At 60.4% G+C, this 56086-nt stretch carries 53 protein-coding genes (1 of these 53 cut by a window edge); 35 read left to right on the forward strand and 18 right to left on the reverse strand.

Translation table 11 applies throughout. From position 1 onward, the window contains the following. Window positions 1-944: 944 nt before the first annotated feature. From A462_RS24230 to A462_RS33145, 3 genes are read left to right on the forward strand one after another with little or no spacing between them, the layout of a single operon-like run. The gene (locus A462_RS24230; protein ID WP_008432808.1) at window positions 945-2384 is read left to right on the forward strand and encodes a cytochrome ubiquinol oxidase subunit I; all 1440 of its coding nucleotides are present in this window, start codon (window positions 945-947) and stop codon (window positions 2382-2384) included. A gap of 3 nt (window positions 2385-2387) precedes the next feature. After that, the gene (gene cydB / locus A462_RS24225; RefSeq protein WP_008432810.1) at window positions 2388-3395 is read left to right on the forward strand and encodes a cytochrome d ubiquinol oxidase subunit II; all 1008 of its coding nucleotides are present in this window, start codon (window positions 2388-2390) and stop codon (window positions 3393-3395) included. A 12-nt stretch (window positions 3396-3407) separates the two neighbouring features. Continuing rightward, entirely contained in the window at window positions 3408-3575 is a 168-nt protein-coding gene (locus A462_RS33145; RefSeq protein WP_003215809.1) for a DUF2474 domain-containing protein, read from the forward strand. 41 nt (window positions 3576-3616) lie between these two features. Here A462_RS33145 and A462_RS24220 read toward each other — a convergent pair whose 3' ends face one another. Next, window positions 3617-4741, reverse strand: a complete 1125-nt coding sequence (locus A462_RS24220) for a methyltransferase (protein ID WP_008432813.1) — start codon at window positions 4739-4741, stop codon at window positions 3617-3619. 128 nt (window positions 4742-4869) lie between these two features. Next, window positions 4870-5580 (reverse strand): helix-turn-helix transcriptional regulator, encoded by a 711-nt coding sequence (locus tag A462_RS24215; protein ID WP_003215813.1) that lies wholly within the window; start codon window positions 5578-5580, stop codon window positions 4870-4872. Window positions 5581-5985: 405 nt separating this feature from the next. Here A462_RS24215 and A462_RS24210 point away from each other — a divergent pair, with 405 nt between their 5' ends. Next, a complete protein-coding gene (locus tag A462_RS24210; RefSeq protein ID WP_008432814.1) occupies window positions 5986-6762 on the forward strand; it encodes a ferredoxin--NADP reductase in 777 nt (258 codons plus the stop codon). Window positions 6763-6802: 40 nt separating this feature from the next. Here A462_RS24210 and mscL read toward each other — a convergent pair whose 3' ends face one another. Further along, window positions 6803-7219 (reverse strand): large-conductance mechanosensitive channel protein MscL, encoded by a 417-nt coding sequence (gene mscL, locus A462_RS24205; RefSeq protein ID WP_003215816.1) that lies wholly within the window; start codon window positions 7217-7219, stop codon window positions 6803-6805. Window positions 7220-7505: 286 nt separating this feature from the next. Between mscL and katB the strand changes: the two genes are divergently transcribed. The 3 genes from katB to radA all read left to right on the forward strand — a co-directional run bounded on the left by katB (window position 7506) and on the right by radA (window position 11095). After that, complete coding sequence (katB, locus tag A462_RS24200) at window positions 7506-9047, forward strand: catalase KatB (protein WP_003215817.1); 1542 nt, start codon at window positions 7506-7508, stop codon at window positions 9045-9047. Between the two features lie 105 nt (window positions 9048-9152). Continuing rightward, a complete protein-coding gene (locus tag A462_RS24195; protein ID WP_008432819.1) occupies window positions 9153-9692 on the forward strand; it encodes an ankyrin repeat domain-containing protein in 540 nt (179 codons plus the stop codon). Between the two features lie 35 nt (window positions 9693-9727). Then, window positions 9728-11095, forward strand: a complete 1368-nt coding sequence (gene radA, locus A462_RS24190; protein ID WP_003215821.1) for a DNA repair protein RadA — start codon at window positions 9728-9730, stop codon at window positions 11093-11095. A gap of 115 nt (window positions 11096-11210) precedes the next feature. On the opposite strand, the gene A462_RS24185 is transcribed toward radA, so the two are convergent. After that, window positions 11211-11579 carry a PilZ domain-containing protein gene (locus tag A462_RS24185; RefSeq protein ID WP_008432822.1) on the reverse strand — a complete coding sequence of 123 codons (369 nt, stop codon included), beginning with the start codon at window positions 11577-11579 and terminating at the stop codon, window positions 11211-11213. Window positions 11580-11752: 173 nt separating this feature from the next. Between A462_RS24185 and A462_RS24180 the strand changes: the two genes are divergently transcribed. The 3 genes from A462_RS24180 (at window position 11753) to yjiA (ending at window position 15139) form a co-directional block, all read left to right on the forward strand. Beyond that, window positions 11753-13819, forward strand: coding sequence for a carbon starvation CstA family protein (locus tag A462_RS24180; protein WP_003215826.1), 2067 nt, complete (start codon window positions 11753-11755; stop codon window positions 13817-13819). Between the two features lie 15 nt (window positions 13820-13834). Next, window positions 13835-14032, forward strand: a complete 198-nt coding sequence (locus A462_RS24175) for a YbdD/YjiX family protein (protein WP_003176208.1) — start codon at window positions 13835-13837, stop codon at window positions 14030-14032. Window positions 14033-14179: 147 nt separating this feature from the next. Next, window positions 14180-15139, forward strand: a complete 960-nt coding sequence (gene yjiA / locus A462_RS24170; protein ID WP_003215828.1) for a GTPase — start codon at window positions 14180-14182, stop codon at window positions 15137-15139. 197 nt (window positions 15140-15336) lie between these two features. On the opposite strand, the gene glyA is transcribed toward yjiA, so the two are convergent. Then, complete coding sequence (gene glyA, locus A462_RS24165; protein WP_008432824.1) at window positions 15337-16590, reverse strand: serine hydroxymethyltransferase; 1254 nt, start codon at window positions 16588-16590, stop codon at window positions 15337-15339. A 241-nt stretch (window positions 16591-16831) separates the two neighbouring features. After that, window positions 16832-20683 (reverse strand): bifunctional diguanylate cyclase/phosphodiesterase, encoded by a 3852-nt coding sequence (locus tag A462_RS24160; RefSeq protein WP_032899047.1) that lies wholly within the window; start codon window positions 20681-20683, stop codon window positions 16832-16834. A 285-nt stretch (window positions 20684-20968) separates the two neighbouring features. Here A462_RS24160 and ettA point away from each other — a divergent pair, with 285 nt between their 5' ends. Together ettA and gdhA are read left to right on the forward strand one after the other, a co-directional pair. Beyond that, on the forward strand, window positions 20969-22633 hold the full coding sequence (ettA, locus tag A462_RS24155; protein ID WP_008432827.1) for an energy-dependent translational throttle protein EttA: 1665 nt from the start codon (window positions 20969-20971) through the stop codon (window positions 22631-22633). 349 nt (window positions 22634-22982) lie between these two features. After that, complete coding sequence (gdhA, locus tag A462_RS24150) at window positions 22983-24320, forward strand: NADP-specific glutamate dehydrogenase (protein WP_003215835.1); 1338 nt, start codon at window positions 22983-22985, stop codon at window positions 24318-24320. Here gdhA and A462_RS24145 read toward each other — a convergent pair. The 4 genes from A462_RS24145 to A462_RS24130 form a co-directional block, all read right to left on the reverse strand. Further along, the gene (locus tag A462_RS24145) at window positions 24317-24814 is read right to left on the reverse strand and encodes a GreA/GreB family elongation factor (protein ID WP_003215837.1); all 498 of its coding nucleotides are present in this window, start codon (window positions 24812-24814) and stop codon (window positions 24317-24319) included. The genes gdhA and A462_RS24145 overlap by 4 nt on opposite strands. 70 nt (window positions 24815-24884) lie before the next feature. Next, on the reverse strand, window positions 24885-25241 hold the full coding sequence (locus tag A462_RS24140; RefSeq protein ID WP_003215838.1) for a hypothetical protein: 357 nt from the start codon (window positions 25239-25241) through the stop codon (window positions 24885-24887). Between the two features lie 389 nt (window positions 25242-25630). Next, window positions 25631-27484: an Lnb N-terminal periplasmic domain-containing protein gene (locus tag A462_RS24135; RefSeq protein ID WP_008432830.1), complete on the reverse strand. Its 1854-nt coding sequence runs from the start codon at window positions 27482-27484 to the stop codon at window positions 25631-25633. A 93-nt stretch (window positions 27485-27577) separates the two neighbouring features. After that, entirely contained in the window at window positions 27578-28066 is a 489-nt protein-coding gene (locus tag A462_RS24130; RefSeq protein WP_003215845.1) for a DUF3015 domain-containing protein, read from the reverse strand. Window positions 28067-28333: 267 nt separating this feature from the next. On the opposite strand from A462_RS24130, the gene A462_RS24125 reads away from it, so the two are divergent. Continuing rightward, window positions 28334-30772: a Lon protease family protein gene (locus tag A462_RS24125; protein ID WP_003215847.1), complete on the forward strand. Its 2439-nt coding sequence runs from the start codon at window positions 28334-28336 to the stop codon at window positions 30770-30772. A 200-nt stretch (window positions 30773-30972) separates the two neighbouring features. Continuing rightward, entirely contained in the window at window positions 30973-31299 is a 327-nt protein-coding gene (locus tag A462_RS24120) for a PA4575 family protein (RefSeq protein WP_003215849.1), read from the forward strand. Window positions 31300-31350: 51 nt separating this feature from the next. On the opposite strand, the gene A462_RS24115 is transcribed toward A462_RS24120, so the two are convergent. After that, window positions 31351-33186: a hypothetical protein gene (locus A462_RS24115; protein WP_008432831.1), complete on the reverse strand. Its 1836-nt coding sequence runs from the start codon at window positions 33184-33186 to the stop codon at window positions 31351-31353. Between the two features lie 166 nt (window positions 33187-33352). Here A462_RS24115 and A462_RS24110 point away from each other — a divergent pair, with 166 nt between their 5' ends. After that, window positions 33353-33841, forward strand: a complete 489-nt coding sequence (locus tag A462_RS24110; protein WP_003215853.1) for a TIGR00645 family protein — start codon at window positions 33353-33355, stop codon at window positions 33839-33841. A 113-nt stretch (window positions 33842-33954) separates the two neighbouring features. After that, the gene (locus A462_RS24105) at window positions 33955-34572 is read left to right on the forward strand and encodes an FKBP-type peptidyl-prolyl cis-trans isomerase (protein ID WP_003215854.1); all 618 of its coding nucleotides are present in this window, start codon (window positions 33955-33957) and stop codon (window positions 34570-34572) included. A gap of 54 nt (window positions 34573-34626) precedes the next feature. On the opposite strand, the gene A462_RS24100 is transcribed toward A462_RS24105, so the two are convergent. From A462_RS24100 to A462_RS24090, 3 genes are all read right to left on the reverse strand, one after another. Beyond that, window positions 34627-34884, reverse strand: a complete 258-nt coding sequence (locus A462_RS24100) for a PA4570 family protein (protein WP_003215856.1) — start codon at window positions 34882-34884, stop codon at window positions 34627-34629. A 197-nt stretch (window positions 34885-35081) separates the two neighbouring features. Beyond that, a complete protein-coding gene (locus A462_RS24095) occupies window positions 35082-35423 on the reverse strand; it encodes a zinc ribbon domain-containing protein YjdM (protein WP_003215858.1) in 342 nt (113 codons plus the stop codon). 188 nt (window positions 35424-35611) lie between these two features. Beyond that, on the reverse strand, window positions 35612-36580 hold the full coding sequence (locus A462_RS24090; protein ID WP_003215860.1) for a polyprenyl synthetase family protein: 969 nt from the start codon (window positions 36578-36580) through the stop codon (window positions 35612-35614). A gap of 239 nt (window positions 36581-36819) precedes the next feature. Here A462_RS24090 and rplU point away from each other — a divergent pair, with 239 nt between their 5' ends. The 5 genes from rplU (at window position 36820) to A462_RS24065 (ending at window position 40585) form a co-directional block, all read left to right on the forward strand. Next, complete coding sequence (rplU, locus tag A462_RS24085; protein WP_003176051.1) at window positions 36820-37134, forward strand: 50S ribosomal protein L21; 315 nt, start codon at window positions 36820-36822, stop codon at window positions 37132-37134. 34 nt (window positions 37135-37168) lie between these two features. Beyond that, entirely contained in the window at window positions 37169-37444 is a 276-nt protein-coding gene (gene rpmA, locus A462_RS24080; RefSeq protein ID WP_003215862.1) for a 50S ribosomal protein L27, read from the forward strand. A gap of 193 nt (window positions 37445-37637) precedes the next feature. Next, the gene (cgtA, locus tag A462_RS24075) at window positions 37638-38861 is read left to right on the forward strand and encodes an Obg family GTPase CgtA (protein ID WP_003215864.1); all 1224 of its coding nucleotides are present in this window, start codon (window positions 37638-37640) and stop codon (window positions 38859-38861) included. 123 nt (window positions 38862-38984) lie between these two features. Then, complete coding sequence (gene proB / locus A462_RS24070; RefSeq protein ID WP_003215866.1) at window positions 38985-40103, forward strand: glutamate 5-kinase; 1119 nt, start codon at window positions 38985-38987, stop codon at window positions 40101-40103. Between the two features lie 17 nt (window positions 40104-40120). Continuing rightward, entirely contained in the window at window positions 40121-40585 is a 465-nt protein-coding gene (locus A462_RS24065) for a CreA family protein (RefSeq protein WP_008432835.1), read from the forward strand. A 100-nt stretch (window positions 40586-40685) separates the two neighbouring features. Here A462_RS24065 and rpsT read toward each other — a convergent pair whose 3' ends face one another. Beyond that, a complete protein-coding gene (rpsT, locus tag A462_RS24060; RefSeq protein WP_003215870.1) occupies window positions 40686-40964 on the reverse strand; it encodes a 30S ribosomal protein S20 in 279 nt (92 codons plus the stop codon). Window positions 40965-41218: 254 nt separating this feature from the next. Here rpsT and murJ point away from each other — a divergent pair, with 254 nt between their 5' ends. The 6 genes from murJ (at window position 41219) to ispH (ending at window position 48670) form a co-directional block, all read left to right on the forward strand. Further along, window positions 41219-42757: a murein biosynthesis integral membrane protein MurJ gene (murJ, locus tag A462_RS24055; RefSeq protein WP_008432837.1), complete on the forward strand. Its 1539-nt coding sequence runs from the start codon at window positions 41219-41221 to the stop codon at window positions 42755-42757. 118 nt (window positions 42758-42875) lie between these two features. Then, window positions 42876-43814: a bifunctional riboflavin kinase/FAD synthetase gene (gene ribF / locus A462_RS24050; RefSeq protein ID WP_003215874.1), complete on the forward strand. Its 939-nt coding sequence runs from the start codon at window positions 42876-42878 to the stop codon at window positions 43812-43814. Window positions 43815-43827: 13 nt separating this feature from the next. After that, window positions 43828-46659 carry an isoleucine--tRNA ligase gene (gene ileS, locus A462_RS24045; RefSeq protein ID WP_008432838.1) on the forward strand — a complete coding sequence of 944 codons (2832 nt, stop codon included), beginning with the start codon at window positions 43828-43830 and terminating at the stop codon, window positions 46657-46659. Continuing rightward, the gene (gene lspA / locus A462_RS24040; protein WP_003215877.1) at window positions 46652-47161 is read left to right on the forward strand and encodes a signal peptidase II; all 510 of its coding nucleotides are present in this window, start codon (window positions 46652-46654) and stop codon (window positions 47159-47161) included. Before ileS ends, lspA begins: the two co-directional genes overlap by 8 nt. A 7-nt stretch (window positions 47162-47168) precedes the next feature. Further along, window positions 47169-47606, forward strand: a complete 438-nt coding sequence (gene fkpB / locus A462_RS24035; protein WP_003215879.1) for an FKBP-type peptidyl-prolyl cis-trans isomerase — start codon at window positions 47169-47171, stop codon at window positions 47604-47606. A gap of 116 nt (window positions 47607-47722) precedes the next feature. After that, complete coding sequence (ispH, locus tag A462_RS24030) at window positions 47723-48670, forward strand: 4-hydroxy-3-methylbut-2-enyl diphosphate reductase (protein WP_008432841.1); 948 nt, start codon at window positions 47723-47725, stop codon at window positions 48668-48670. Here the strand turns inward: ispH and A462_RS24025 are convergent. Then, window positions 48624-49205, reverse strand: coding sequence for a GspH/FimT family pseudopilin (locus A462_RS24025; RefSeq protein WP_008432843.1), 582 nt, complete (start codon window positions 49203-49205; stop codon window positions 48624-48626). The genes ispH and A462_RS24025 overlap by 47 nt on opposite strands. 217 nt (window positions 49206-49422) lie before the next feature. Between A462_RS24025 and pilV the strand changes: the two genes are divergently transcribed. The 5 genes from pilV to thiO all read left to right on the forward strand — a co-directional run bounded on the left by pilV (window position 49423) and on the right by thiO (window position 52724). Continuing rightward, entirely contained in the window at window positions 49423-49899 is a 477-nt protein-coding gene (gene pilV, locus A462_RS24020) for a type IV pilus modification protein PilV (protein ID WP_008432845.1), read from the forward strand. Continuing rightward, a complete protein-coding gene (locus A462_RS24015; protein ID WP_032899052.1) occupies window positions 49896-50603 on the forward strand; it encodes a PilW family protein in 708 nt (235 codons plus the stop codon). The genes pilV and A462_RS24015 overlap by 4 nt, the downstream gene beginning before the upstream one ends. A gap of 7 nt (window positions 50604-50610) precedes the next feature. After that, window positions 50611-51138: a pilus assembly PilX family protein gene (locus tag A462_RS24010; RefSeq protein WP_003215890.1), complete on the forward strand. Its 528-nt coding sequence runs from the start codon at window positions 50611-50613 to the stop codon at window positions 51136-51138. Between the two features lie 12 nt (window positions 51139-51150). After that, window positions 51151-51552: a type IV pilin protein gene (locus tag A462_RS24005; RefSeq protein WP_008432847.1), complete on the forward strand. Its 402-nt coding sequence runs from the start codon at window positions 51151-51153 to the stop codon at window positions 51550-51552. 62 nt (window positions 51553-51614) lie between these two features. Beyond that, window positions 51615-52724 (forward strand): glycine oxidase ThiO, encoded by a 1110-nt coding sequence (thiO, locus tag A462_RS24000; protein WP_008432849.1) that lies wholly within the window; start codon window positions 51615-51617, stop codon window positions 52722-52724. Here the strand turns inward: thiO and A462_RS33150 are convergent. Both A462_RS33150 and A462_RS23990 read right to left on the reverse strand, forming a co-directional pair. Next, entirely contained in the window at window positions 52711-52944 is a 234-nt protein-coding gene (locus A462_RS33150; RefSeq protein WP_026078011.1) for a PP0621 family protein, read from the reverse strand. The genes thiO and A462_RS33150 overlap by 14 nt on opposite strands. A gap of 126 nt (window positions 52945-53070) precedes the next feature. Then, window positions 53071-54096 (reverse strand): outer membrane protein assembly factor BamD, encoded by a 1026-nt coding sequence (locus A462_RS23990; RefSeq protein ID WP_008432851.1) that lies wholly within the window; start codon window positions 54094-54096, stop codon window positions 53071-53073. A gap of 149 nt (window positions 54097-54245) precedes the next feature. On the opposite strand from A462_RS23990, the gene rluD reads away from it, so the two are divergent. The 3 genes from rluD to clpB all read left to right on the forward strand — a co-directional run. Further along, the gene (gene rluD, locus A462_RS23985; RefSeq protein WP_003215899.1) at window positions 54246-55208 is read left to right on the forward strand and encodes a 23S rRNA pseudouridine(1911/1915/1917) synthase RluD; all 963 of its coding nucleotides are present in this window, start codon (window positions 54246-54248) and stop codon (window positions 55206-55208) included. Continuing rightward, window positions 55205-55930: a peptidoglycan editing factor PgeF gene (pgeF, locus tag A462_RS23980; protein ID WP_008432852.1), complete on the forward strand. Its 726-nt coding sequence runs from the start codon at window positions 55205-55207 to the stop codon at window positions 55928-55930. The genes rluD and pgeF overlap by 4 nt, the downstream gene beginning before the upstream one ends. A 151-nt stretch (window positions 55931-56081) precedes the next feature. Then, window positions 56082-56086, forward strand: the 5' end (the start) of a protein-coding gene (gene clpB / locus A462_RS23975; RefSeq protein WP_003215904.1) for an ATP-dependent chaperone ClpB. It continues 2560 nt past the right edge of the window; the window shows 5 of its 2565 coding nt (coding positions 1-5); its start codon is at window positions 56082-56084; the stop codon falls past the right edge of the window.

Consider the following 56086-nt stretch of genomic DNA (forward strand, 5'->3'; position numbering starts at 1 on the left):
CGGCCCAGCCAAAAGTAACCAAAAGGTCTTTGCCCCACCACTCGGTGCCTCGCTTAGGCTCGGCATGCCCGCACTCCGGCCATCGTGGTTGACGGGGTGCCTAAGATCAAAAGCAAAAGCACAGCGGCCTCCCGGCCGGCTTGAGTGTTAAAAGCAAAAGCAAARACCAGAGCGAAAACAGATCTGCTTTTCTGTGGGAGCGGGCTTGCTCGCGAAAAACCTGAGAGCGCCGCGTTCATYCAGAATGCCCGCGTCATCGTTAACGACCTTCGCGAGCAAGCCCGCTCCCACATTTKTGACCGTGCCCGCTTTAGMTTTTGATTTGGCTTTTGCTCTTCAACACTCAAGCCGGCCGGKAGGCCGCTGTGCTCTTGATCTGCTTTTGATCTTGATCTTGGGCGCCCCGTTAAAYCACGCTGGCCGAACGCAGGCTTTGGAGCGTGGGTAACCCGGCAGGACGCCGGGTTAGCCGTCCTGGGCCARGGATGGCCCATGACGGCGGCCCACGGTCCAAAGCCGGAGTGAGGGCACACCGAGCCTGGGCGAGGTGCCGAGTGGTGGGGCAAGAGCGTTTTGCTTACTTTTGCGCTTTTCAAAAGTGAGCCGCTGTAAGAGCGGAACCAATACCAGCCATCACCCAAATAACGGATATACACCCAAAACACGCCCAATCTCACCAAAGACAACACCCAGTGACCACTGAGGCAACCTGTCACGCGGCAAAAGACCACGCCTTGCTCTCGCGAAAATGGGACTACTCTTTCAGCAATGCTTGACCCAGATCAAAACCTTCGCCGGGATTGCTCTGGCGGCCGCAAGGCCAGAATCCCTGCGTGGTTGGTTATAAAAAGAAACGAATTTGAATTCGCCACACTCCATATCCGTGGGGGCAGTGGGTGCAGGCCTCCAGCCAGCATTCGGTATTACCTGACAGAGGAAGACTTATGTTCGGTTTGGAGGCGCTAGATCTCGCCCGAATTCAATTCGCGTTCACCATCTCATTCCATATCCTGTTCCCGGCCATCACCATCGGCCTGGCCAGTTACCTTGCGGTGCTGGAAGGCCTGTGGCTCAAGACCCACAACGACACCTACCGTGACCTCTACCATTTCTGGTCGAAGATCTTTGCCGTCAACTTCGGCATGGGCGTGGTCTCCGGCCTGGTCATGGCCTATCAGTTCGGCACCAACTGGAGCCGCTTCTCAGACTTCGCCGGTGCCGTCACCGGGCCGTTGCTGACTTATGAGGTGCTCACGGCGTTCTTCCTCGAAGCCGGCTTCCTTGGGGTCATGCTGTTCGGCTGGAACAAGGTCGGACGCAAGCTGCACTTCTTTGCCACGGTGATGGTGGCCGTCGGCACGCTGATCTCGACTTTCTGGATTCTTGCCTCCAACAGCTGGATGCAGACGCCACAGGGCTTTGAAATCATTGATGGCCGGGTGATTCCAACCGACTGGCTGGCCGTGATCTTCAACCCGTCGTTCCCCTACCGCCTGATGCACATGGCCACGGCCGCGTTCGTCGCTACCGCGTTCTTCGTCGGCTCCTCGGCGGCCTGGCACTTGCTGCGCGGCAAGGACAACCCGGCGATCCGCACCATGCTGTCGATGGCAATGTGGATGGCGCTGATCGTTGCACCGATCCAGGCGGTCATCGGTGACTTCCACGGCCTGAATACCCTCAAGCATCAACCGGCGAAGATCGCCGCGATTGAAGGCCACTGGGAAAATATCGGCAACGAGCCCACGCCGCTGATCCTGTTCGGCTGGCCGGACATGAAGGCTGAAAAAACCAAGTTCGCAGTAGAAATTCCGTACCTGGGCAGCCTGATCCTGACCCACTCCCTGGACAAGCAGGTGCCGGCCCTCAAGGAGTTTCCGCCTGAGGACCGTCCCAACTCGACCATCGTGTTCTGGTCGTTCCGGGTCATGGTGGGCCTGGGCTTCCTGATGATTTTCACCGGCCTGTTCAGCCTTTGGCTGCGCCGTGGCGACAAGATGTACACGTCCAAGCCTTTCCTGTACCTGGCGCTGTGGATGGGCCCGTCCGGCCTGATCGCGATTCTCGCCGGCTGGTTCACCACCGAAATCGGCCGACAGCCGTGGGTGGTCTACGGGCTGATGCGCACGGCGGACGCTTCGTCCAACCACAGTTTTGCGCAGATGAGCATTACGTTGGTGTTGTTTGTGGTGGTGTACTTCGCGCTGTTCGGCGCGGGCCTGGGCTACATGATGCGCCTGGTGCGCAAAGGGCCTGTGACCCACGAAAGCACCGAGCCTACTCACGGTGGCCCTGGGCAGAAACGCACACCGGCGCGTCCGTTGTCGGCGGCTGATGACAGTGCCGATGCCGATCACGGCGACACCTTGAACAAGGGGAACTGAGCCATGGGTATTGATCTTCCGCTGATCTGGGCCGTGATCATCATCTTCGGCATCATGATGTACGTGGTCATGGACGGCTTCGACCTGGGGATCGGCATTCTCTTCCCGTTCATCCCGGGCAAGACCGACCGTGACGTGATGATGAACACCGTCGCCCCCGTGTGGGACGGCAACGAAACCTGGCTGGTACTCGGCGGCGCGGCGTTGTTTGGCGCGTTCCCGCTGGCCTATTCGGTGGTGCTCTCGGCGCTGTACCTGCCACTGATGCTGATGCTGATCGGGCTGATCTTTCGTGGCGTGGCGTTTGAATTCCGCTTCAAGGCCAAGGACGACAAGCGTCACTTGTGGGACAAGGCCTTCATCGGCGGCTCGCTGGCAGCGACGTTCTTCCAGGGCGTGGCGCTGGGGGCGTTCATTGATGGCATCCCGGTGGTCGACCGGCAGTTTGCCGGTGGCTCCCTGGACTGGCTGACGCCGTTCACGATGTTCTGCGGCGTGGCCTTGATCGTGGCGTATGCGCTGCTGGGCTGCACCTGGCTGATCATGAAGACCGAAGGCAGCTTGCAGGAGAAGATGCACAACCTGGCCCGGCCCCTGGCCTTCGTGGTGCTGGCGGTGATCGGTATCGTCAGCCTCTGGACGCCGCTGGCCCACCCGGAAATCGCCTCGCGCTGGTTCACCCTGCCGAACCTGTTCTGGTTCCTGCCGGTGCCGATCCTGGTGCTGGTGACCATGTACGGCCTGATTCGCGCCGTGGCCCGCAATGCGCACTACACGCCGTTCCTGCTGACGCTGGTGCTGATCTTCCTTGGCTACAGTGGCTTGGGGATCAGCCTGTGGCCGAACATCATCCCGCCGTCAGTTTCGATCTGGGACGCCGCCGCACCGCCGCAAAGCCAGGGCTTCATGCTGGTGGGCACCTTGTTCATCATTCCGTTCATCCTGGGCTACACCTTCTGGAGCTACTACGTGTTCCGCGGCAAGGTCACCCACGAAGACGGTTATCACTAGGAGGATTGACTCATGTCCGGCAAACCTTCGTTGCACGACATCGAACAGGCCGAGAAAAAGCCGCTCTGGCAGCGCCTGGGCTGGCTGGCGATGATCTGGACCGGCAGCGTCCTGGCCCTGTTCGTGGTGGCCAGCCTGATGCGCATGTTCATGAATGCCGCGGGCCTGACCACCCACTGACATCCCGTTGTAACTATTGCCCTCCTTCATGGAGGGCTTTTTTATTTGCGCGCCTTGAGGACCACGAACTTCGGCGTGGTCGCCACTTGCTCGACGCCACGGAACAACCGCGCCAACTTGGTGTGATAACCCAAGTGACGGTTGCCGACGATGTACAGGGCGCCGCCCACCACCAACGCTTCCCGCGCTTGCTGGAACATGCGCCAGGCGAGGAAGTCTCCCACCACTTGCTGCTGGTGGAACGGCGGGTTGCACAGCACCACATCCAGTGACTGCGCTTCCTGATCGGCCAGGCCGTCGCCGGGGCGAATCAGCACGTCGCGCTCACCCAGTGCCGCGCGCCAGTTCTCGGCGGCCGATTGCACAGCCATATAAGACTCGTCGACCAGCGTGTACTGCGCCTGCGGATTCTGCAGCGCGCTGGCAATTGCCAGTACGCCGTTGCCACAGCCCAGGTCTGCTACCCGGGCGCCCCCCAGGTTTGCCGGAAGGTGCGGCAGGAAGGCCCGGGTGCCGATGTCCAGGCCTTCGCGGCAGAACACGTTGGCGTGGTTGAGCAGTTCGATGGCCGGGGTTTCCAGGCTGTAGCGCGTAGGGTAGGGCGATACGACGTGTGGCCGATCGGCCAGGGTGGCGATCAGCAGTCGGGCCTTTTTTACCGCCAGTGAGGCGTGCATCGGGCCGATGTAGCGCTCCAGCAGTTCGCCGGCAGCCCGTGGCAGGTGCTTGACCATCGCCCCGGCAATCACTTCGGCGCCGGGTGCCAGTTGACCTTGCAGGCGAATCAGTTGTTCTTCGAGCAGGGCCAGGGTTTTCGGCACGCGGATCAGTACCCGGTCGAACGGCCCGGCAGGTGTCTGGCTGGCGGGCAGGAACGTTACCGCGTCGAAAGCCTTGCCGTTGCGCGCCAGGTTTTTCTCCAGGCCCAGGGCGCCGAGGAACGAGTCACCACTGGAGGTGACCTGCACATGCCCTTCGAGGCTGGCCGCCAGTGCGCCGAAACTGTCGTTGAGCACGAGTACGCGGGTCGCCGTCGTCAGCTGTTGTTCCGCCAGGTAGCTGAGCAAATACTCATCGGCTGCGTCAAACGCTTGCAGCGGGTCGTTGTGCTGTTCTGGCTGACGGATCAGGTCGAGTTGGGCGAAGGGGCTGTCGAGCAGGGGCATGGAGGGGGAGACTCTGGGTAAGCGAACCATCGGGGTGAGCGGCGACGCGAGGCGCATCAGGGGCTCGCGTCATCACCCGGAACTGGCCGCAAATGTTACGTTTTTTTCCCCTGGATTACATGCGGTGTTTAAAACAACCCGCATTTGACTGCCGTGATCACTGCGGCAATCTTGTTACTGACCCCCAGTTTCTTCATCGCACTGCTGATATGGAAGCCGACCGTGCGTTCGGACAGGCACAGGATGGTGGCGATGTCCGAGGCGGTCTTGCCCAAGGCCGACCATTGCAGGATTTCGGTTTCCCGCGGGGTCAATTTGCTGGGCGCTTGCGGGCTGGGATTGTCTGCGTATTTTTTGGCCACCACCGCGTGCATGGCGTGGCAAATCCAGAGCACTTGCCCGGCTTTTTCATAGAGTTCTTCAGGGCCCACTGGGCCGGTGGCACGCCCCAGGCTCAACATGCTGAAAACACCCTGGAAGTCATGAACCGATTGGGTCCATCCGAAATTCAGTCCGTTGGACTGGGCATGGGCCCATAAGTCCGGTACCGAAGAAAAGGTTTTCTCGTCCCATACGATCGGTAGAACCGAGCGTTTGCAATGCGCAACCACAGGGTCGAGATCAAAGTAGTGCTCTTGTCTGTACAGCGTATTCCATTCATTGGAATAGTTGTTGAGGTTGATAGTTTTCGTTTGGTTGTTGGGTAGATGGGAACTAAGGGTGAATGCGCAGTATTGGAAGCCAAGCTCGTAGGTAAGGTTGAGGGCAGCTTCGTACATACTGGTTATTTCGCTTTCCCCTTCGAGTTTGGGCAGGCGAGTGTTGTGCCAGTTGACCATCGGTAACTCTCCATGCGAACGGTTTTTACATGGGGTACTTCCAAGGCCCCCGGTTACAACGTGAAAAAATAGTGTAGGACAACGGCTACAGCTCGAAATAAAAATTTAGTTATGTTCAAGCGGGCGTTAGGCCAATAACATTTGTACAACCTGGCTACGGTGTACAGGTTTCAGGCGTTCGATAAGATTTTTTTCCATTAGTTTTAAGAACTTGCTCTAAATGCGCCTTGTTAATATTTAGTTGCACTCCCTCATCTAATGGCTTGTTGGAAGGCGACTAATAGCCAAATATTTAGTACCGCCCAGCGGTTGCCACAATGGGCAGCGGCAATGCCAGCACAAACCATCGGTGTTTCCAGGCGGCGCTTTGGGGGACACTAGGGGCCTCTGCAAATGGAGTTTCCCATGACGGCCAGTGCTGAAAAATACACCCGCCAGACCCTGCTCGACGTGAAATCGCTGACTCCCAGCCTGTTTACCCTGCGCACTACCCGAGACCCTGGTTTTCGTTTTCGCGCCGGACAATTCGTGCGTCTTGGGGTGACCAAGGCCGATGGCGGCATTGTGTGGCGTGCTTATTCGGTGGTGTCCTCGCCCTTTGATGAATACCTGGACTTCTTTTCCATCGTGGTGCCGGGCGGTGAGTTCACCAGTGAGCTGAGCCGCCTGCGGGAAGGCGATACCTTGCTGGTGGAGCGCCAGGCCACGGGCTTTTTGACCCTGGACCGGTTTGTGGATGGTCGCGATCTGTGGCTGCTGGGCACCGGGACCGGTATTGCGCCGTTTCTCTCGATCCTGCAGGACTTCGAAGTGTGGGAGAAATTCGAGCGGATTATCCTCGTCTATAGTGCCCGCGAAGCAAGGGAGCTGGCTTACCAGTCGTTGATCCATGAACTGGGCGAACGTGAGTACCTGGCAGAATACGCCCACAAGCTCACCTACATTCCCATTGTCACCCGCGAGCAACATCCGGGCGCGCTGAATGGGCGGATTACCACCCTGATCGAGAACGGCGAATTGGAGCGCGCCGCAGGCATCGAGCTGACCCCCGACCATTCCAGGGTGATGATTTGCGGCAATCCGCAGATGATCGACGACACGCGTCAGTTGCTGAAACAGCGCGACATGCAACTGAGCCTGACCCGCCGTCCGGGGCAGGTCGCGGTAGAAAACTACTGGTAAAACAAAGGCGCCCTGCAGGCGCCTTTACTTTTTGCCGAGCTTACTCGGGCTTGCTGTTCTGTGCCTTGAGCAGATCGCGGATCTCCCCCAGCAGCACTTCTTCCTTGGTCGGGACCGGCGGCAGGCTAGGTGCCACGGCCTCTTCACGCTTCAGGCGGTTGATGGCCTTCACGCCCATGAAGATCGCAAACGCAACGATCACAAAGTCGATCACGCTCTGGATGAACTTGCCGTACGCCAGTACGACGGCCGGCGCATCGCCCTGGGCGGCTTTAAGCGTTACGGCCAGGTCGCCGAAGTCGACACCCCCGATCAACAGGCCGATAGGTGGCATCACCACGTCGCCTACAAAGGATGAAACAATTTTGCCGAAGGCGGCGCCGATGATAATACCGACCGCCATGTCGACCACATTACCTTTGACCGCGAAGGCCTTGAACTCACTTAACACGCCCATAGGTTATTCCTTGTTACAGATGAGGAGGTAGAAGCCAGTGTAAGACAGTGTGGCGAGGCTTGCTCGACACAACTGCTAACAGTGTCCGTTTTTATCGACACATTAAATCGCAAATAGTTTGCAAAGTGCCACCAATCGCGCGCGGAATACCCGCTATTTCAGTGGGTTACCACACTATTTTTTCAATCGCCATGGTAAGACTTTTCTACTTATCTTCTGACTCGCGGCTCACTAGCCTCTGGCAAGCACAACTCAATGTGCACTAAAAAAACCAGAGGATACCTCGATGAAAAACCCTATTAGCCGCGGGCCTATTTCTGCGCGACAGGTGCTGTTTGCAGTGAGCGCCAGTCTTCTTTCGCTGTCCGTACACGCCGCCAACCTCACGCGCGATAATGGCGCGGCGGTCGGTGACAATCAGAACTCGCAAACCGCCGGTGCGAATGGCCCGGTCCTGTTGCAAGACGTGCAACTGATCCAGAAGTTGCAGCGCTTTGATCGCGAGCGTATTCCGGAGCGCGTTGTGCACGCCCGTGGCACCGGCGCTCACGGTACTTTCACCGTCACCGATAACCTCAGCGACCTGACCAAGGCCAAGGTGTTTGCCGCCGGCGAAGCCACGCCGGTATTTGTGCGCTTCTCTGCGGTCGTTCACGGCAACCATTCGCCGGAAACCCTGCGTGACCCGCGCGGCTTCGCCACCAAGTTCTACACCGCCGAAGGTAATTGGGACCTGGTCGGTAATAACTTCCCGACGTTCTTTATTCGCGATGCGATCAAGTTTCCGGACATGGTTCACGCCTTTAAACCAGATCCGCGCACTAACCTGGACGATGATTCCCGTCGCTTTGACTTCTTCTCCCATGTTCCGGAGTCCACTCGTACGTTGACCGAGTTGTACTCGGACTCCGGTACTCCAGCCAGTTACCGGGAAATGGACGGTAACGGTGTACATGCCTACAAGTTGATTAACGCCAAGGGCGAAGTGCACTACGTCAAGTTCCACTGGAAGAGCCTGCAAGGCATCAAGAACCTCGATCCTAAACAAGTGACTGAAGTACAGGGCCGCGACTACAGCCATATGACCAATGATTTGGTCACGCACATCAATAAGGGCGACTTCCCCAAGTGGGACCTGTATGTGCAAGTGCTGAAACCGGAAGACCTGGCCAAGTTTGATTTCGACCCGTTGGATGCCACCAAGATCTGGCCGGACGTACCGGAGCGCAAAGTCGGGCAGATGGTGCTGAACCGTAACCCGGCCAACGTCTTCCAGGAAACCGAGCAAGTCGCCATGGCGCCGGCCAACCTGGTGCCGGGCATCGAGCCGTCGGAAGACCGCCTGCTGCAAGGCCGGGTGTTCTCCTATGCCGATACGCAAATGTACCGCCTGGGGCCAAACGCCCTGCAACTGCCGATCAATGCACCCCGGGTGACCGTCAACAACGGCAATCAGGATGGCGCCATGAACTTCGGCAAGACCACCACTGGCGTGAACTACCAGCCAAGCCGCCTGCTGCCACGGGAAGAGCCGCAAACCGCGCGGTACAGCCAGTCGGCCCTGTCGGGCAGTACCCAGCAAGCGAAGATCCAGCGTGAGCAGAACTTCAAGCAGGCCGGCGACCTGTACCGCTCGTTCAACAAGAAAGAGCGTCAGGACTTGATCGACAACTTCGGCGGCTCCCTGGCCACCACCGATGACGAGAGCAAGCACATCATCCTGTCGTTCCTCTACAAGGCGGATCCGGAGTACGGCACCGGCGTGACCAAAGTGGCCAAGGGCGACCTGGCCCGCGTCAAGGCATTGGCCGAAAAGCTGACCGACTAACCGCCCACGCTCCCTGTAGGAGCCGGCTTGCCGGCGATAACGCCCACAAGTACGCCATCGCCGGCAAGCCGGCTCCTACAGGTGGCACATCACTGAGAATTTGCCATGCGAATCTTTATAGGCGCTGTCCTTGCGTGTTTGTCGTTCAGCGTATTGGCCGAACAAGCTGACCCGGCCGCGCTTAAGGCACAACTGCAGGATTACTACTTCGACGCCGCCCGCCGTGGCGACGTGGAAATGCTCAACACCTTCATCGAATCCGGCTATTCGCTGAACACCCAGGATGAAAAAGGCTACACGGCGCTGATTCTCGCCGCCTATCACGGTGAAAGTGCCTACGTGGACCGATTGCTCGCCGCCGGCGCCGATGCCTGCGTGCAGGACAAACGCGGCAACACCGCCTTGATGGGCGCGATCTTCAAGGGTGAGCTGAAAATCGCCCAGCGCCTGCTCGCCACCGACTGCAACCCCGACCAGCGCAACGGCGCCGGACAAACGGCGGCCATGTATGCCGGGCTGTTCAAGCGCGTGGAACTGCTGGATGAACTGAAAGCCAAGGGCGCCGATCTGAATGCCGAAGACCCGATCGGTAACAGCGCTTCACGTTTGGCCAGCGGTGAAATCCGTACCCCGGCGCCGCGCTGAGCTATCATCGCGGTTTTTCGGTTGGAGGTTCTCAAATGGCAAAGGCCAAGCGCATGTATGGCTGCACGGAGTGCGGCGCGACCTTTCCCAAGTGGGCCGGCCAGTGCACGGAATGCGGTGCGTGGAACACCCTGACCGAAACCATGATCGAGAGCGGCGGCGCCGTGGCCCCCAGCGGCCGTTCCGGCTGGACCGGGCAACAAACCCAGATCAAGACCCTGGCCGAAGTCAGCGTCGAAGAAATCCCGCGTTTCTCCACCGCTTCCGGTGAACTGGACCGGGTGCTGGGCGGCGGCCTGGTGGATGGTTCGGTGGTACTGATCGGCGGTGACCCGGGCATCGGTAAATCCACGATCCTGCTGCAAACCCTGTGCAGCATCGCCAGCCGCATGCCGGCGTTGTATGTCACCGGCGAAGAATCCCAGCAGCAGGTGGCCATGCGTGCGCGCCGCCTGGGCTTGCCTCAGGACCAACTGCGGGTGATGACCGAAACCTGCATCGAAAGCATCATCGCCACCGCGCGCCTGGAAAAGCCCAAGGTGATGGTGATCGATTCGATCCAGACGATTTTCACCGAGCAACTGCAATCGGCACCGGGTGGCGTGTCCCAGGTGCGGGAAAGTGCCGCGCTGCTGGTGCGCTATGCAAAACAGAGCGGTACGGCGATTTTCCTGGTGGGCCACGTGACGAAAGAAGGCGCGCTGGCCGGCCCACGAGTGCTGGAACACATGGTCGACACCGTGCTGTATTTCGAAGGCGAGTCCGACGGGCGGTTGCGTTTGCTGCGGGCGGTGAAGAACCGTTTTGGCGCGGTCAACGAGTTGGGTGTGTTCGCCATGACTGACCGGGGCTTGAAAGAAGTCTCCAACCCGTCAGCGATTTTTCTTACCCGCGCCCAGGAAGAAGTCCCGGGCAGTGTGGTGATGGCAACGTGGGAAGGCACCCGACCGATGCTGGTGGAAGTCCAGGCGCTGGTGGACGACAGCCACTTGGCCAACCCGCGTCGTGTCACCCTGGGCCTGGACCAGAACCGGCTGGCGATGTTGCTGGCGGTATTGCACCGCCACGGCGGCATTCCCACCCATGACCAGGACGTGTTCCTCAACGTGGTGGGCGGGGTCAAGGTGCTGGAAACCGCGTCTGACCTGGCGTTGATGGCGGCGGTGATGTCCAGCCTGCGCAACCGGCCGTTGCCCCATGACTTGCTGGTGTTTGGCGAAGTGGGCCTGTCGGGTGAAGTGCGCCCGGTGCCCAGCGGCCAGGAGCGCCTGAAGGAAGCGGCCAAGCATGGCTTCAAGCGCGCCATCGTGCCCAAGGGCAATGCGCCGAAAGAAATGCCACCGGGGCTGCAAGTGATCGGGGTAACGCGCCTGGAGCAGGCGCTGGATGCCCTGTTCGAATAGTCGCCAGCCACACATCCCCCTTGTGGGAGCCGGGCTTGCCCGCGATGGCGGTGTATCAGCTGATTGATATGCAAACTGACACACCGCCATCACAGGCAAGCCAGCTCCCACATGCTCAGATCTCCAGCAAGGCGGCGAATTCCCGCTCCAGTTCTTCCTGATCGCCCAGGTTCAGCTCGATTATCCGCCGCAGGTGGCTGATGGAGTCGAGGTCGATGTGTTCGCACACAAAGCCGAGCTGCCCATGATCGTCGTGGGTCAGCCGCACCTGCATCTTCACGTCGGTCTCGGCGTCCAGATGAATGTCCACATCGAACGATTCGTAGCGATGGCCGTGCCATTCTTGCGGCCGTTGCACCAGCAAGCCCTTGAGCGACAAATCTACCAATTGCACCGGCCAGACACGGCCGTCTTGCGTGAGCTCGGTCCTGGCGTCGAAGGCAATGCGTCGGAAACGGCGTCGGTCTGAAGGCTGTTCGCTCATGGTGAAACCCTCTGTGGATAAAGGAATTGTAGCCGTGCGCCATCATGGGGCGGTTTTTTCTGCTTTTTTTGCCCCGGCAAGGCTCTAGACCAACGTAGGGGGGTGGCCTTTAAGGCCAGTAGCGCTAAACTCGGGATGGCTGTCTTTCTGTCCACCCTGGCTGGAATATAAAAATGAAAAATAATAATAGCCTGCTACGCCATCTACCCTGGCTGCTGCTGGCAATCGTAGGAGCGTGCGCCCTGGGCGTAGTGGCCTTGCGCCGCGGCGAGGCGATCAACGCCTTGTGGATCGTGGTCGCAGCAGTGGCCATTTATCTGGTTGCTTACCGTTACTACAGTCTGTTCATCGCTAACCATGTGATGCAGCTCGATCCACTGCGGGCTACCCCCGCTGTGCTGAACAACGACGGTCTGGACTATGTGCCGACCAACAAACACATCCTTTTTGGTCACCACTTCGCGGCAATCGCCGGCGCAGGGCCTTTGGTCGGCCCGGTACTGGCGGCGCAGATGGGCTACCTGCCCGGCACGTTGTGGCTGATCGCCGGCGTGGTGCTGGCCGGGGCGGTGCAGGACTTCATGGTCCTGTTCCTGTCCACTCGTCGCAACGGCCGTTCCCTGGGGGACATGGTCCGCGAAGAAATGGGCCGTGTGCCCGGGACCATCGCGCTGTTCGGCTGCTTCCTGATCATGATCATCATCCTCGCGGTGCTGGCGCTGATCGTGGTCAAGGCCCTGGCCGAAAGCCCGTGGGGCATCTTCACGGTGATGGCAACCATCCCGATCGCGATGTTCATGGGCATCTACATGCGCTACATCCGCCCGGGCCGCATCGGTGAAATCTCGATTGTCGGCGTGCTGTTGCTGCTGGGTTCGATCTGGCTGGGCGGGCAGATTGCCGCTGACCCGGTGTGGGCCAAGGCCTTCAGCTTCACCGGCATCCAGATCACCTGGATGCTGGTGGGTTATGGCTTCGTGGCTGCCGTGTTGCCAGTGTGGCTGATCCTCGCACCACGGGACTACCTGTCTACTTTCCTGAAAATCGGCACCATCATCGCCCTGGCGATTGGCATCCTGGTGACCATGCCCGACCTGAAAATGCCGGCGCTGACCCAGTTCATCGATGGCACCGGCCCGGTGTGGAAGGGCGGCCTGTTCCCGTTCCTGTTCATCACCATCGCCTGTGGCGCGGTCTCGGGTTTCCACGCACTGATCTCCTCGGGCACCACGCCCAAGTTGCTGGCCAGTGAAGGGCACGCCCGTTACATCGGCTACGGCGGCATGTTGATGGAGTCGTTCGTGGCCATCATGGCGATGGTTGCCGCTTCGGTGATCGAGCCAGGGGTGTACTTCGCCATGAACAGCCCGGCCGCGATTGTCGGCGGTGACGTGGTGGCTGTGGCGCAAACCGTCAGCAGCTGGGGTTTTGCAATTACCCCGGAAGCGTTGCAGGCGGTGGCCCATGACATTGGTGAGTCCACCATCCTGGCCCGTGCCGGTGGTGCGCCGACCCTGGCGGTGGGTATCGCGCAGATCCTGCACAGCGTCCTGCCGGGTGAAAACACCATGGCGTTCTGGTACCACTTTGCGATCCTGTTCGAAGCGCTGTTCATCCTGACTGCGGTCGACGCCGGTACCCGTGCCGGTCGCTTCATGCTGCAGGATTTGCTCGGCTCCTTCGTGCCGGCGCTCAAGCGTACCGAGTCCTGGACGGCCAACCTGATCGCCACCGCAGGTTGCGTGGCGATGTGGGGTTACCTGCTGTACCAGGGCGTGATCGACCCACTGGGCGGCATCAACACCTTGTGGCCGCTGTTCGGTATCTCCAACCAGATGCTGGCCGGTATCGCGCTGATGCTCGCCACGGTTGTGCTGATCAAAATGAAACGCCAGCGCTACATCTGGGTGACCATGCTGCCAGCCGTATGGCTGCTGATCTGCACCGTGACCGCAGGCTTCATCAAGCTGTTCGACGCCAACCCGGCGATCGGCTTCCTGTCGCTGGCCAAGAAATACAGCGATGCCCTGGCCGGCGGCCAGATCCTCGCACCGGCCAAGAGCATCGACCAGATGCAACACGTGATCTGGAACGCCTACACCAACGCAACGCTGACGGCGCTGTTCCTGTTCGTGGTCTTCAGCATCCTGTTCTATGCGCTCAAGGTCGGCATTGCTGCCTGGGGCAAAAAGGAACGTACGGATAAAGAAGCGCCATACCAGGCCATCCCGGACGCTTGATAGAGGATTGCAATCATGTTCAATGACATCAGTCGCCTCGGTAAATACCTCGGTCAGGCCGCGCGCCTGATGGTCGGCATGCCCGACTACGACACCTACGTCGAGCATATGCAAACCAAACACCCGGACAAACCGATGATGGACTACAAGGCGTTCTTCCGGGAACGCCAGGAGGCCCGTTACGGCGGCAAGGGTGGGCCCAAGTGCTGCTAGCCCGGTAGTTCGGGCTGCGGTGATCCCTTGTGGGAGCGGGCTTGCTCGCGAAGGCGGTCTTTCAGTGATGCCTGTGCTGACTGACACGCCGCCTTCGCGAGCAAGCCCGCTCCCACATTTGTTTTGTGTTTCTTCAAGGAGAATTCTTTGTCCTCTCCCATTCCCGTCACCGTCCTCAGCGGCTTCCTCGGCGCTGGCAAGACCACCTTGTTGCGTCACCTGCTCAAGGCCGAGCACGGCTTGAAAATCGCCGTGATCGAAAATGAATTCAGCGACGCCGGTATCGACACCCAATTGCTGGGCAGCGAGCCGGTGCAAGTCATGACTCTGTCCAATGGCTGCGTGTGCTGCACCATCCACACTGACCTGACCAAGGCCCTGTACCTGTTGCTGGAGCGCCTGGACAGCGGCGAGATCGCGTTCGACCGCCTGGTGATCGAGTGCACCGGCCTGGCCGACCCGGCCCCCGTGGCCCAGACCTTTTTCATCGATGAAGAACTGCGCGAGCGCTACATCCTCGACGGTATCATCACCCTGGTGGACGCGGCCCACGCGGAGCACCACCTGACCCAGACCATCGCCCAGGCGCAGATCGGGTTTGCCGACCGCCTGCTGGTGAGCAAGCGCGACCTGGTGGACGATGCCACCTTCGACGCCCTCAGCGAGCGCCTGACTCGTATCAACCGCCGGGCGCCGATTCGTGTGGTGGAACACGGCAAGATCGACCTCGCCGAACTGCTGGATGTGCGCGGCTTCAACCTCAACGCCGGCATGAGCCTGCGCCCGGTGAGCCAGGCGCCGTCCATCGACCGTATTTCCAGCCTGGTGCTGCGCACTGACCAGCCGCTGGATATCGACAAACTCAGCGAGTTCATGAACGAGCTGCTGGAAGACCACGGCAAGCAATTGCTGCGCTACAAAGGCGTGCTGAACATTGCCGGGGAAGACCGGCGCATGGTGTTCCAAGGCGTGCTGAAGCTCTACGGGTTCGATTGGGACACCGAATGGGCCGAAGGCGAAGCGCGGGAAAGTGTGATTGTGTTTATTGCTGACGAGTTGCCGGAAGAGAAGATTCGCGAAGGCTTTGCGCGGGTTTACCAATCCTGACTTGAAACGCAGTCAAAATGTGGGAGCGGGCTTGCTCGCGAAAGCGGTGTATCAGTCAGCCCATGCATCAACTGACACAGCGCTTTCGCGAGCAAGCCCGCTCCCACATTTGATGTCATTTCAAATTGAGAAAGCAGCGTTTTCAGGCATAAAAAAGCCCGGCTCAAGAGCCGGGCTTTTCATTCAAGCAACTGCAATCAAGCGCCGTATACCGGCAGCTTCTTGCAGATGGCCTTGACCTTCTCACGCACAGCGTCAATCACTGCTTCGTTGTTCAGGTCAGCCAGGATGTCGCAGATCCAGCCAGCCAGTTCCTTGCACTCTGCTTCCTTGAAGCCACGAGTGGTCACAGCCGGGGTGCCGAAGCGCAGGCCGGAGGTGACGAACGGCGAACGTGGGTCGTTCGGTACCGAGTTCTTGTTCACGGTGATGAAGGCTTTGCCCAGAGCGGCGTCAGCGTCTTTACCGGAGATGTCCTGCTTGATCAGCGACAGCAGGAACAGGTGGTTCTCAGTACCGCCGGACACCACGTCAAAACCACGCTCGATGAACACGCCGGCCATGGCCTTGGCGTTTTTCACCACTTGCTGCTGGTAGGTCTTGAACTCAGGCTGCAGCGCTTCCTTGAAGCAGATCGCTTTGGCGGCGATCACGTGCTCCAGCGGGCCACCCTGGCCGCCCGGGAATACGGCGGAGTTCAGCTTCTTCTCGATCTCGGCGTTGGCGCGAGCCAGGATCAGGCCGCCACGTGGACCGCGCAGGGTCTTGTGGGTGGTGGTGGTCACGACGTCAGCGAACGGCACCGGGTTCGGGTAGACGCCAGCGGCGACCAGACCGGCCACGTGGGCCATGTCGACGAACAGGTAGGCGCCGACCTTGTCAGCGATTTCGCGGAAGCGTGGGAAATCCAGGATCTGCGAGTAGGCAGAGAAACCGGCCACGATCATTTTTGGCTTGTGCTCAACGGCCAGGCGCTCGACTTCGTCGTAGTCGATCAGGCCGTTGCCGTCGATGCCGTACTGAACGGCGTTGTACAGCTTGCCGGAGGAGGAAACGCTGGCGCCGTGGGTCAGGTGACCGCCGTGGGCCAGGCTCATGCCCAGGATGGTGTCGCCCGCTTGCAGCAGGGCCAGGTACACGGCGCTGTTGGCTTGGGAGCCGGCGTGTGGCTGGACGTTGGCGTAATCGGCGCCGAACAGTTCCTTGGCGCGGTCGATGGCCAGTTGCTCAACGATGTCGACGAACTCGCAACCGCCGTAGTAGCGCTTGCCCGGATAGCCTTCGGCGTACTTGTTGGTCAGAACCGAACCTTGAGCCTCCATCACGGCGGGGCTGGTGTAGTTTTCCGAAGCGATCAGCTCAATGTGCTCTTCCTGGCGCTGAGCTTCTTGCTCCATGGCGGCAAAGAGATCGGCGTCGTACTTGGCAATAGTCAAATCACGGCTGAACATGGCGGTCCTCAAGGATCGGGGGCAGAAAAGAAGCGCATTCTAACCCAATGGGTTTTAGATGGCATATGAAAGGACATCATGTCGCGGACAAGCGGGGCTCATCTGGGGATAGGTGGTGTTTGTTCGGGCCCCTTCGCGAGCAAGCCTGCTCCCACATTCAATCGGGTTCCTTCAGGTGGAATACGGTCGAATGTGGGAGCGGGCTTGCTCGCGAAGAGGCCATCCGCATCACCTGAGGATTTCAGTCGAACATGAACAGCGCATCATTGCTGAACTGCGCCTCAAACCGGTTCGCCGGCATCGGTCGCCCGAACAGGTAGCCCTGCACCTCATCGCAACCGTGCTCCCGCAGGAAGTCCAGCTGCTCATGGGTTTCCACACCCTCGGCGATCACCGCCAGGTTCAGGCTGTGGGCCATGGCGATAATCGCCCGGGCAATCTGCGCATCCTGCTCGCCCGACGGCAGGCCGTCGACAAAGGTGCGGTCGATCTTCAGCACGTCGATGGGGAACTGCTTGAGGTAGTTCAGCGATGAATAACCGGTGCCGAAGTCATCTACCGCTATGCTCAGGCCGAGGTTTTTCAGGCTGGCGAGGATCTGCATCGCTTCGTTGACCTCGCGCATCAGGATACTTTCGGTCAGCTCCAGCTCCAGGCACGCCGGCGGCAGGCCGGTGTCCTTGAGGATAGTGGCGATGCGCTCGCCCAGTTGCCCGTCGGAGAACTGCCGGGCCGAAATGTTGACCGAGACCTTGGGTACCCGCACCTTGTTCTGGTGCCAGGTCTTGAGTTGGCGGCAGGCTTCGCTGATCACCCAGTCACCCACGTCCACCACCAGCCCCAACTCCTCCAGCACCGGGATGAAGTCCCCCGGCGGCACCAGCCCGCGACGCGGATGGCGCCAGCGCAGCAGGGCTTCGGCGCCGGTCAAACGTTTGCCGTCGCCGCTGAACTGCGGCTGGTAATACAGCACGAATTCGTTCTGTTCCAGGGCGTGGCGCAGGTCGCTTTCCAGCTCCAGGCGTTCCAGGGCGCTGGCGTTCATATCGGCCTGGTAGAACTGGAAGTTGTTCTTGCCCCGCTCCTTGGCGTGGTACATCGCCGTGTCGGCGTTTTTCATCAACTGGCTGAGTTCGTTGCCGTCCTGCGGGCTCAGGGCGATGCCGATACTGGCGGTGACGAAGAACTCGCGGCCCTCCAGCACAAACGGCTTCACCAGGCTGGCCAGAATCTGCTCGGCCACGTGAATCGCCCGGTTCAGCGCCATCTCACGGTTGACCCGCGGTTGCAGCAGCAAGGTGAACTCGTCGCCACCCATGCGCGCCACGGTGTCGTCTTCGGCGACGCAGCCCAGCAGGCGGGTGGCCATTTCCTTGAGCATGCGGTCGCCGGCGGCGTGGCCCAGGGAGTCGTTGATCGGCTTGAAGCGGTCTAGGTCGAGGAACATCAACACCACCCACGACTTCTGCCGTTCCGCCGATTGCAGCGCGGTGTGCAGGCGGTCCTGGAACAGCGTGCGGTTGGGCAGGTGGGTCAGGGCGTCGTAGTAGGCCAGGCGGTGGATGCGCTGCTCGCTGGCCTTGCGCTCGCTGATGTCGCTGAAGAAGCACACGTAGCTGGCCAGGTCGCCTTCGTCATCGAACACGGCAGTAATTCCGACCCAGGCCGGGTAATGCTCGCCGTTGCGGCGCTTGAGCCACACTTCGCCTTCCCAGGTGCTGTGCTGGTGCAATTGCTTGAGCACGTAGCGCAGGTGGGCTTCCTGCTGTTCGTCGACGGTGAGCATGTTCGGCAACTGGTCGAGCACGTCCGCCACCGCATAACCGCTGACCCGGCTGAACGCCTCGTTGGCCTGCACGATGTAGCCGGCCGGGTCGGTGATCAGGATCGCCGAGGTGGAGTGTTCGAATACCGTGGCCGCCATGCGCAGGTCTTTTTCCGCACGGCGCTGCTGGCTGATATCGCGACCCACGCCAAGGATGCCCTCGAACGCGCCGTGTTCGTCCCACACCAGCACCAGGCGCAGTTCGATGGGGATCTTGCGCCCGTCGGCCCGCAGGCAGTCGAACAGGAACAGTTGGGTCTGCACGTCGTTGCGCAAGGCCGCGAGGGATTCGGGTTGGTCCAGGGCGCGGCTGACTTGCTCCACCAGGGAGTAGATACCGGTCAGTTGCTGCGGGTTGGCGATGGTCGATTGCCAGCCGTTTTCGAAGATCCAGTCGACGTCATAGCCCAGCACCGCGTTCACCGAAGGGCTGACGTAGTTGAGGGCCAGCTTGCTGTCGGTGGAGAAGATTACGTCGCTGATGCTTTCCGCCAGCATGCGGTAGCGCTGTTTGCTGTCACGCAGGGATTCACTGGCTTCGATCTGGTCGGTAATGTCCTTGGCCACGCCGATGATGCGCGTCACCTGGTCAGTCTTGTCACGGGCCAGGGCCTGTTCGCGGATGTCGAAGCGCCGCCATTGGTTGTTGCGGTGGCGAAAGCGCAACTGGCACTGCAACTGGCTCAGGTAGCCGGCCTGGCGCTGTTGCAGGCGCAGGTCGTGGTAGCGCTCGGCGTCTTCGGGGTGCAGCAGGATCTCCCAGAAGTACTCGCCCATCTGCTGCAGCTCGGGCTTGTTGTAGCCCAGGGTGTGGCCCAGGTGGTGGTTGCTGAAAATCATCCGCTGGCTGATCACGTCCTGCACATACAGGTGATCGGGCACGGTGCGCACCACGTCCGACCAGAAACTCTCGCGCTCCACCAGTGACAACTCGATCAGCTTGCGGCTGGTGATGTCGCTGATGCTCAGGATCACGGCCTTGAAGTCGTCCTGCTGTTCCGGCAGGCGCATCACCAGCCACAGGTATTGGTCGTTGCCTTCGATATCGCTGAGCTGGATTTCCAGTTCAAGCTGCTTCTGCTGGGTCAGCACCGCGTCGATCACCTGGTTGCCGATGGCGGTCGGGCTCGACGGGCAGGCGTCGATCAGGCGTTCCCAGGCCTGCTCGCAAGAGGCAACATTCAGCAAGCGCACCGCCACCTGGTTGACCTCGGTGATGCGCAGTTCCTTGAGCAGTTGCTGGCGCTGTTCCGGGTTGTCTTGCAGCAACTGTTGCAACTGCTCGCGGGTTTGCAGTCGGGCTCTATCGAAGAACGCGCGCAGGCCCGACAGGTCGAGCACGCACAGCGCCACGCCGGTGCCTTCGAAAATATCCTGGTAGCGCCGGCGCCCCTCGTGCACCTGGCGCTGGCGGCGGCGCATGTTCAGCAGCACGATCACCGGGATCAGCGAGAAGGCCAGGCCCAACAGGCATTTGCCGATAAAGGCTGGCAGCAGTTGCTCCAGCACGGCGGCGCGGTCGAACAGGCCGCGCAGTTGCCAGTCGCTCTTGCTCAGGGGCGTGACCAGTACACTTTTGTTCAACTCGTCCGGGGTCAACGCGGTGGCCCATTGGGCCGGCATCCCGCTGTCACGGCTGACCACCCGGTGGTTCAGGCGGTTTTCGATGACCCACATCGGGCGCTGGCCCTGGCCATCCTGGCGGGTCAGGTTGGCCAGGTAATTGGGGGCCAGGCGCAAGGCCCAGTACATCTTGGTGCCGCCGCTGGGCTGGTGCAGCAGCAGGTAGATGACGGTGCCGTCGTTGTTGTTGCTCAGGTAATAGGACTGGGCGTGGCTGCGCTTGACCAGTTCTTCGAGCCAGGCGCTGTCCTGGCTGTCGCTGGCGCTGTCACTGATCATCGCGCCGCTGGGGGCGAGCAGGGCGACGCTGCGCAACTCCGGCAAGGAGCGTTGCAAGGTGCGCATCAGGATTTGTTGCTGTTCGGCGTCCCGCGGCGGTTCGACGATCGGCAGCAGGTTCAGCGCAATCTGCGCACTGAGGGCCATGTTCAAGCTGATCTGTTCGGCCAGGTCGGCGCTGTAGTCGATGGTGTATTGCTGCTGGTTTTTCTGGTTTTGCTGCAACTGGTCCAGCAGTTGCCAGAACAATAACGCGAGCAGCAACAGGACCAGCGTCGCCAATGCGCCCTTCAGGGTTCCGTGCAGGGGCGCTCCCGGCGCTATATGAGCGGCGCGCAGGGGAGTTGGCGGCGTTACGTTGGACAAACTGTGATCCTGCGGTTTGGCTGGACTGGCGCGCGACGTGCACTATAAGCCGGACGCCCGGAGGGCGGCTAGCATGCCTTGTGTTGTGGCAAAGTGCCAGCCCCGCCTGGCTGGACTGCCCACCCGCATTCAGGTAGCTTTGCCGGTTACGCGAGGGCGTTCCAGCCCCAGACAATCAGGCATCTACCGCACGCAGGCATTGATAGACATCAACGGCCCGCGCGGCGCATGGCCTGGCACGGGTTTCGCCCGCTTAATTCATCAGTCACTGACGCTAGGTTCACCATGGCTCAATACGTCTTCACCATGCATCGGCTGGGAAAAGTTGTTCCGCCGAAGCGGGAAATCCTGAAAAACATTTCTCTGTCCTTCTTCCCGGGCGCCAAGATCGGCGTGCTCGGCCTCAACGGTTCGGGTAAATCCACCCTGTTGAAAATCATGGCCGGCGTCGACACCGAGTTCGACGGCGAAGCCCGCCCGATGCCCGACCTGAACATCGGCTACCTGCCACAGGAACCTATCCTGGACCCGACCAAGACCGTGCGTGAAGTGGTCGAGGAAGCGGTCAGCGTGATCAAGAACGCCCAGGCCCGCCTGGACGAGGTCTACGCGGCCTACGCTGAAGAAGACGCCGACTTCGACAAACTGGCGGCAGAACAGGCCAAGCTCGAAGCCATCCTGCAAGCGGCCGACGGTCACAACCTGGACCGCCAGCTGGAAGTCGCCGCCGACGCGCTGCGCCTGCCGGCGTGGGACGCCAAGGTTGAACACCTGTCCGGTGGTGAAAAGCGTCGTGTGGCCCTGTGCCGCCTGCTGCTGTCGGCCCCCGACATGCTGCTGCTCGACGAACCGACCAACCACCTGGACGCCGATTCCGTCGCCTGGCTGGAGCATTTCCTGCACGACTTCCCGGGCACCGTGGTTGCGATCACGCACGACCGGTACTTCCTGGACAACGTTGCTGGCTGGATCCTCGAGCTCGACCGTGGCGCCGGTATCCCTTACGAGGGCAACTACTCCGGTTGGCTGGAAGCCAAGTCCGACCGTCTGGCCGCCGAATCCAAGCAACAGTCGGCCCATGAAAAGGCCATGAAAGACGAGCTGGAATGGGTGCGTAAAGGCGCCAAGGCGCGTCAGTCGAAATCCAAGGCCCGTCTGGCGCGTTTCGAAGAGATGCAGTCCCAGGAATTCCAGAAGCGTTCCGAGACCAACGAAATCTACATCCCGGCCGGTCCGCGCCTGGGTGACAAGGTCATCGAGTTCAAGAACGTCAGCAAGGGCTACGGCGACCGCGTGTTGATCGACAACCTGTCGTTCTCCATGCCAAAAGGCGCCATCGTTGGCGTGATCGGCGGTAACGGTGCGGGTAAATCCACACTGTTCCGCATGCTGATGGGCAAGGAACAACCGGACTCGGGCACCATCGAAGTCGGCGAAACCGTGCAGCTGGCTTGCGTTGACCAGAGCCGCGACGACCTCGACGGCAGCAAGACGGTGTTCCAGCAGATTTCCGACGGTTCCGACCAGATCCGTATCGGCAACTACGAAATCCCGTCGCGCACCTACGTGGGTCGCTTCAACTTCAAGGGCGGCGACCAGCAGAAGTTCGTCAAGGACCTGTCCGGTGGTGAGCGCGGTCGCTTGCACCTGGCCCTGACCCTGAAAGAAGGCGGCAACGTATTGCTGCTCGACGAACCGTCAAACGACCTCGACGTTGAAACCCTGCGTTCCCTGGAAGAAGCCCTGCTGGACTTCCCGGGCGCCGCCATTGTGATCTCTCACGATCGGTGGTTCCTTGACCGCGTGGCCACTCACATCCTGGCGTACGAAGACGACTCCCAGGCGGTGTTCTTCGAAGGCAACTACACCGAATACGAAGCCGATCGCAAGAAACGCCTCGGCGAAGCTGCTGCCCAGCCGCATCGTGTACGGCACAAGAAGCTGGCCTGATCCGGGTTGGTGGTTTGAACAAGCGGAGCCTTCGGGTTCCGCTTTTTTTTGCGTGTTTCCAGGTGGACCGCGTCGTCTGCATCGCAGGCAAGCCAGCTCCCACAGTTGACCGCATTGTCATGGATGTACTGGATCAAATGTGGGAGCTGGCTTGCCTGCGATAGCGGATTAACTGTTGGTGCAAGGCCTGGATTGAAATCCTCATTAAGGTGCAAAAAACGCCTGTATTTATATCTAATGCACCATTTAAATTCACAAAAGCGACATTTTGCCCTGTCGCGGTGCGACATGAATTGATAAAGTCCGGGACAAATCTCCTTTAACGACAATAAATTTGCCGAGACTTTTCATGATCGAATCCGTTGAATCCTTCCTTGCCCGCCTCAAGAAACGCGACCCCGACCAGCCGGAATTCCACCAGGCCGTGGAAGAAGTCCTGCGCAGTTTGTGGCCGTTTCTTGAAGCCAATCCCCACTACCTGAACTCGGGCATCCTGGAGCGCATCTGCGAGCCGGAACGTGCGATTGTGTTCCGGGTGTCGTGGGAAGATGACCAGGGCAAAGTACGGGTCAACCGCGGGTTCCGGATCCAGATGAACAGCGCCATCGGCCCTTATAAAGGTGGCCTGCGCTTCCACCCGTCGGTGAACCTGGGCGTGCTGAAATTTCTCGCCTTCGAACAAACCTTCAAGAACTCCCTGACCTCGCTGCCCATGGGCGGCGGCAAGGGCGGCTCGGACTTCGATCCCAAGGGCAAGAGCGACGCCGAGGTGATGCGTTTCTGCCAGGCGTTCATGAGCGAGCTGTATCGCCATATCGGCTCGGACGTGGACGTGCCCGCCGGTGATATTGGCGTGGGCGCCCGGGAGATCGGCTTCCTGTTCGGCCAGTACAAGCGCCTGAGCAACCAGTTCACCTCGGTGCTGACCGGCAAGGGCATGAGCTACGGCGGCAGCCTGATTCGCCCGGAGGCCACCGGTTTTGGCTGCGTGTACTTCGCTGAAGAAATGCTCAAGCGCAACGGCGAGCGCGTCGAAGGCAAGCGCGTGGCCATCTCCGGCTCCGGCAACGTCGCCCAGTACGCGGCGCGCAAGGTCATGGACCTGGGCGGCAAGGTGATTTCCTTGTCCGACTCCGAAGGCACCCTGTACTGCGAAAGCGGTTTGACCGAAGAACAATGGTCGGCTCTGCTTGAACTGAAAAACGTACAGCGCGGGCGCATCAGCGAACTGGCATCGCGTTTCGGCCTGGAATTCCGCGCCGGCAAAGCACCATGGGAACTGGCCTGCGACATCGCGTTGCCCTGCGCCACCCAGAATGAACTGGACGCCGAAGCGGCGCGCACCCTGTTGCGCAATGGCTGCGTCTGCGTGGCCGAAGGCGCCAACATGCCGACCACCCTGGAGGCGGTGGATATCTTTATCGAGGCCGGCATCCTGTTCGCGCCGGGCAAGGCGTCCAATGCCGGCGGGGTGGCGGTGAGCGGGCTGGAGATGTCGCAGAACGCCATGCGCCTGCTGTGGACCGCCGGTGAAGTGGACAGCAAGCTGCACAACATCATGCAGTCGATCCACCATGCGTGCGTGCACTACGGCGAAGAGAACGGCCGGGTCAACTACGTGAAGGGCGCCAACATTGCAGGCTTCGTGAAGGTTGCGGATGCAATGCTGGCCCAGGGCATCGTTTAACCCTCGGGTTCGATGCGCAGGATTTCGATCAACTGATCACCGACGGGGCGCCTCCACAGGACCTCGTCGCCCACCTGTGCACCCAGCAGAGCGCGGCCCAGGGGCGAACCCCAGTTGATCAGGCCCACCGTGGCGTCGGCCTGGTCTTCGCCCACTAACTGAATGCGCTGCTCTTCGTCCTGTTCGTTGGCAAAGGTCACCCAGCTGCCGATTTGCACCTTGTCGGTGGAGGTTGCCGGCGCCACCACCTGTGCGCTTTGCAGGCGCTGGTTGAAGTAACGCAAATCCCGCTCAAGGTCGGCCTGGCGCTGTTTATCGGCCTGCTCGCCCTTGGCGGATTCTTCGCTGTGCTCATGCTGCAACTGCGCGACCCTGGCCTGCAATTGTGCAAGTCCGCGGGCAGTGAGGTGATTGGGTTGCGCGCTGACCTGGCGTTCCACCGGTTGGCTGGCCTGGGCAGCGGCGCTGTCTTCGTTGACGAAAGCTCGACTCATGACGTTCTCCTGCTATGGAGTTTGGGCCATGGTCGCAGGGGTTAAGTTTCGCTGGATGTCTGGAAGCGACCTATTGCGAGCGAAAGGCCCTGGCAGCGTCGCGGTCTTTTTCCTGTTGCCAGGCGCGTTCGCGGTCGTCCCAGTGGCGATTCTTGTAGTCGTTCAGGTCTTCGTTCTCGCGCATGGCCTTGCATTGGCGAAAGCCATCATCCCAGCCTTCGGCGTAGGTGCGGTCTTTCAGGTAGCGCGGGACGTTCTTGCGAAATTCCCCGGTGATCACCCCGGCAGCCTGGCGGCCGCTGCTGCAACCGTCGTCATAGCCATCGGCGAAGGCGGGTGGATAACCCTTGGCCAGCAAATCCTCATGGGTTGATTGGCAACCCGACAGCAGGGCCAACAGGCCCAGCACTACAGCGTACCGCCACATCGCTTGCTCCCTGGCCGTTGAACGGCTGATGGGGGAAGTGTAGGAGTGGATTCGTTCGGGGTATGTGAAACGGATGTGAGAAATCCGTGTGACGCTGCGGCTTCGGGCGATCACGCGCCCCCTGTGGCGAGGGAGCTTGCTCCCGCTGGGGCGCGAAGCGGCCCCTGTTCAGGGTATTGAGATATTCCAGAGAGGGTGAGGTGTCTGGTTTTGGGGCTGCTGCGCAGCCCCGCGGGAGCAAGCTCCTTATGGACTAATTAGAGATCGTTCCCACGCTCTGCGTGGGCATGCCGCTCTGGACGCTCTGCGTCCGCTTTTAAAGGTCGTGACGCAGAGCGTCACAGGATGCATTCCCACGCGGAGCGTGGGAACGATCTACGGCTCAGGGATTAATAGTGATACCACTTCACTTCCAGCATCACTTCGTTCACCGGTGTCGCGAGGTGGCTGTATTCCCGCTGCGCACTCAGTCTCAGCCCCAGGTTGCGCGACAATTCCCACTGTTGATTCAGGCTGATACTGCGCCGCACCTCGCCATTGGTGAAGAAGTCACCCTTGGCTTCCAGGCTCAGGTTGCCCAGCGGGTTGTGCCACAACACACCTGTATTGAACCCGGCAGCCGGGGAGATGGCTTCACCGAAGTCGCTGTTGTGCTCCACGCGCACCGTGCCGAGGGCGAAGCCAAGCATGTCGTCGCGCAGTTGCCAGGTGCCGCCCGCGCCACCGTTGACGTGGCTGACGAGTGTCTCGTCGTCATGCTTGCCCGGTACGCGCTCCAGGCCGCCGGTGACTTGCCACGACCACGGCTGCAGCAGCTCGTTGCGTGGGGTCAGTGAGCGGATGGTTGCCAGATCCAGTTGCTGCAATTGCCAGTGGTTGCCTTCGTACTGGCGCAGTTTCATTTGCAGGATTTCAATCTGCGCGCCCAAGGGGAAGCCTTCGGCGTTGTCGTTCAGGTCGTGGTAGGCCATGCGCAGGCCGTATTCGCCGAAGGCCTTGTCGCCCCGGGTGCCGATGCCGGCTTGCCAGGTGCGGGATTCGTGGCCGTCTTCAGGCAGGCCGGGGCGTTCGATCTTCAGGTCCGGCGCCGGGTTCTGGTTGATCGCCCGCAGCAGTTCGAAGCTGCGCTGGGAACGTTCGGTGTCGCGCTCCAGGCCGTTGGCGCGGTAGCGGCCAAGGCGGTAGGCGGCGTCGATGATCAGGGCCTGGCGGTCTTTGGCGATGGCCTTGAACGCCGGGTCCTGCAGTTGTTTCTGGTCGTCGCTGATCTTCAGCACCCATTGCTGCTCGTCGCTGTCCAGCGGCTTGGCGCGTTCCAGCAGCTCCCGTTCACGGGAAGGGCGGTAATCGATTTTCTCCACCAGGCCGGCTTCTTTCACGGCTTTTACCGTGTCGGTAGGGATCGCGGTCAGCGGGAATTGTTCGGTCAGCCGCAGGCTTGGGCGGGCCACTTGCAGCAGTTCCAGCAGGCGATAGGAGCAGTTTTCGTCGAAGAAGAAATAGTCGAATTGGATCTGCTTGAGTTCCCACACGTGCTCGACCATGCGCTCGGTCTCGACCTGGGTCAGGTTGAGGCGGTATTCCCACAGGTCGCGGTTCTCCAGGCTACGGTATTCCGAGAGTTTTTCCTGGTAGGGCACCAGCGCGAACAGGCCCGGGTAGCCGCCCATCAGGCCCTTCCAGGCGTAGAGGATGCTGTTGTCCGAGCCTTCGATATAGGCGCCAAAGTTGATCGCGTAGCTGAGCAGGGCGGTGTTGTTGCTCTGCACGTCAGCCTGGTCGATGCGCAGCAGGGTATGGCCGAACATTGATGACGGGCTGTTGAGGTAGGCCGCCGGGAAGATCATCACCGCGCTGTGGGGGGCGACGTCCTTGAACCATTGCTTGAACTCCTTGCAGTCCAGCGGCGGCAAGTCGCTCAGGTGCAACTGGTCCTTGAGCCAGCGTGTACGTGCCGGGTAAACGCATTGGGCGTGCTTTTCGCCGAGGCTGGCCGGGGCATACAGCGCCTCGACAGTGGCCTTCAGCTCCTGGTCCGGATGGTGGGCGCCATCGGGAGCGAGGAAGAATTTCTTGTCGCTGACATAGCTGCGCCAGCCTTTGAACTTGCCGGATTCGTAGTGTCCCAGCGAAAGCCAGAACGGGTCGTTGGCCAGTTGCTGCAAACGTTGATCATCAAGGTGCGGCGCCGCATACAGCGGGGCGCAGGCGAAGAGTGCCAGGTAGGCAAGGCGTTTGAGCATGTGGGCAACTTAAGTCGAGATAAAAAGACCCAAAGGGGAGGCAGGTCCAAAAATAATAAAACCCGTGCCTCGAAAGGCACGGGCGGGTCGAGCTTAAGCCTGGGTAGCGTATTTCGCCAGACGGGTGTCGCTTTTCAGTACAGCCAGGGTGTTGTTGTGCACGTCATCAGCGGTTACGTCAGCCTTGCTGAAGATTTGCTGGAAGTGCTCGTGAGTCACAGCGGCAAAGTGCTCGCGGTCTTCAGGAGCAACGCCCAGTACTACAGCGTAGGTAGTCAGCGCTTCGCCGTTACCCTTGGCCATGTCTTCGGACAGCTCGTTCATCATGCCATTCATGGCAATCCACGATTTGCCACCGTAGGTCAGTGCGCTGTTGGTGCTGCAGCCGTTGGTGCCCGAGGTCATGCCGAACGTGGCGTTACCCGAGGTACCGTTGGTGGTGGAGGCCAGGAAGTGAGCCGGAGTGCCGCGTTGGCCTTCGAACAACATGTTGCCCCAACCGCAGTTCGGGCCACCTGGCGCTTCTGCCATTGCATTGAGGGAGACGACGGTGAAGAGAGTACCGAGAAGGATCCGTTTCATAGCTTTGTTCTCTTTGTGTGCAAACCAATGGACAAGGGTTCAGGTGCCTGACAGCACCCTAGGGGTCGGTTATTAGTCCAACCCGCAGCAGGTTGGAGTTTAGGCATGATCCAAGGGTTCCGTGACTTTTTATGAAACAAGCCGGAAACACTCGGTTTTTTTACAGCCCCGAACACGGGTCTATGCTTTCCCCAAGCCGTCCTTGCCAGCCGGCCCAACCCGGCGCCAGAATGCCGTCATCTGCCCCGCCTGATGTAAGGAAGCCCGATGCCTGATCCTGTTGCTGCCAGCTTGCGTCTAGCGCCCGAAGCGCTGACTCGTCCTTTTTCCGCTGAACAGTTCAGCTTCTCGACCACCAATGATTTGGAGCCCTTTCGCGGTGTGCTTGGCCAGGAACGTGCGGTCGAAGCCTTGCAGTTTGGTGTGGCCATGCCACGCCCCGGTTACAACGTATTTGTGATGGGTGAGCCCGGTACCGGGCGCTTTTCGTTCGTCAAACGCTACCTCAAGGCCGAAGGCAAGCGCCTGCAGACCCCGGCCGACTGGGTCTACGTCAATAATTTCGATGAGCCTCGCGAACCCCGCGCGCTGGAACTGCCTGCGGGTGGTGCTGCCGCGTTCATCTCCGATATCAACGGCCTGATCGACAACCTGGTCGCGACCTTCCCGGCGGTGTTTGAACACCCGACGTATCAACAGCGCAAAAGCGCCATCGACCGTGCCTTCAACCAGCGTTACGACCGTGCCCTGGACGTCATCGAGCGCCTGGCCCTGGAAAAAGACGTGGCGCTGTACCGTGACAGCACCAACATAGCGTTTACCCCGATGCTCGACGGCAAGGCCCTGGACGAGGCCGAGTTCTCGCAGTTGCCCGAAGCCGACCGAGAGCGTTTCCACACCGATATTTCCGAACTGGAAGAACGCCTCAACGAAGAACTCGCCAGCCTGCCCCAGTGGAAGCGCGAGTCCAATAACCAGATGCGCCAGTTCAACGAAGAAACCATCACGCTGGCCTTGCAGCCACTGCTGGCGCCGTTGTCCGAAAAATATGCGGAGAACGCGGCCGTCTGCGGCTACTTGCAGGCGATGCAGGTCTACCTGCTGAAAACCGTGGTCGAGCAGTTGGTGGACGACGCGAAAACCGACGCCCAGGCCCGCAAGTTGCTGGAAGAACAGTACTGCCCGAGCCTGGTGGTGGGGCATCCGATCAACGGTGGCGCGCCGGTGGTCTTCGAGCCGCATCCGACCTACGACAACCTGTTCGGCCGTATTGAATACAGCACCGACCAGGGCGCGCTCTACACCACCTATCGCCAATTGCGCCCGGGTGCGCTGCATCGTGCCAACGGTGGTTTCCTGATCCTTGAAGCCGAGAAGATGCTCAGCGAGCCGTTTGTATGGGACGCCCTCAAGCGTGCCCTGCAATCGCGCAAGCTGAAGATGGAATCACCGCTGGGCGAACTGGGTCGCCTGGCCACGGTGACCCTCAACCCGCAAGTGATCCCGTTGCAGCTCAAGGTGATCATCATCGGCTCCCGCCAGTTGTACTACGCGTTGCAGGACGCGGATCCGGACTTCCAGGAGATGTTCCGGGTACTGGTGGATTTTGACGAAGACATCCCGATGGTGGATGAAAGCCTGGAACAGTTCGCCCAGTTGCTGAAAACCCGCACCTCGGAAGAAGGCATGGCGCCGTTGACCTCCGATGCGGTGGCGCGGCTGGCGACCTACAGCGCGCGGTTGGCGGAGAACCAGGGCCGCTTGTCGGCGCGTATCGGTGATTTGTTCCAGCTGGTCAGCGAGGCGGACTTCATTCGTCACCTGGCCGGTGATGAGCGCACCGACTCCGGGCACATCGAGCGCGCACTCAAGGCCAAGGCCACGCGCACCGGGCGGGTGTCGGCGCGGATTCTCGACGACATGCTCGCCGGGGTGATCCTGATCGACACCGCCGGCGCGGCGGTGGGCAAGTGCAACGGGCTGACGGTGCTGGAGGTGGGTGACTCCGCGTTCGGTGTGCCGGCGCGGATTTCTGCCACGGTGTACCCGGGCGGCAGCGGCATCGTCGATATCGAGCGTGAAGTTAACCTCGGCCAGCCGATTCACTCCAAGGGCGTGATGATCCTCACCGGTTACCTGGGCAGCCGTTATGCCCAGGAATTCCCGTTGGCGATCTCGGCGAGTATCGCCCTTGAGCAGTCCTACGGCTATGTCGACGGCGACAGCGCGTCCCTGGGCGAAGCCTGCACCTTGATCTCGGCCCTGTCGAAGACGCCGCTCAAGCAGTGCTTTGCCATCACCGGCTCGATCAACCAGTTTGGTGAGGTGCAGGCGGTCGGCGGGGTCAACGAGAAGATCGAAGGTTTCTTCCGTCTTTGCGAGGCCCGCGGGCTGACCGGCGAGCAGGGGGCGATCATTCCCCAGGCCAACGTCGCGACACTGATGCTCGATGAGAAGGTGTTGCAGGCCGTGCGGCAGGGGCAATTCCACGTCTATGCCGTGCGTCAGGCCGACGAGGCCTTGAGCCTGCTGGTGGGTGAGCCTGCGGGTTCGCCCGACGAAGAGGGGCAATTCCCCGAAGGCAGCGTCAATGCGCGGGTGGTGGAGCGTCTGCGGGCAATCGCCGAGATGATCAGTGAAGATGACCTGAAGGAAGCCGAGAAGGAGTTGGCGCAGGAAGCACTGGCTGAGACCAAGCCGGTGTAATCAATGCCGAAGGGGCCTGGTTCCAGGTCCCTTCGGCATATTTTTGACGCCGTCGTGACGGCAGTCATCCGTTGGTCCCCCAGCCTTGGTTTGTACCGGGTTTCTTCTATTCTCAGCTCAAGGGATAGCCACAGGAGTCGCTGGATAGAAACAGTCTTGCCTTGCGAGGCTGAATACCGGATCTACCGAGGGTCGCCGCCATGTCGCGCAACCTCTGCCTCACCCGCCAGTGCCTGGGCCTGGTCACCCGTATCGAATGTTCCATTCGCCCTCTCGCGGGGGATACCGGGATGTGGACCTTGTTGTTTGCCGCCGGAATGACTGGCGAACAACCCTCCACCATCAAGTCCCAAGGCCCGTTCCACGGACCTTTCGTGGCACAAACCATCCTCGATTCGATTGTTGAAAGCCTGACCCTGCACGGGTACGAGCTGGCTGACGACCCGCAGATCTGGTGCCTGCACCTGCAGGCGCACTTGCGACAACTCAATGGTGGGCGGCAGACGGTGCTAAGCGATATCCGCTGACCGCACTCCCCCCGTAGCAGCTGGCGCTCGACAGCTGCTACGGGGGAGGGGCTATGGCTTGGGGGCAGCGGCCGCCTCGGGTTTGTCCAGCTTCACCTCAAACCCATACTGCACCGTGTCCAGGCCGGTGCGCTGGTAGGTTTCCAATGTCGTCGGCTGGCCGTAGAAGTAATGCACGTCGAAGAGCGCCGTGCCGTATTCCTCGGCGCGGTGGCTGACGCCGAGAATTTCCTTCAGGTAGTTGCCGCTGGCGTCCTTGGCATAGAACCGCCAGCTGTCAGAGGGGAACAGCTTCTGGTCGACAATCAGCGCGTTGTCCTTCAGCTCCAGGCCCTTGGGCAGTTGCCCGGCAGTGAGGCTGCCTTTCTCGATGGTCGCCAGGAACAGCGGCATTGATCCGACGGCAAACCCTGGGTTTTCAGGGAACAGGTTCAGGTCATAGGTGATGGTGCCGCGCCCCGGGTCGACCTCGTAGGCTTCGGCGGGCAGTTCGATCGGCTCGCCAAGCTTGCCTTCGTCGTTGGCGGTGAGGAACGTCACCGGGGCATCGCCGCCGCCGCGGTCCTCGCCCAGCAGGTCGTCGTTGAAGGTGTAGGGGTGATCGAACTCAACGTGCGCCGCACTGGCGTCATCCACCGACTGGTTGATGGTGACGCTTTTCTTCAGTTGGTCTTCGGACAGGGTGGCATCCTTGAGCCAATCCGCAGCCTGGTCGTCATACACGGTGACGGGCATCGGCAACGGCTGTACGGTTTTTTCCAGGCTGTTCTTGTCGAAGCGCCGTACGGGCAGGTCCAGGTCCTTGCGGGTCACCGTGGCCTGGGAAAAGTCGAGCACGCTGACTTGCACATTGTCGATCAGGCCATTGAAGTACACCTTGGTGTAGTGGCTGTTCTGCTTGAGCTCGAAGGCTTTCTGCTCGTCTTCCAGCTGTTTCTCGAAGGCGCCGGACCAGGCCTTCTGCTTCTGCATTTCGGCCAGTTGCTTCTCGTAGAACGCCAGTTGCGCGGCGTTTTCGTTGATCGAGCCCGAGCGCGAGAGAAATTGCCCGGTGGTGTCACGAGCCTGCACCAGCAACGGGTTCGGCGATTCGTCCGCGACTTCCGGCGCCAGCGGGGCGCTGTTGGTCAGTTCGATCTCGGCGTAGTTCTTTTCCAGGGCCAGCAGGGTGACGGTGACGTTTTCTTCGGTGCGCTTGCGGCCCACGTCCTTTTTCGACAAGTCGAAGGTGAAGACTTTACGCGGGGCAATCACTTCCACCTTGCCCTTGAGGGTGACGGGCTGCGGCTGGCTTTTGTTCTCCGTCTCGACGCCTTCGACGAACGGGTAGGTCACCGTCAGGTCATCGGGGTTGGTCAGGTTGGAACTGGTGGGGCTCAACTGGATGCCCGGGTCGGTTTCCGACCATTCCGGCTGGAACGGGATGACCTTGTTGTTGCTCAGGGTCACCGACTGCCATTCCAGGCCGTGTGGGAAGGGGAACTGGTCGGGCATGTTGAAGTTGAACGGGAAGATCGGCTGCAGGTCCGTCAGGTAGTCCGAATGGGACGCCTTGCGCAGGACAAACAGGCCATTGATGTAGGTATCGACCAGGGCCTGCGGCGTAGGGTAATGCTTGAGCAGCGCCAGGGCGTCTTCGCTGTACTCGGCCTCGATGGGCTTGGTGGCGAGCTTGGCGCGCGCCCGTTCCAGCAACAGCAGCGAGCCTCCGAGCTCGGACACGGCGTCCTTGAGCTTGGGGTCCTGAATGGCGTCCAGGGATTGTTCGAACTTGGCGGTTTTCTCTTCGAGACTGGCTTGCTTGTGTTCATCGCTTGGGGAACAACCGCTGCCCATCAGCAACGCCGCACACAGGCCAAGGCTGGCCAAAGGGGATCGCACATCCATTATCTGAGTTTTCCTGTCCGACATCATCGAGCCGAGTTGATGAGCTCGACACTAGCAGAAAAATTCCTTAACAGATGCCGTACAGATCAGTTTTCTCGACGGTTTCTGGGGTTTGGGTGCGGCTGGTATACTCGCCGCCATTTTTAGCCAAGCTGTGTGAGATTCAATGGAACGCTTTATCGAAAATGCAATGTATGCCTCACGCTGGCTGTTGGCGCCGATCTATTTCGGGCTGTCCCTGGGGCTGCTGGCGCTGGGCCTGAAGTTCTTCCAGGAAGTGTTTCATGTGATTCCCATCGTGTTCACCATGAGCGAGTCGGATGTGATCCTGGTGCTGCTGTCGTTGATCGACATGGCCCTGGTGGGCGGCCTGCTGGTGATGGTGATGATCAGCGGCTACGAGAACTTCGTCTCCCAGCTGGACATCGACGAAAGCAAGGAGAAGCTCAACTGGCTGGGGACCATGGACTCCTCGTCGCTGAAGATGAAGGTCGCGGCGTCCATCGTGGCGATTTCGTCGATCCATCTGCTGCGGGTGTTCATGGACGCCAAGAACGTCGATCCCGAGCACCTGAAATGGTACGTGATCATTCACATGACCTTCGTGGTGTCGGCGTTTGCCATGGGCTACCTGGACAAGGTTACCAAGCATTAATCAGCCCCTGGCGCTCTCCTGCGCGGGGCTCATCAAGGGCGTGGCTTGTGTGCTAGTCTGCTCGCCCTTTTAGTTTGGACGGCACCTGTGTCGTCCTACAGCGGAGCCTTTCCATGTCCGAAGTTAATCTGTCCACCGACGAAACCCGCGTGAGCTACGGCATTGGCCGTCAGTTGGGCGACCAGCTGCGCGACAACCCGCCACCGGGCGTGAGCCTGGACGCGATCCTGGCTGGCCTGACCGACGCTTTTGCCGGCAAGCCTAGCCGTGTGGACCAGGAGCAAATGGCCGCCAGCTTCAAGGTCATCCGCGAAATCATGCAAGCCGAAGCCGCTGCAAAGGCTGAAGCTGCTGCTGGCGAAGGCCTGGCTTTCCTGGCTGAAAACGCCAAGCGTGACGGCATCACCACCCTGGCTTCCGGCCTGCAATTTGAAGTGCTGACTGCAGGTAGCGGCGCCAAGCCGACCCGTGAAGACCAGGTGCGTACTCACTACCACGGCACCCTGATCGACGGCACTGTGTTCGACAGCTCCTACGAGCGCGGCCAGCCTGCGGAATTCCCGGTTGGCGGCGTGATCGCCGGCTGGACCGAAGCCCTGCAACTGATGAATGCCGGCAGCAAATGGCGCCTGTACGTGCCGAGCGAACTGGCTTACGGCGCTCAAGGCGTTGGCAGCATCCCGCCGCACAGCGTTCTGGTGTTTGACGTCGAGCTGCTCGACGTTCTGTAAGACCTTACCTGCAGGAGCGAGCCTGCTCGCTCCTGCAGTGTTTTGCGCGGTTGCTCATGGATGAAACTTGCCATTGAGATCCGTCACCGGGCGCAACGCTCGGGCATAGCAGAACAGAAACAGATTTCTCACCACTTCCTTCAGCACCCCGGGCTCACTGGAACTCAGGCCATTGACGTCCAGGTCGCCCTGATCCTGCAGTTCGCTTAACGCCTCTTCTTCCAGCACCGCGCAGACTTCCCCGGTTTCCCGATGGAGGATTCGCAGGTAAGGGTGTGGACGGTCCAGCCAGGCATCGATCAAATAAGTCATGGGAAGTATCTCCTTGATGGATTTCAATGAGAATAATTCTTATTCGTAGAATAGCAAGTCCCTATTGGCCATTTCCGGACTTTTCTATGTGGATATTGTTTTTGATCAAAAGGCCTGGCCTTTTGCCGCCAGTGCGGAAGTGACGCGGGGAGGGTGAAGCGCCATCCCGTGCAGGGCACGGGATGGAGGCAGCATATTCAGACCTTGCGGACGAACTCGGACTTGAGTTTCATCGGGCCGATACCGTCGATCTTGCAGTCGATATCGTGGTCGCCATCGCACAGGCGGATGTTCTTGACCTTGGTGCCGACCTTGACCACCAGGGACGTGCCCTTGACCTTGAGGTCCTTGATCACGGTGATGGTGTCGCCGTCCTGCAGGACGTTGCCCACAGAGTCTTTCTTCACGGATTCATCGCTGGCCGCCTCGGCTTCGCCGCCGACGGCCCACTCATGGGCGCATTCCGGGCAAATCAGCTGGGCGCCATCTTCGTAGGTGTATTCGGAATTGCATTTCGGGCAGGGTGGCAACGTGCTCACTAAAGCTCCTTTGGTTTCAGGATGGCTAAAAAGCGCACATTGTATAGGGTTTTAGCCGGGCAGGGGGCCGCAACGCCAGAGAACGCTGCGGGAGCTGGCTTGCCTGCGATGCAGGCACCTCGGTTTGTCTGTTACACCGCGGTGATGCAATCGCAGGCAAGCCAGCTCCTGCATGGAGCAGAGCAGAATCAGTGAGTACGGGCGACCGCGAACTCACTCAGCTCAACCAGGGCGTCCCGGTATTCGCTGGCTGGAAGGGCTTCCAGGCATTGGATCGCGCGAGCCACGTAGTCACGGGCCAGTTGCGCCGTGTATTCGAGGGAACCCGAGGCTTCCACGGCTTCGCGGATGCTTTCCAGGTCTTCGATCCCGCCTTTCTGGATCGCCTTGCGCACCAGGGCGGCCTGTTCCGGCGTGCCTTCGCGCATGGTGTAGATCAGTGGCAAGGTCGGCTTGCCCTCGGCCAGGTCGTCACCGACGTTCTTGCCCAGGGTTTCGGCGTCGCCGCGATAGTCCAGCAGGTCGTCCACGAGCTGGAAGGCCACGCCCAGGTGATCGCCGAAGGTGCGCAGGGCTTCGCTCTGCTCGGGCGTTGCTTCGCACAGGGCGGCGGCGCTATGGGTCGAGGCTTCGAAGAGCATCGCGGTTTTGCCGCGAATCACTTCCATGTAGGTTTCTTCGGTGGTGCTGGCGTCGCGAACCTTCGACAGCTGCAACACTTCGCCTTCGGCGATGATGCGCGTGGCCTGTGAAAGAATCTTCATCACCGGCATCGAGCCCAGCTCGACCATCATTTCGAACGAGCGCGAGTACAGGAAGTCGCCCACCAGCACGCTCGGCGCATTGCCCCACATCGCGTTGGCCGTCTCGCGACCACGGCGCATGCCGGACATGTCGACCACGTCGTCGTGCAGCAGGGTGGCGGTGTGCAGGAACTCGATGGTCGCGGCCAGCAGGCGCAGGTCATCGCCTTCGCGGCCCAGGGCCTTGCCACACAGCAACACTAATAAAGGACGCAGGCGTTTACCGCCGGCCGACGTAATGTAGTCGCCAATTTTGGAGACCAGCGGCACTTTAGAAGTCAGCTGCTTCTTGATGATGCCGTCGACGGCGCTAAAATCGTCCGCCACCGCGCGGTAGAAAGCTTGGGGTTGCATCAGCGACAGTCGCTCCAGAAGGGTTGCGCGGCATGCTAGGACCCACGTCCCGTAGTGTCAAGGCGCGATAGACGGCTACTTGCAACACCTCCATAGCTTGCGTACAATCGCGCACCCTGAACTTCCTGGGCAGCACCTGCCTTACGCAATTGCATTCGGGACGTCCATCCCATGCAGCCATGCCAGCCAATACCTCTTCTTATAAAGCGCTGGGTGAGCAGGATTATCGGAGAAATACCATGTCGTACGCAGTAATTGTTACTGGTGGCAAGCAATACAAGGTCGCCCCAGGTGAATACCTGAAGATCGAGAAGCTGGAAATCGCTACTGGCGAATCCGTTACTTTTGATCGCGTTCTGTTGGTCGCCAATGGCGATGACGTGAACATCGGCGCTCCAGTTGTTGCAGGCGCTACCGTTGTGGCTGAAGTGATCTCCCAAGGTCGTCACGATAAAGTCCGCATCATCAAGTTCCGTCGTCGTAAGCACCACATGAAGCGTATGGGCCACCGCCAGTGGTACACCGAGATCAAAATCACCGGTATTCAGGCTTAATTTCAGCCTAATTCCTCACTAGGAGAATTGACTCATGGCACACAAAAAAGCTGGTGGTAGTACCCGTAACGGTCGCGACTCAGAAGCCAAACGCCTTGGCGTGAAGATGTATGGCGGCCAGGTTATCATTCCGGGCAACATCATCGTGCGTCAGCGCGGCACCCAATTCCACGCCGGTTACGGTGTTGGCATGGGTAAAGATCACACTCTGTTCGCTAAAATCGACGGCGTGATCAAGTTTGAAGTAAAAGGCGCTTTCAACCGCCGTTACGTGAGCATTGTCCCGAAGACTGAAGTCGTCGCGGCATAATTACGTAGTTGCTGGAAAAGCCCTGTCTCGCGACGGGGCTTTTTCGTTTGTGGGGTGAGTCTCTTGCAAAGCTGTTTGTGATGGGCGAAAGCAGTGGATTTGCGGTCGTTGCTTGAGGTCGCTGCGCTCATTTTTGCAAGAGTCTTATGTCTTGGTTTCTTAAGCTCGTCCGTGCGACGAGAGGCGTTTTGTTATGAAGTTCGTTGATGAAGTTTCGATCCGAGTAAAAGCTGGCGACGGCGGTAACGGTTGTATGAGTTTCCGTCGGGAAAAATTCATCGAAAACGGTGGTCCTAACGGTGGTGATGGTGGTGATGGCGGCTCGGTCTACATGATCGCCGACGAAAACCTCAACACCCTGGTGGACTACCGTTACACCCGGCACTTTGATGCCGAGCGTGGCTCCAACGGCGGCAGCACTGACTGCACCGGTAAAAAAGGCGAAGAGTTGGTGCTGCGGGTTCCGGTTGGTACCACCGTGATCGACTCCGCAACCCAGGAAGTCATTGGTGACCTGACCAAAGCCGGTCAGCGCCTGCTGGTGGCTCATGGCGGCTGGCACGGTCTGGGCAACACCCGTTTCAAGTCCAGTACCAACCGTGCGCCACGCCAGACCACGCCGGGCAAGCCAGGCGAGCAGCGTGACCTGAAGCTGGAAATGAAGGTGCTGGCTGACGTGGGCCTGCTGGGTCTGCCGAATGCCGGCAAAAGTACGTTCATTCGCTCGGTGTCTGCTGCCAAGCCGAAAGTCGCCGATTACCCGTTCACTACCCTGGTGCCGAACCTGGGTGTGGTCAGCGTCGACCGCTGGAAAAGCTTCGTGGTTGCGGACATTCCGGGCCTGATCGAAGGCGCTTCCGACGGCGCAGGCCTGGGGATCCGTTTCCTCAAGCACTTGTCCCGCACCCGTTTGCTGCTGCACCTCGTCGACATGGCGCCGCTGGATGACACCAGTGCACCGGACGCTGCTGAAGTGATCGTCAGCGAGCTGACCAAGTTCAGCCCGTCCCTGGCTGAGCGTGATCGCTGGTTGGTGCTGAACAAGTGCGACCAGATCCTCGAGGAAGAGCACGAAGAGCGCGTCAAGGAGATCGTTGATCGCCTGGAATGGACCGGTCCGGTCTACGTGATCTCGGCCATTGCCAAAGAAGGCACTGAGCGCCTGACTCGCGACATCATGCGTTACCTCGAAGACCGTGCCGATCGCCTGGCCGCCGACCCTGTCTACAAGGCCGAGCTGGCTGAACTGGATCAGCGCATCGAAGACGAGGCTCGTGCCCAGTTGCAGGCGCTGGATGATCAGCGTGCCCTGCGTCGCAGTGGTGTCAAGTCGGTCCATGATATCGGTGACGATGATTGGGACGAGGAAGACGTGGATGATGAAGATGGTCCGGAAATCATTTACGTGCGCGACTGATTCGTTGCAGTAAACTTAAGCGCCGCTCAATCGAGCGGCGTTTTGGTATCTGGAAATCGGTAGTCACGAATAACGTTATGGGCGGCGCTGGGTCGCGCGGCCCTCTATCTAAGGTTGAAGATGATGCGGAGCAAGGTGACAGGTGCGCAGCGTTGGGTCGTTAAGATCGGTAGCGCGCTGCTGACGGCGGATGGCAAGGGGCTGGATCGTGCGGCCATGAGTGTCTGGGTGGACCAGATGGTGGCCTTGCATGAGGCCGGCGTCGAGTTGGTGTTGGTGTCGTCCGGGGCGGTTGCCGCCGGCATGAGCCGCCTTGGCTGGACCGCGCGACCCAGCGCGATGCACGAGCTGCAAGCCGCTGCTGCCATTGGTCAGATGGGCCTGGTGCAGGCCTGGGAGTCCAGCTTTGCCGAGCACGGGCGCCACACGGCGCAGATTCTGCTGACCCATGACGACTTGTCCGACCGCAAGCGCTACCTGAACGCCCGCAGCACCCTGCGTGCCCTGGTTGAACTCAAGGTGATCCCGGTGATCAACGAGAATGACACCGTGGTGACCGACGAGATTCGCTTCGGTGACAACGACACCCTGGCAGCGCTGGTGGCCAACCTGGTTGAGGCTGATTTGCTGGTGATCCTCACGGATCGCGACGGCATGTTCGACGCTGACCCGCGCAATAACCCTGAGGCCCAGCTGATTTACGAAGCGCGTGCCGATGATCCGGCGCTGGATGCGGTGGCTGGCAGTGTCGGCGGTGCCCTGGGGCGTGGCGGCATGCAGACCAAGCTGCGTGCGGCACGGCTGGCGGCGCGTTCCGGCGCGCATACCATCATCGTTGGCGGTCGGATTGAGCGGGTGCTGGATCGCCTCAAGGCGGGCGAGCGCATCGGTACGCTGCTGTCGCCTGAGCGTGGCATGCTGGCGGCGCGCAAGCAGTGGCTGGCGGGGCATCTTCAGACGCGCGGTACCCTGGTGTTGGATGCTGGTGCGGTTTCAGCGTTGTCCCAAGGCAACAAAAGCTTGCTGCCGGTGGGTGTAAAACTGGTCCAGGGCAGCTTCCGCCGTGGCGAAATGGTGGTGTGCGTGGCGCCGGACGGTCGTGAGATTGCCCGTGGCCTTGCCAACTACAGCGCCCTTGAGGCGCAGAAAATCATCGGGCAGTCGTCTGAGGCGATTGTCGGTCTGTTGGGTTACATGGCTGAGCCGGAGCTGGTTCACCGGGATAACCTGATTCTGGTTTAAGTAAAAAGGAAGTCTCGATGCGCGTAATGAAGGGATTGCTCGGTTTGCTGCTGGCGATGCCGTTGCTGGCGTCGGCCGAAGAGATTGGCCAGGTGTCGACGGTGTTCAAGTTTGTCGGCCCCAATGACCGGATCGTGGTCGAGGCCTTTGATGACCCGAAGGTGGATGGCGTGACCTGCTACCTGTCTCGCGCCAAGACGGGCGGGGTAAAGGGTGGGTTGGGTCTGGCGGAGGATCGCGCCGAGGCGTCGATTGCCTGTCGCCAGGTAGGTGCGATTCGCTTCAAGGGCGAGCTGAAGGATGGGGATGAGGTGTTCAAGGAGCGCACGTCCCTGGTCTTCAAGACCATGCAGGTGGTGCGTTTCCTCGACAAGAAGCGCAATACCCTGGTGTATCTGGTCTACAGCGACCGCTTGATCGAAGGCAGCCCGCAGAATGCGGTGACGGCGATTCCGATCCTGCCGTGGCCCACAGCGCAATAAATCTGAAGCAGAGCCGGCATGCCGGCTCTTTTTTTGGCTTTCCCAAATCGCAGGCAATAAAAAACCGACCCTGGGGTCGGTTTTTTAACAAGCTTATCGCTTAGGCTGCAGCAGCAAGGTTCAGAGCCTTGATGTGGCCATTCAGACGACCTTTATGGCGAGCAGCTTTGTTCTTGTGGATGATGCCTTTATCGGCCATACGGTCGATAACTGGCACAGCCAGAACGTAAGCAGCTTGAGCTTTTTCAGCGTCTTTTGCGTCAATGGCTTTAACTACATTCTTGATGTAGGTACGAACCATGGAACGCAGGCTGGCGTTGTGGCTGCGACGCTTCTCAGCCTGTTTTGCACGTTTTTTGGCGGAAGGTGTGTTGGCCACCGTCGAGCTCCTCGAAAGACTTTTTAGGAAATAGCAAACAAAATAGGCCGCGAATCATGCCGATGAGTTGAAGTCTTGTCAAGGGCGTGTGATGCGAACTGCTGAGTGGTCGATCTTAAGAGGCGGGTGATTTATTTCCGGCGCTTGACCTGTAAACTCGCGAGCTTTGGCTCTGTGCTTGTTGCAGGCGCGGAGTATCGCATATGTGGGCCGTTTGTTCGCCTGCTCTTTATCTATAGGCAAAAACTCTTTCAATGAATCTGCTCAAATCGTTGGCCGCTGTCAGCTCTATCACTATGATTTCCCGGGTTCTGGGGTTTGTGCGTGACACGCTGCTGGCACGTATTTTTGGCGCCAGCATGGCCACGGATGCCTTCTTCATTGCCTTTAAACTGCCCAACCTGCTGCGGCGGATCTTCGCCGAGGGGGCTTTTTCCCAGGCATTCGTGCCGATTCTGGCGGAGTACAAGGCCCAGCAAGGCGAGGAGGCGACCCGCACCTTCATTGCCTATGTTTCGGGTTTGCTGACGTTGGTGCTGACGCTGGTGACGATCGCCGGGATGCTCGCCGCGCCCTGGGTGATCTGGGCCACGGCCCCCGGTTTTGCCAATACACCGGAAAAATTCGCCCTGACCACTGATCTGTTGCGGGTGACCTTTCCTTATATATTGCTGATTTCCCTGTCGTCCCTGGCCGGGGCGATCCTTAATACCTGGAACCGTTTCTCGGTGCCGGCCTTCGTGCCGACCCTGCTTAACGTCAGCATGATTATTTTTGCGCTGTTCCTGACACCGTATTTCGATCCGCCTGTGATGGCCCTCGGCTGGGCGGTCCTGGCTGGTGGCCTGGCACAACTGCTGTACCAGCTGCCGCACCTGAAGAAAATCGGCATGCTCGTGCTGCCGCGTTTGAATCTCAAGGACACCGGCGTCTGGCGGGTGATGCGCAACATGCTGCCGGCCATCCTCGGGGTTTCCGTCAGCCAGATTTCCCTGATCATCAACACCGCCTTCGCCTCGCTGCTGGTCTCGGGTTCGGTGTCGTGGATGTACTACGCCGACCGTCTGATGGAATTGCCGTCCGGCGTGCTCGGCGTGGCACTCGGCACCATCCTGCTGCCAACGCTGTCGCGTACCTATGCCAGCAAAGACCGCCACGAATATTCGCGGATTCTCGACTGGGGCCTGCGCCTGTGCTTCGTGCTGGTGCTGCCGTGTGCCGTGGCCCTGGGGTTGCTCGCCGAGCCGCTGACCGTCGCACTGTTCCAGTACGGCCAGTTCACTGCGTTTGACGCCTCGATGACCCAGCGTGCGCTGATCGCCTATTCCGTTGGGCTGCTGGGCATTATCGTGATCAAGGTGCTGGCTCCCGGCTTTTATGCTCAACAAAACATCCGTACCCCGGTAAAGATCGCGATCTTCACCCTGGTGGTTACCCAACTGCTCAACCTGGCGTTCATCGGTCCGCTGAAGCATGCCGGGCTGGCGCTGGCGATCAGTGTGGGGGCCTGCATCAACGCCGGGCTGCTGTTTTATCAGCTGCGTAAACAGAAAATGTTCCAGCCTCAGGCGGGCTGGGGCTCGTTTGCGCTCAAGTTGGTGGTGGCGGTGGGGACGATGGCCGCGGTACTGCTGGGCCTGATGCACTTCATGCCGGCCTGGGAGCAGGGCCATATGCTCGAGCGCTTCATGCGCCTGGGAGCGTTGGTGGCGGCTGGTGTGCTGGTGTACTTCGGCATGTTGCTGCTGATGGGCTTCCGCTTGCGGGATTTCAATCGCAAGTCGCTGAGCTAGAGACTTTTCGTCGATAAGACGGTTGTTTTATCGATTCGCGCAAATGGCCTGCGCTGTTGCCTGTCGTCCGGGGCCGGGTGTGGTTATAATCGACCACTTTATGAGCAAGAAGCGCGTTATGCAGCTGGTTCGAGGTCTCCACAACCTGCGCCCCCAGCATCGGGGCTGCGTCGCCACTATTGGCAACTTTGACGGTGTTCACCGTGGCCACCAGGCTATCCTGGCCCGCCTGCGTGAGCGTGCGGTTGAGTTGGGCGTGCCCAGCTGCGTGGTGATTTTTGAACCACAGCCGCGCGAATTCTTTACCCCGCAGACGGCGCCGGCGCGTCTGGCCCGCCTGCGGGACAAGCTGCAACTGCTGGCTGAAGAAGGTGTGGACCGCGTCCTCTGCCTGGCTTTCAACCAGCGCTTGCGCAGCCTCAGCGCCGCCGAGTTCGTCGACCGTATCCTGGTGGACGGCCTCGGCGTGCAGCATCTGGAGGTCGGCGACGACTTCCGTTTCGGTTGCGACCGGGTAGGGGATTTCGATTTCCTGCAGCAGGCCGGCGTCACCCAGGGTTTTACCGTCGAAGCCGCGCAAACCGTCGAACTGGACGGCCTGCGCGTGAGCAGTACCCAGGTGCGTAACGCCCTGGCCGCTGCCGACTTCGCCTTGGCCGAGCGTTTGCTCGGTCGCCCGTTCCGGATTGCCGGGCGGGTGCTGCACGGCCAGAAGCTGGCGCGCCAACTGGGCACGCCAACCGCCAACGTGCAGCTCAAGCGCCGTCGTGTGCCACTGACCGGGGTTTACCTGGTGAGTGTCGACATCGACGGCCAATCGTGGCCCGGAGTCGCCAACATAGGCGTCAGGCCCACGGTTGCAGGTGATGGCAAAGCCCACCTGGAAGTTCACCTTTTGGATTTTGCCGGTGATTTGTATGACCGGCGTTTGACGGTGGCTTTCCACCAAAAGCTGCGTGAAGAGCAGCGTTTCGCCTCCCTGGAGGCGTTGAAAACGGCGATCAATGCGGATGTCGCCGCCGCCCGTGCACTAGCCGCACCTAGCGCCCATCGCTAATGAAGAGCCTTAAATGACCGACTATAAAGCCACGCTAAACCTTCCGGACACCGCCTTCCCAATGAAGGCCGGCCTGCCACAGCGCGAACCGCAGATCCTGCAGCGCTGGGACAGTATTGGCCTGTACGGAAAGTTGCGCGAGATTGGCAAGGATCGTCCGAAATTCGTCCTGCACGACGGCCCTCCTTATGCCAACGGCACGATTCACATCGGTCATGCGCTGAACAAGATTCTCAAGGACATGATCATCCGCTCGAAAACCCTTTCGGGTTTCGACGCGCCTTATGTCCCGGGCTGGGACTGCCACGGCCTGCCGATTGAACACAAGGTCGAAGTGACCTACGGCAAGAACCTGGGCGCGGATAAAACCCGCGAACTGTGCCGTGCCTACGCCACCGAGCAGATCGAAGGGCAGAAGTCCGAATTCATCCGCCTGGGGGTGTTGGGCGACTGGGCCAACCCGTACAAGACCATGAACTTCAAGAACGAGGCCGGTGAAATCCGCGCCTTGGCCGAAATCGTCAAGGGCGGTTTCGTGTTCAAGGGCCTCAAGCCCGTGAACTGGTGCTTTGATTGCGGCTCGGCCCTGGCTGAAGCCGAAGTCGAGTACGAAGACAAGAAGTCCTCGACCATCGACGTGGCCTTCCCGATCGCCGACGAAGCCAAACTGGCGCAAGCCTTCGGTCTGGCGAGCCTGGCCAAGCCAGCCTCCATCGTGATCTGGACCACCACCCCGTGGACCATCCCGGCCAACCAGGCGCTGAACGTGCACCCGGAATTCACCTACGCCCTGGTGGACGTCGGTGACAAACTGCTGGTGCTGGCTGAAGAGCTGGTGGAGGCGTGCCTGGCCCGCTACAACCTGCAAGGCTCGGTGATCGCGACCACTACCGGGTCCGCGCTGGAACTGATCAACTTCCGTCACCCGTTCTACGACCGCCTGTCGCCAATCTACCTGGCCGAGTACGTTGAACTGGGCGCCGGCACCGGCGTGGTTCACTGCTCGCCTGCCTATGGCGTTGACGACTTCGTGATCTGCAAGCAGTACGGCCTGGTCAACGACGACATCATCAATCCCGTGCAAAGCAACGGCGTGTACGTGCCGTCCCTGGAATTCTTCGGTGGCCAGTTCATCTTCAAGGCCAACCCGGCGATCGTCGACAAGCTGGCGGAAGTCGGTGCGCTGCTGCACACCGAAACCATCACCCACAGCTATATGCACTGCTGGCGTCACAAGACCCCGCTGATCTACCGCGCCACTGCGCAGTGGTTTATCGGCATGGACAAAGAGCCGACCAGCGGCGAAACCCTGCGCAAGCGTGCGATCAAGGCGATCGAAGACACCAAGTTCGTTCCGGCCTGGGGCCAGGCGCGCCTGCACTCGATGATCGCCAACCGTCCGGACTGGTGCATCTCCCGCCAGCGCAACTGGGGCGTGCCGATTCCGTTCTTCCTGAACAAGGAAAGCGGCGAGTTGCACCCACGTACCGTCGAGCTGATGGAAGAGGTTGCCCAGCGCGTTGAACAAGAGGGCATCGAAGCCTGGTTCAAGCTGGACGCCGCCGAGCTGCTGGGCGACGAAGCGCCGCTGTACGACAAGATCAGCGACACCCTCGACGTCTGGTTCGACTCGGGTACCACCCACTGGCACGTACTGCGCGGCTCGCACCCGATGGGCCATGAGACCGGCCCGCGTGCCGACCTGTACCTGGAAGGTTCGGACCAACACCGTGGCTGGTTCCACTCCTCGTTGCTGACCGGTTGCGCGATCGACGATCATGCCCCGTACCGCGAGCTGCTGACCCACGGTTTCACCGTCGACGAGAACGGTCGCAAGATGTCCAAGTCCCTGGGCAACGTGATCGCGCCGCAAAAGGTCAACGACACCCTGGGCGCCGACATCATGCGCCTGTGGGTTGCCTCTACCGATTATTCGGGCGAGATGGCCGTTTCCGAGCAGATCCTGCAGCGCAGCGCCGATGCCTACCGCCGGATCCGTAATACCGCACGCTTCATGCTGTCGAACCTGACCGGTTTCAACCCGGCCACCGACATCCTGCCGGCCGAGGAAATGCTCGCCCTGGACCGTTGGGCCGTGGACCGTACCCTGTTGCTGCAGCGCGAGCTGCAAGAGCACTACGGCGAATACCGCTTCTGGAACGTCTACTCGAAGATCCACAACTTCTGCGTGCAGGAGCTGGGTGGTTTCTACCTCGACATCATCAAGGACCGCCAGTACACCACCGGCGCCAACAGCAAGGCCCGCCGTTCGGCGCAGACCGCGCTGTACCACATCTCTGAAGCGCTGGTGCGCTGGATCGCCCCGATCCTGGCATTCACCGCCGACGAACTGTGGGAATATCTGCCGGGCGAGCGGAACGAGTCCGTGATGCTCAACACCTGGTACGAAGGCCTGACCGAATTGCCGGCCGACTTCGAGCTGGGCCGCGAGTACTGGGAAGGCGTAATGGCCGTCAAGGTTGCCGTGAACAAGGAGCTGGAAGTGCAGCGCGCGGCGAAGGCCGTTGGCGGCAACCTGCAGGCCGAAGTCACGCTGTTTGCCGAAGAAGGCCTGACCGCTGACCTGGCCAAGCTGAGCAACGAACTGCGCTTCGTCCTGATCACCTCGACCGCCAGCCTGGCGCCGTTTGCCCAGGCGCCTGCAGATGCCGTCGCGACCGAAGTCCCGGGTCTCAAGCTCAAGGTGGTCAAGTCCTCCTTCGCCAAGTGCGCCCGTTGCTGGCACTGCCGTGAAGATGTCGGCGTGAACCCCGAGCATCCGGAAATCTGCGGTCGCTGTGTCGACAACATCTCTGGCGCTGGCGAGGTTCGTCACTATGCCTGAAGCCAGTCGTTTTGGACGCCTGGGCTTGCTCGTGTTGAGCGTGCTGGTGCTGGTCATTGACCAGCTCAGCAAGGCTCACTTCGAAGGCGCCCTGGAGATGTACCAGCAGATCGTGGTGATTCCCGACTACTTCAGCTGGACCCTGGCCTACAACACCGGCGCTGCGTTCAGCTTCCTGGCTGACAGCTCCGGCTGGCAGCGCTGGCTGTTTGCCCTGATCGCCGTGGTGGTCAGTGCCGTGCTGGTAGTCTGGCTCAAGCGCCTGGGGCGTAACGACACCTGGCTGGCCGTTGCGTTGGCGCTGGTGCTGGGTGGCGCATTGGGCAACCTCTACGACCGCATTGCCCTGGGCCATGTGATCGACTTTATTCTGGTGCATTGGCAGAACCGCTGGTACTTCCCGGCGTTCAACTTTGCCGACAGCGCCATCACCGTCGGTGCAATCATGCTGGCGTTGGATATGTTCAAAAGCAAGAAAACCGGAGAGACCGTTCATGACTGAACAGGTATTGGCTGAGCAACGCATTGGCCAGAACACGGAAGTCACCTTGCATTTCGCATTGCGCCTGGAGAATGGCGACACGGTCGACAGCACGTTCGACAAGGCCCCGGCGACCTTCAAGGTCGGCGACGGCAACCTGCTGCCGGGTTTCGAAGCGGCACTGTTCGGTTTCAAGGCCGGCGACAAGCGCAACCTGCAGATCCTGCCGGAAAACGCCTTTGGCCAGCCCAACCCGCAAAACGTGCAGATCATCCCGCGTTCGCAGTTCCAGGACATGGAGCTGTCGGAAGGTTTGCTGGTGATCTTCAACGATGCGGCGAATACCGAGCTGCCGGGTGTGGTGAAAGCCTTTGATGACGCGCAAGTGACCATCGACTTCAACCACCCGTTGGCCGGGAAAACCTTGACCTTTGATGTTGAAATCATCGACGTTAAAGCGCTGTAACTAACGAAATCGGCCTACTGCAGGGGCGAGCTTGTTGGGGCTGCTTCGCAGCCCAGCGGGAGCAAGCGCCCTCGCCACACAAGCTCGACCCTACAGGGCAAGACACGAGGCACAGCATGCAAATCAAACTCGCCAACCCCCGTGGCTTCTGCGCCGGCGTGGACCGGGCGATTGAAATCGTCAACCGCGCCCTGGAAGTTTTCGGGCCGCCGATTTACGTGCGCCATGAAGTCGTCCACAACAAGTTTGTGGTCGAAGACCTGCGCAGCCGCGGGGCCATCTTCGTTGAAGAACTGGACCAGGTGCCGGACGACGTTATCGTCATCTTCAGCGCTCACGGCGTTTCCCAGGCGGTACGCACCGAAGCAGCAGGCCGTGGCCTGAAAGTGTTCGACGCCACCTGCCCGCTGGTGACCAAGGTGCACATCGAGGTCGCGCGCTACAGCCGTGATGGTCGTGAGTGCATCCTGATCGGCCACGCCGGTCACCCGGAAGTCGAGGGCACCATGGGCCAGTACGATGGCAGCAATGGTGGGGCGATCTACCTGGTGGAAGACGAAAAAGACGTCGCTGCATTGCAGGTGCACAACCCTGAAAAGCTGGCTTTCGTTACCCAGACCACCTTGTCCATGGACGACACCAGCCGCGTCATCGATGCCTTGCGCTCGCGCTTCCCGGCCATCGGCGGTCCACGCAAGGATGACATCTGCTACGCCACCCAGAACCGCCAGGATGCGGTCAAGCAATTGGCCGACGAATGCGATGTTGTGCTGGTGGTGGGGAGCCCCAACAGCTCCAACTCCAACCGCCTGCGCGAACTGGCCGAGCGCATGGCCACCCCGTCCTACCTGATCGATGGTGCCGAAGACATGCAGCGCAGCTGGTTCGACGGTGTCGAACGCATTGGCATCACTGCCGGGGCGTCGGCCCCGGAAGTCCTGGTGCGTGGCGTTATTCAGCAACTGCAGGCCTGGGGCGCCACGGGCGCTGATGAACTGGCTGGCCGTGAAGAGAACATCACTTTCTCCATGCCCAAGGAGCTGCGGGTTCGTTCGCTGCTCTGAGGCCCAGAGTGCCGGCATAGCCCCGGCACAAAGCCTGCTCGGTCTTGTTACTGCGCAGGCTGATACGCCCGCTGGCGGCCAGCACTATTTGATACAGGCTCAGTTGCTGGTCCGTCGCACACACGTGGACGGTGCCGGCGCTGAATGCCCCTGCTGACAGCAGCGGTTCACCCAGGCTGCTGAAGCGTATCTGGGTTCTCACCGGCGTATTCCCCACAATCGGTATCTGCCCACTGTCCTGGCGCTCCAGCAGCACCGGGTTTTTGTCGTCCAGATGGCCGCGACCGTTCAGGTCCAGTATCACCCTCCAACCCCGGCTCCAGTCATCGTCCAATGCATGGATAACCACCGTGCGATTGCGTGCGATGGCTTCTGTGCGGGCATAACGCAGTCCGCCGGCAAGGGATTCGGCGGCGCTCTGGCGTCGTTGCGACTCGAGCAGCCCCTTGAGGCTCGGCACTGCCAGATTGGCCAGGATGCCGCTCAGGAACAGGCCGAGTATCAGTTCAATCAGCGAGAAACCTCGTTGTTTCATGGGCCGTCCCTCCGTGGACGCGGTGTGCTTTTCAGTCGGTGCCGGATGGCAGACATAGTTATAGCGCCCAGTCCGGCGGGTCGAATGGTGGCCATCCTGTCCAAAGTATTTCGCTTTGTTCCGGGGGGCAGCGCTCAGGCAATACCGGCGCTAGTCTTGCGTCGCACAGCAGGTTTGCGCTGCTTTCTGATGACCTTCGACATGGATGGCGATGGTAATGAACGCTTTCCCCGTAACGCCCCACCCGCAACCGACCCAGGCCGGAATGACGCTGATCGAGGTCCTGGTATCTGTGCTGATCCTCGCTGTCGGCCTGCTAGGGGCGGCAGTCATTCAGCTCAATGCATTGAAATATACCGACAGTTCCAGGATGACCAGTCAGGCCAGTTTCATTGCCTACGACATGCTCGACCGGATCCGCGCCAATTCGGGTGCTGATTACGCCTGGGGCCAGGGTGAACGCGCGCCCTCCAGCACCTCGGTCGCGAGTGTGCGTGATCTGGACCTGCACGACTTTGAAGCGAATATCGTCGGGTTCGCCGGGGAAAGCGCCAAGGGGTCGGTTGCGGTCAATCAGCGAGAAGTGACCATCAGCATCAGTTGGGACGACTCCCGTGGAGCGAAGGCTCAAGGCACCCGGGAAACATTCACCCTGACCAGCCGGGTTGCAGTCGACCCGAGGGTGTTGCCATGAGAGGTCCAGTGTGCGGTTTCAGTCTGGTGGAGATGCTGCTGGCATTGGCCCTCGGCCTGATGTTGATCCTGGGGGTGACCCAGATTGCACTCAGCTCCCGAACCACTTATGCCAGCCAGAGTGCGGCTTCGCTGTTGCAGGATGATGCACGGTTCGCCCTTGGCAAGCTGATTCAGGAAATACGCCAGGCGGGCATGTTTGGCTGCTTGTCCGCTGCATCAATCAGCAACGCTCCCGCAGGTTTTGATCGTCCCATTGGATGGAGTACCACCGGCAGTTCCCGGTCCCTGACGCTGGTGACCGCCGACGTCGGGGAGGGTGGCAGCAAGCCGGACTGGACGGTGCTTTCCGATTGCACCGGCTCTGCCCACGCCTATGTTGGAAGCCCGCCGGCAGCGACGCCCGGGCAAATCAACTTCCCACTGCGCAAGCTGACCTACACCTTTGAGGGCGGGCAGCTGAAGTTCAGTACGCTGGCGGCCCCGAGCAAAGCGGTGCTGGTGGATAACGTGGGGGCATTCGATATCAGTTTCGGCGTAGCCGAGAAGCCAGGCTCAACGGTTGTCAGCCGATATGACCCCAACCCCGGCGATGAGTCGCTCATCCGCAGCGTGCGGATTCTGCTGACACTTCAGGATCCAAATGGGTTGGTGAAAGACCAGGCTTACAGCGTGGTCGCGGCACTACGTAATCGCCTGGAGTAGCGTGCCCATGGGTTATTACCTCTCCCGTTCGAGGCAGGCAGGCATGGTTTTGCTGATCAGCCTGGTATTCCTGCTGCTGTTGGCACTCCTCGGAGTGTCTTCGATGCAGGGAGCAATCTCGCAAGAAAAAATTACCGGCAGCCTTCGGCAGCGCAACCAGTCGTTTCAGCAGGCCGAAAGCGGCCTCAGGCTTGGCGAGTCTTTGGTGCAGGCGTCAGGTTTCGCCCTGCGCCCTTGCCACTCGACGGCTGCGTGCGCGCCACCTGCCGAATCGGTTTCGGTAGTGGGGCCGGGGACGAATCCCGTATCGACTGTGACCTGGATAGGGATGAAAGATGGCGTCTACGGTATTCAAAACCTGGGGCCGGGAACGGGTTTGGCTCAGCTCCCGGCAGAGGCCCAGGCCACCGTCTATCGCGTGACATCAGTGGGCGTCAGTGGGCACTCACGCTCCGTCCTGGAGTCTGTGTATGCCCGTGTGGGCAGCGGGCCCGGCGAGCGTTTTCGACGAATCATGTGGCGACAACTTCAATAGGTGAGCAGCACGATGGGCAAGGATTGCACAGGCTTCACCCTGATCGAATTACTGATCGCCGTGGCGATCGTCGGACTCCTGGCGGGCGTCGCCTATCCCGGGTATCTCAGCCATATGAAAAAGGTCTATCGCGCGGAAATTGCCGGGTTGCTGAGTGAGCAGGCACAGTACCTTGAGCGCTATTACTCGAGGAACGGCACTTTTATTGATGCGACTGGCGTCATCGCCGGCAATGATCGCTATAGAATCACCCCTGCATTGAACCCTCAGGATTTCGTTCTGCTTGCCACGCCGGCAATTGACTCGGTGATGGCGGGCGATCCCTGTGCCGCCTTCAGTCTGAGCAGTACCGGTGCGCGAAGCAATCCGGGAGCCGCGCCTGATATGACGCGCAAGGCGTGCTGGGGGCAATGATGAGGACGCTGGACGATTGGGCGCCGGGCGTGCCTTTTTCTTTTTATCGGCTGGATCGAACAATGGCTAAGCAACAGCAAGTAGTGGTTGTGGGTGGTGGGGTAATCGGGCTGTTGACGGCGTTCAACCTGGCGACCCAAGGGCAAGCGGTTGTGTTGCTGGATCGTTCGGCGGTCGGTCAGGAGTCTTCCTGGGCCGGCGGCGGCATTGTCTCCCCGCTCTACCCGTGGCGCTACAGCCCGGCCGTGACGGCCCTGGCGCACTGGTCCCAGGATTTTTACCCGCAACTGGCAGAGCGTCTGTTCGCGGCTACTGGCATTGACCCGGAAGTTCACACCACCGGCCTGTATTGGCTGGACCTGGATGATGAAACCGAGGCGCTTGCCTGGGCAGCCCGCGAAGGGCGCCCGCTGAGCAAGGTGGATGTTTCAGCTGCCCATGACGCTGTGCCGGTGCTGGGTGCCGGGTTTTCCCAGGCGATCTATATGGCGGATGTGGCCAATGTGCGTAATCCGCGGTTGGTCAAATCCCTCAAGGCGGCCTTGTTGGCCCTGCCGGGCGTGACGATTCACGAGCAGTGTGCGGTTGATGGGTTTATTCAGCAGGGCGGCAAGGTTGTTGGGGTGAATACGGCGCTCGGGCCGATCCATGGCGATCAGGTAGTGCTGGCCGCCGGCGCCTGGAGCGGTGAGTTGCTGGGCCGCCTGGGGCTTGAGTTGCCCGTGGAGCCGGTCAAGGGGCAGATGATCTTGTACAAGTGTGCGTCGGACTTCTTGTCGTGCATGGTCCTGGCCAAGGGGCGTTATGCGATTCCCCGGCGGGATGGGCACATTCTGATTGGTAGCACGCTGGAGCACGAGGGGTTCGACAAGACGCCCACCGACTCTGCACTGGAAAGCCTGAAAGCCTCTGCCGTCGAGTTGATTCCGGCCCTGGCCGATGCCGAAGTGGTGGGGCATTGGGCCGGTTTGCGGCCCGGCTCGCCGGAGGGCATTCCCTATATTGGCAAGGTGCCAGGTTTCGACGGGCTGTGGCTCAACTGCGGGCACTACCGCAACGGCCTGGTGCTGGCGCCGGCGTCCTGCCAACTGTTTGCCGATTTGTTGCTGGGACATGAGCCGATCATTGATCCGGCCCCGTATGCGCCGGCAGGCCGAGTCAACGCTGGATAGATTTCGGCCCCTGCTCCAGATGCGCCTGGGTGCAATACCATTCCTGGCGCAGGCTCAAGGCTCGATCCTGTGGCAGGTGAAGGCCACAGTGGGCGCAACGAACCATCTGGATCGGGCCCTGTTCGCTGGGCCGCTGCTGTTTGGCGGCCGGGCTTTTGAATTTGCGCCAAAACCATACCGCGGCAGCAATAACGGCGATCCAGAACAGTAGACGAACCATGGTGGGCAGCTTCTCGACAAGGAATCCCGCAGTTTAGCCAAGGACGTGATGGGCGCACAGCGCAATTATGCAGCGCAATAAAAAAGGGAGCTCCGAAGAGCTCCCTTTTTGCATCGCGGCGAACAATCAGTCAAAGATACCGAAAGTCATGTAGCTGAACCACGAGCGATCTTCGTTATTGCCCAGGGCTTGAGGCCCTTGCTCTTCGATGATGTCGCCGTTTTCGTCACGCGGCTTGAGGTCCGATGGAATCGAATCCTTGGCGTCCTGGTATTGCTTGATGATGTCCTGGTTGGCGCGGGTTTCGCCCGGCGGCAGCGGTGGACGGGACTCGATCAGGCCCAGGGTGTACTTGCTCAACCACGAGCGGTTGTCGGCTTCGGCAACCTGCGGTACGAACTGGCCGTCCTTCAGGCTTGGGTGGTCCGGGTAGTTGAGCTTCAGGGTTTCCAGGCTGGTGGCCGCCAGGGCGTCCAGGTGCAGGCGCTGGTAAGCCTCGGTCATCACGGCCAGGCCGTCACCCACCGATGGGGTTTCCTGGAAGTTTTCCACTACGTAACGGCCACGGTTCGCGGCAGCAACGTACGCCTGACGGGTCAGGTAGTAGTGGGCTACGTGGATTTCGTAGGAAGCCAGCAGGTTGCGCAGGTAGATCATGCGCTGCTTGGCGTCCGGCGCGTAGCGGCTGTTGGGGTAGCGGCTGGTGAGCTGGGCGAACTCGTTGTAGGAGTCGCGGGCAGCGCCCGGGTCACGCTTGGTCATGTCCAGCGGCAGGAAGCGCGCCAGCAGGCCAACGTCCTGGTCAAACGAGGTCAGGCCCTTGAGGTAGTAGGCGTAGTCCACGTTCGGATGCTGCGGGTGCAGGCGGATAAAACGCTCGGCGGCGGACTTGGCAGCTTCCGGCTCGGCGTTCTTGTAGTTGGCGTAAATCAGCTCGAGCTGGGCCTGGTCGGCGTAACGCCCGAACGGATACCGCGACTCCAGTGCCTTCAGTTTTGCCGTGGCGCTGGTGTAGCTGTGGTTGTTCAGGTCGGTCTGAGCTTGTTGGTACAGCTCGACCTCGCTCAGGTTTTCGTCGACGACTTCCTTTGTTGACGAGCAAGCAGCAGTCATGGCGAGGATGGCGATCAGCAGCAGGTGTTTCACTTGCATGGCGGCTTGCGTCCCTATGACGGCCGCTGTCTTGGGCGGGGCCGTCCTGTTATGATGAGCGCCCCTTGGAAAGCCTCGGGGCAAAAGACGCCGTATTTAACCACAAGCGCGCAGCCGAAACCAAAGGCTGTGCCACGCCTAGTCTGAGCATGTCCGATAAAATTGAACTTCGCGCAGAGGTGCCGTCCGAATTGGGCGGCCAACGCCTCGATCAAGTCGCCGCACAATTATTCGCTGAGCACTCGCGCTCGCGCCTTTCCGCCTGGATCAAAGACGGCCGCCTGACTGTGGATGGAGCGGTTATCCGCCCGCGAGACATAGTCCATGGTGGTGCGATTCTTGAGCTGACTGCCGAGCAGGAAGCCCAGGGAGAATGGATCGCCCAGGACATTGAACTGGACATCGTCTATGAAGACGACGACATCCTGGTGATCAACAAACCTGCCGGCCTGGTGGTTCACCCGGCCGCCGGGCACGCTGATGGCACGCTGCTCAATGCCTTGTTGCACCACGTGCCGGACATCATCAATGTCCCGCGCTGCGGCATCGTGCACCGCCTGGACAAGGACACCACCGGCCTCATGGTGGTAGCCAAGACCATTCAGGCGCAGACGCAGCTGGTCACACAACTGCAGAGCCGCAGCGTCAGCCGGATCTACGAATGCATCGTGATCGGCGTGGTAACCGCCGGTGGCAAAATCAATGCCCCGATCGGCCGCCACGGCCAGCAGCGCCAGCGCATGGCGGTGATGGAAGGCGGCAAGCAAGCCGTCAGCCACTACCGCGTGCTTGAGCGTTTCCGCTCCCACACTCACGTGCGGGTAAAGCTGGAAACCGGTCGTACCCACCAGATTCGGGTGCACATGGCGCACATCAACTTCCCGTTGGTCGGAGATCCGGCCTACGGTGGCCGCTTCCGCATTCCGCCGGCGGCCAGTGCAACCATGGTTGATTCGCTGAAAACCTTCCCGCGCCAGGCGCTGCATGCACGCTTCCTGGAGCTGGATCATCCGACGAGCGGTAAACGGATGAGCTGGGAATCGCCACTCCCAGACGATTTTGTCTGGTTGTTGTCGCTGCTCAAGCAGGATCGCGAGGCGTTTATCGGATGAGTGACTGGCTGATTCCTGACTGGCCCGCGCCGGCCGGGGTGAAAGCCTGCGTTACCACCCGTGCGGGCGGCGTCAGCGTGGCGCCGTTCGACAGCCTAAATCTCGGCGATCATGTCGAGGACAGCCTCGATGCCGTGCTCGAAAATCGCCGTCGTCTCTGCGCTGCCTTCAATATCCAGCCCGCCTGGTTGCGCCAGGTTCACGGTGTGGTTGTCGTCGAGGCGGATCCCGGCCGGACTGCCGAAGCCGATGGCAGTTGGACCAGCACTCCGGGCATCGCCTGCACTTCGATGACGGCTGATTGCCTGCCTGCCTTGTTTTGCAATCGCGCCGGTACCCGCGTCGCGGCAGCCCATGCCGGCTGGCGTGGCCTGGCCGCTGGCGTATTGGAAGCGACCGTTGAAAGCCTGGATACCGAGCCTGCCGACGTACTGGTGTGGCTGGGGCCGGCCATCGGTCCGCAAGCCTTTGAAGTCGGCCCGGAAGTGCGTGAAGCCTTTATGCAGCAACTTCCGGAAACGATTGAGGCGTTCGTGCCCAGTCAGAACCCGGGCAAGTTCATGGCCGACATTTACCAACTGGCTCGCCTGCGGCTTGCCGCCCGCGGCGTCACTGCCGTGTACGGTGGTGGCTTGTGCACCGTGACGGATCCCCGCTTCTACTCCTACCGTCGCAGCCCGCGCACCGGTCGGTTTGCCTCCCTTGTCTGGCTTGAACGCTAGACTCCTTTGACTTGGGTCAATCCTGACGCAAGTCAGCGGTCGCCCGCTTGAATCTTCCAGAATCCACCCCATCTATAAGGGTATCTGGCAGGTTTCTTCATTCAGGATGTGTTTGTTCATAGCTCCGGCCTGCTCAAAAGGAAGGTGACTAATGCG

The organism is Pseudomonas sp. Ag1 (genome assembly GCF_000278565.1).
Lineage (GTDB): Bacteria > Pseudomonadota > Gammaproteobacteria > Pseudomonadales > Pseudomonadaceae > Aquipseudomonas.

Excerpts from the sequence above, each read along its gene's own strand:
- A462_RS24230 (WP_008432808.1), top strand. The coding sequence starts at position 945 with ATGTTCGGTTTGGAGGCGCTAGATCTCGCCCGAATTCAATTCGCGTTC.
- cydB (WP_008432810.1), top strand. The coding sequence starts at position 2,388 with ATGGGTATTGATCTTCCGCTGATCTGGGCCGTGATCATCATCTTCGGC.
- A462_RS33145 (WP_003215809.1), top strand. The coding sequence starts at position 3,408 with ATGTCCGGCAAACCTTCGTTGCACGACATCGAACAGGCCGAGAAAAAG.
- A462_RS24220 (WP_008432813.1), bottom strand. The coding sequence starts at position 4,741 with ATGCCCCTGCTCGACAGCCCCTTCGCCCAACTCGACCTGATCCGTCAG.
- A462_RS24215 (WP_003215813.1), bottom strand. The coding sequence starts at position 5,580 with ATGGTCAACTGGCACAACACTCGCCTGCCCAAACTCGAAGGGGAAAGC.
- A462_RS24210 (WP_008432814.1), top strand. The coding sequence starts at position 5,986 with ATGACGGCCAGTGCTGAAAAATACACCCGCCAGACCCTGCTCGACGTG.
- mscL (WP_003215816.1), bottom strand. The coding sequence starts at position 7,219 with ATGGGCGTGTTAAGTGAGTTCAAGGCCTTCGCGGTCAAAGGTAATGTG.
- katB (WP_003215817.1), top strand. The coding sequence starts at position 7,506 with ATGAAAAACCCTATTAGCCGCGGGCCTATTTCTGCGCGACAGGTGCTG.
- A462_RS24195 (WP_008432819.1), top strand. The coding sequence starts at position 9,153 with ATGCGAATCTTTATAGGCGCTGTCCTTGCGTGTTTGTCGTTCAGCGTA.
- radA (WP_003215821.1), top strand. The coding sequence starts at position 9,728 with ATGGCAAAGGCCAAGCGCATGTATGGCTGCACGGAGTGCGGCGCGACC.
- A462_RS24185 (WP_008432822.1), bottom strand. The coding sequence starts at position 11,579 with ATGAGCGAACAGCCTTCAGACCGACGCCGTTTCCGACGCATTGCCTTC.
- A462_RS24180 (WP_003215826.1), top strand. The coding sequence starts at position 11,753 with ATGAAAAATAATAATAGCCTGCTACGCCATCTACCCTGGCTGCTGCTG.
- A462_RS24175 (WP_003176208.1), top strand. The coding sequence starts at position 13,835 with ATGTTCAATGACATCAGTCGCCTCGGTAAATACCTCGGTCAGGCCGCG.
- glyA (WP_008432824.1), bottom strand. The coding sequence starts at position 16,590 with ATGTTCAGCCGTGATTTGACTATTGCCAAGTACGACGCCGATCTCTTT.
- ettA (WP_008432827.1), top strand. The coding sequence starts at position 20,969 with ATGGCTCAATACGTCTTCACCATGCATCGGCTGGGAAAAGTTGTTCCG.
- gdhA (WP_003215835.1), top strand. The coding sequence starts at position 22,983 with ATGATCGAATCCGTTGAATCCTTCCTTGCCCGCCTCAAGAAACGCGAC.
- A462_RS24145 (WP_003215837.1), bottom strand. The coding sequence starts at position 24,814 with ATGAGTCGAGCTTTCGTCAACGAAGACAGCGCCGCTGCCCAGGCCAGC.
- A462_RS24140 (WP_003215838.1), bottom strand. The coding sequence starts at position 25,241 with ATGTGGCGGTACGCTGTAGTGCTGGGCCTGTTGGCCCTGCTGTCGGGT.
- A462_RS24135 (WP_008432830.1), bottom strand. The coding sequence starts at position 27,484 with ATGCTCAAACGCCTTGCCTACCTGGCACTCTTCGCCTGCGCCCCGCTG.
- A462_RS24130 (WP_003215845.1), bottom strand. The coding sequence starts at position 28,066 with ATGAAACGGATCCTTCTCGGTACTCTCTTCACCGTCGTCTCCCTCAAT.
- A462_RS24125 (WP_003215847.1), top strand. The coding sequence starts at position 28,334 with ATGCCTGATCCTGTTGCTGCCAGCTTGCGTCTAGCGCCCGAAGCGCTG.
- A462_RS24120 (WP_003215849.1), top strand. The coding sequence starts at position 30,973 with ATGTCGCGCAACCTCTGCCTCACCCGCCAGTGCCTGGGCCTGGTCACC.
- A462_RS24115 (WP_008432831.1), bottom strand. The coding sequence starts at position 33,186 with ATGGATGTGCGATCCCCTTTGGCCAGCCTTGGCCTGTGTGCGGCGTTG.
- A462_RS24110 (WP_003215853.1), top strand. The coding sequence starts at position 33,353 with ATGGAACGCTTTATCGAAAATGCAATGTATGCCTCACGCTGGCTGTTG.
- A462_RS24105 (WP_003215854.1), top strand. The coding sequence starts at position 33,955 with ATGTCCGAAGTTAATCTGTCCACCGACGAAACCCGCGTGAGCTACGGC.
- A462_RS24100 (WP_003215856.1), bottom strand. The coding sequence starts at position 34,884 with ATGACTTATTTGATCGATGCCTGGCTGGACCGTCCACACCCTTACCTG.
- A462_RS24090 (WP_003215860.1), bottom strand. The coding sequence starts at position 36,580 with ATGCAACCCCAAGCTTTCTACCGCGCGGTGGCGGACGATTTTAGCGCC.
- rplU (WP_003176051.1), top strand. The coding sequence starts at position 36,820 with ATGTCGTACGCAGTAATTGTTACTGGTGGCAAGCAATACAAGGTCGCC.
- rpmA (WP_003215862.1), top strand. The coding sequence starts at position 37,169 with ATGGCACACAAAAAAGCTGGTGGTAGTACCCGTAACGGTCGCGACTCA.
- cgtA (WP_003215864.1), top strand. The coding sequence starts at position 37,638 with ATGAAGTTCGTTGATGAAGTTTCGATCCGAGTAAAAGCTGGCGACGGC.
- proB (WP_003215866.1), top strand. The coding sequence starts at position 38,985 with ATGCGGAGCAAGGTGACAGGTGCGCAGCGTTGGGTCGTTAAGATCGGT.
- A462_RS24065 (WP_008432835.1), top strand. The coding sequence starts at position 40,121 with ATGCGCGTAATGAAGGGATTGCTCGGTTTGCTGCTGGCGATGCCGTTG.
- murJ (WP_008432837.1), top strand. The coding sequence starts at position 41,219 with ATGAATCTGCTCAAATCGTTGGCCGCTGTCAGCTCTATCACTATGATT.
- ribF (WP_003215874.1), top strand. The coding sequence starts at position 42,876 with ATGCAGCTGGTTCGAGGTCTCCACAACCTGCGCCCCCAGCATCGGGGC.
- ileS (WP_008432838.1), top strand. The coding sequence starts at position 43,828 with ATGACCGACTATAAAGCCACGCTAAACCTTCCGGACACCGCCTTCCCA.
- lspA (WP_003215877.1), top strand. The coding sequence starts at position 46,652 with ATGCCTGAAGCCAGTCGTTTTGGACGCCTGGGCTTGCTCGTGTTGAGC.
- ispH (WP_008432841.1), top strand. The coding sequence starts at position 47,723 with ATGCAAATCAAACTCGCCAACCCCCGTGGCTTCTGCGCCGGCGTGGAC.
- A462_RS24025 (WP_008432843.1), bottom strand. The coding sequence starts at position 49,205 with ATGAAACAACGAGGTTTCTCGCTGATTGAACTGATACTCGGCCTGTTC.
- pilV (WP_008432845.1), top strand. The coding sequence starts at position 49,423 with ATGAACGCTTTCCCCGTAACGCCCCACCCGCAACCGACCCAGGCCGGA.
- A462_RS24015 (WP_032899052.1), top strand. The coding sequence starts at position 49,896 with ATGAGAGGTCCAGTGTGCGGTTTCAGTCTGGTGGAGATGCTGCTGGCA.
- A462_RS24010 (WP_003215890.1), top strand. The coding sequence starts at position 50,611 with ATGGGTTATTACCTCTCCCGTTCGAGGCAGGCAGGCATGGTTTTGCTG.
- A462_RS24005 (WP_008432847.1), top strand. The coding sequence starts at position 51,151 with ATGGGCAAGGATTGCACAGGCTTCACCCTGATCGAATTACTGATCGCC.
- thiO (WP_008432849.1), top strand. The coding sequence starts at position 51,615 with ATGGCTAAGCAACAGCAAGTAGTGGTTGTGGGTGGTGGGGTAATCGGG.
- A462_RS33150 (WP_026078011.1), bottom strand. The coding sequence starts at position 52,944 with ATGGTTCGTCTACTGTTCTGGATCGCCGTTATTGCTGCCGCGGTATGG.
- A462_RS23990 (WP_008432851.1), bottom strand. The coding sequence starts at position 54,096 with ATGCAAGTGAAACACCTGCTGCTGATCGCCATCCTCGCCATGACTGCT.
- rluD (WP_003215899.1), top strand. The coding sequence starts at position 54,246 with ATGTCCGATAAAATTGAACTTCGCGCAGAGGTGCCGTCCGAATTGGGC.
- pgeF (WP_008432852.1), top strand. The coding sequence starts at position 55,205 with ATGAGTGACTGGCTGATTCCTGACTGGCCCGCGCCGGCCGGGGTGAAA.